We start from the raw sequence: 56,269 nt of genomic DNA, 5'->3' as shown, positions 1-56,269 counted from the left end.
GGTGACGGCCACCAGCGGCAGTGGGTGCAAGGCCAGCACCAGTGTGATCGTCTCTCGGCCAATCGCATCAGGCGGCCGGAAACCGGCAGAGGAGATAATCGATTCCTTCCAAGTACAAGTTTTAGGAAATCCAGCGCTTAAAGGACAAGTTGTGGTAGAAGTAAGCGGTGCAAGAGGACAAACGCTTAGTTATGAATTGCTGGATTTGAAAGGAAATGTCGTCAATGAACGCCAAGTAGATAATGTCGGGTCAATTGATCAGCAAACGCTAGATTTTAAGGGGAGCCAAGGAACAGTCTTCATACTAAGAGTTAGGTCAAGCACAAATAGTCAGACAGTAAAAGTTATCAGGGCAGAATAGTTCTTATAATTTAAGATGAATTTCAGATAAGCATTATCCAATGCTATTGAGGATAAAGGCGGTTTTTTAATTCATACCGAATTTCCTTAAAAGGCTGTCTGATTTTTCCTAAAAGCAGCTTTTACGTATTTAATTTGGCAACCTTTATGAGCTGGTAAAGTTATAATCATCGAATTGGCTAGAAAGTTCTGAGGAATAGTCGCAGGCATCCCAAATTGAATAAGAAGAGAACTAATACGGTTTTTTTTAAATCTTTAGACGTGAGACACGTGTATAATAGCAGGATTCAATTAAATTGAATAATTTAGAAATTTTCAATAGAGCATTTTGCGGTTTTAGAAGAATATACATCTGAATTTAGCACAGCCCGACTGAGTTCAGTCGGGTTTTGTCTTTTAGATATGTATTGACGGTTCGAATTGTTCTACTATATGATGCTAAAACTTGACCAATTGAAGGTATTAATAGCTATAATATTTCGTTTAAATAATTTGAATTCTTTTTAAGATTTAATGCTGAAGGAGCTTTTTGATACACATAGATATATATTGCATGTGTTCCATCAGAGTATGAATGTGATTAAAAGCGTCGGATAGTCGTATATAGAAGTAAATTAAATTTGTTTAGTTGTTACGGTATTTCGATTGATTAGCAATTAACTGCCTGATTTATAGTAGTTAATTTTATATTGATCTGAAAAATGGTTGATCCTAAAACGCAAATATACTTTTCAATTTGCTTAGCTATAGCTGCTATTTCATTATTAAAAGGGTTTTATTTTAAAGGACATTAATTTCTATCAGTCGAGCTTATAAAGAAAAGATTAGCTCAGATTAAATGGTGATCATCATTAATTTATAAACTCAAATACTAGCGATACAGATTGAAAAATTAGAAAGATTTTCGCTGACTACTGAGCTTTTAAGTTGGTTTCGCTGGTATTGATTTTTCGGAGTTCCTGAACAGGAGATTCTCTTTTCTTTGTTATTGCAAGCAAGTAATTTGAAAACTTCCGTGCATAAAAGATTATTAAAATTCGTGATGACTTTCAGTATAAGTGATCATAATACGTTCTTTTTCCTATATTATTATTGATTAATAATGGTTAACTTTACAAATTGTACAGATATACTATTTATTAAAAGCACTTAACATCACCTCCTTTTTTAAAATTAACAGCTCAAAATTAACCTATTTATGAGTCATACTCTTCTTATTATGAAGTGATTAGTTCAATTATAGGTATATACGTATAAAATAGAAAAGTATCTATTGTAGATTTGTCGAAGGTTTTATTTACAGAAAGTAATGTGCTTGATATGCTTCTTGAGGTGGCAGATTCAAAAATCTTACGGGAACCAGTGAGAAAAATTGATGGCCTGTTGCTACACTTTCATGAATTACTGAGCAAGAACGGGGTAATCAAGGGGTGTGATCCTGGTTCACCACGGCACGTTAAGCTTTTAAATATGTACAAAGACCGCGATTTGCAAAACTGTCTATAGGTTTGTAATAGCGATGTAGAGTATTTATCTACCTATCCACAACTAATTATGAAGATTATACGCGGTAAGAATACCGTCAGAACAAAGTGGTTTGTTCTGCTTGTTTCGCTCTTTTACTTTACCACTCTTCCGCAAACGGCTGAAAGCCACGTCGGAAGTTCAGGTGTAATTGTACAGAAGAAGGCGGGAAACTATCAATTCCTGATTAGCATAAAACCGCCCGATGTTGTGCCCGGAACCGCAAGCGTTACCGTTTTTGTGGAGACGGGACGGGTCCGTAGTATTGGCACCCGCCCAATTTATTTTGGGTCAGGTGATGAGGGAGCGCCAACGCATGATGTCCTGACGACTGCAGACGGTAGCCGCTATGAAGGTGAAGTCTGGTTAATGGCTTCGGGTTCTTCAAGCATTGAATTAAGTATCGATGGCCCTGATGGAAAACAACAGGTAGTGATACCTGTGATGGCGATTGCAACGGCAATGCGTGAAATGCCCAAAGGAACGGGATTGGGGTTGGCTGCTATGGGTCTGCTGTTGGTGGTCATGCTTATTACAATTATTGGCGCCTGTAATGCCGACGGAATGTCGGTCCCAAATCAGGCTGCGCCCGTTACACTCAAGCGACAACGGTCAATTGGGATGGGCATTGGTTTATTCATAATCGTACTGACTTTGGCCGGGTGGCGGTCCTGGTGGAATAGCACTGCTGATAACTATCGTACTGAACAACTCTATCGACCAGCATCCATTCAAACATCGGTGCGTGTTGCGAATGCCCATCGGCAACTGACCATCCAATTTGACACAAGTGCGGACCGACACAATCGACGCAACCTTAGTTATATTGTACCCGATCACGGCAAGCTGATGCACACGTTTCTGGTTCGGATTCCGGGCCTGGATGCCTTTACCCACCTGCACCCCAACAGGCGTGATACTATTCATTATGAAACAGCAATACCTCCTTTGCCGGAAGGCAAGTACCTTCTTTATTCTGATGTCGTGTATCGAAGCGGTTTTGCCGAAACTCTGACCGATACAGTGTATGTGCCCTCGGTAAACAGCAGCACTCGAGAAGTAGTTGCCAACGCTGAGCCATCCGGTCCTTATGCAACGGACGATGACGACAGTTGGCACCTATCCGAACCAATGGGTGTAAAAGAAGATGCTGTGAACGTACCGCATTTGAGTAATGACGTAGTCATTTGCGGAAAGCCCGGTGCCAGTACGAGACTTGCCGATGGCTCGGTCATGCTCTGGATGGATAAACCTTCGCAAGTGCTCGAATCGGGAAAGCTGTACACGCTGAAATTTGCGGTGGCAGATTCACTGGGAAAAGCCGCTGATTTAGAGCCTTATCTGGGTATGAGCGGTCACGCAACCATTTTACGATCCGATGGTACCGTTTATATTCATTTGCATCCAATTGGCACGTACTCAATGGCGGCTGAGGAGTCGTTGGTAAATCGCATTGCTGATACCACGCGAACCTTCCATTATCCTGACGCAACCCTTTTCCGCGATAGCATTGATCGTTACGTTGCTAAACTCAAAACCGTACCAGGTGAAGAGAAAAACCGGTTGCTGCAGGTCGCAATGCCTGGCATGAATCATCTCATGAAGGCCAATAATATGGTTGAATTTCCATACGCTTTTCCAAAGGCAGGTCATTATCGCATCTGGGTACAGGTGAAGCGAAACGGTGAAGTTTTGACAGCCGTCTTTGATACACAAGTGAATGATCCGTTGCTTTAAATCAGGATCTGCGAAGTTGTCCAATTTACCGGATTGCCAACTGAATAAGTTTTGATTCAAATTTACTATATACTATTCAATGGCTTACGTACTGGCTTAACGTTTCATCTATTCTTTCAATGGCATTTTCGGTAAAAATTCGGATACTTTGCTCTGCCCTTTGAATAATTTGATATTACAGGAGCATTTTTTTTGGAAAAGGTGGAGTGTATGCCGGATTTTAGCTTCTACCAGCATATCTTATTTGCTTATAAAATGCCATAGTAAAATACCTGATAAACCTTAGACTACCATAAAGGCCAGATTATAAGTCAACTATGTATGTGAATGGTCTTATATGTTAATTTTAATACAAAATAAATTCAATAGTAGTTATTCTATACTATGCGAGAACTTCAATCAGAAAAACACCTAAGTCCGTGGGTGGCAGGGATTAATCAGTCCATCAGGAAGATAACGGGGTTAGCCTTAGTTGACTCGGGTCATAAAGAGACAATCCCTCGTTTCAGTAATCAGGGTCTCACCGTACCCATTTACATATATGCCGTCATCGTTTCGTCGTTTTGCGTGGCTATGGGTATTGTGTGGGATATCATGTGGCACATGAGCATCGGACGGGACGGACTACTGGCCCCTCCACACATGCTTATTTATGTGGGAGCGATCGTGTCGGGCCTATTCTCTGCTTACCAAATTTTGAACCTTACCCTAACCAAAAATCACCCGGGTCGGGCCGCATCAGTGCCCTTCTGGGGCGTTTTTTACGGACCGTTGGGTGCTATGTTCTGTGTGTGGGGCGCCCTGGCCATGCTGACATCAGCCCCATTCGACGATTGGTGGCACAATACCTACGGTCTCGATGTGCAGATTCTGACGCCCCCCCACACCTTGCTTCTCACCGGTATTATGACCGTGCAATTTGGAGCGATGGTGAGCGTTCTGGCTTTGCAAAATCAGTATCGTAATTTAATATCGATTAAGGACAGTAATAGCTATCGTCAGGCTATGTGTCTAAAGTGGTTGTTTGCTTTTGCCGCCGGAATACTGTTAGTGATGCTTCATACGATAATCTCGGAATTAATTAGCATGCGTCAATCTCATAATTCCATTTTTTACACGACATGCGCTATAATCTTGCCGATTTATCTACTAGCCGTAGGGCGGGCCTCAATGTTACGCTGGCCGATGGTAAGTATTGCAGGCATTTATATGTTAGGTATGTTGCTGCCGAGCTGGATTATTCAGAACTTTCCGGCTACTCCTATGCTTGGTCCCGTCCTGAATCCTATTACGCACTTTCAACCGTTTGTGTTTCCCTTGATGCTGGTCATACCGGCACTAGTTCTTGATTGGCTTACGCACCGCTTCAGTGCGCTTGCGTCTGGGAAATATAAATGGCAGGAGTGGTTTCAGGCCACAGTTTATGGGCTTGCGTTTATGCTTACGCTGCTGCTCGTTCAATGGCCATTTGGTGAATTTTTGGTTGTTTCACCCTATGCTCAAAATGGGTTCTTTCTATCATACTCTTTGCCGTATAGTATATCGCCTGATTGGGGACAGGAACGCCGAATTGTATTCATGAATAAGACAACTTTTTTTACCACGAATTTCCTGCTTCGTTTTGGCGTAGCCTTAATCTATGCTATACTGTCTGCCCGCGTGGGTCTGCTTTGGGGTAACTGGATGAAGCGAATCGTACGGTAGGGCTTCAGTAATTTGCACTGCAGATCAATCGGGACGGGTGGCCTAGCAAACTTATCGGTAGGAGAACTGCTTGACTATTAATTTTATTAAAACTTTATCATAAAAGAATTTTACTTAGAAAATCTGTTTAAAACTATATTCCTATGCAGAATCGGTACAATGGATTAGATGCGGTACGGGTCGGTATGATGATGCTGGTCCTAGTTGCTCATGCGGGTATTAATTACGCAAGTATTCCCAGTAAAGTATGGGCCAACTTCCACGACCCCCAGGCTAACCATCCAATTTTCGATTGGCTGTTTTTGGTTGTCAGTATCTTTTGTATGCCGGTTTTCTTTTTGCTGTCGGGCTTCTTCACGGCGGCCCTCACCATCAAATACGGTTGGCAGGGAATGATCAAAAACCGTATCAAACGAATTTTATTGCCGTTTATCGTGTTCTGGTGCCTGATATTTCCGCTGACCTACATTGGGCTCCGTGTTGCTGCTACCACCTCGTTTGCCCAGGGCTGGGTCGCCTTTAGGGCCTTATTGAACGGTCACTTGGATTGGGTAGGACCAATTCACTTGTGGTTTATGTACTATCTGCTCTGGTTGTGTGCCGTTATCTGGCTACTGCATTATGCAATAGATCGGATCGCTGGCGAGCGATTCAAAAACTGGGCGATGCAACAATTTGAACGAGTAATGCAAAGTCGGTTTTATCTGATTGTGCCCCTTATGATTACTTTTCCGACGCTGCTGCTCATGAGTGATCCGTGGACTATAACCCCGACTTCGTTCAAACCTATGGCCCGGCCCATTCTTTTCTTTGGCCTTTTCTTTGGCTACGGTTGGCTCCTTCAGTATCGTCCCCACCTGCTCAATCGGTTTACGCACCGCCCCCGGCTCAATGTAACGCTGGGCAGTATTTTCGCCGTGGCTTATCTAGTGATCCTGTTTCACCCAGAGAGTTTTCCGTCACCAAAGATCTACTTTGCCTCGGTTATGTTGATGTCCGCTGGTTGTATATGGAGTTTCATTGCTGGTTTGATTGGGCTGGGGCTTCGCTATAATACATCTTCAACCTTTATCACCGTTCTCGCCCAGGCCTCTTTCTGGATGTACTTGGTGCATCTTCCGTTGACGATCTGGATTCCCCAGTGGCTGCTGCCATGGGCGGCACCGGTAGCCGTTAAATTCGGGGTCACCTTAGGCAGCACCCTGTTGATTACGTTCGGGTCCTACCTGCTGCTCGTTCGTGGCACTTTCATCGGGCACTTCCTAAATGGCCGAACGTATCCGCCTTTGTGGAATAGACCAGTGCATTATAATCATAATCCGCTGGAAGCCAGTCAAAAAGTGTAAGTTAAAAATGGATTCGATTTAGTGTGCCGCTAGTTTATTTAAGGTAAGGCTTTAAATAAGCAATAACTTCCTGAGCTGAGTCCGTACCAACACCCGTTAATTCATGGCCAACTCCAGGATGCAGTTTGTAAACATGAGATACGCCAAATTGCTGCAATCTGTCGTTGAGTTGTTGCGCCTGTTGATAAGGGACAAGCTTATCAGCAGTTCCGTGGACGATCAACGTTGGGGGGCTGCTGGAATCAATATACTTTAATGGACTTGAACTGTTGTACAAGGTAGTATCAGCTGAACTGGGGTTGCCCATTAGCTGAGTCAGTAGCTTTTTTAAGAGGGGGTCGGTAGCTTGCTTATAAAACGAAAGCATGTCGGCGGGACCCATCTGATTGATTACCGCCCGGGGCTTAAATGATGAAGGGCCGTATTTATAGGCATACAACATCGCTAAATGAGCCCCGGCACTTTGGCCCCAAACAACAAAGTCCCTGGATATTTTGTAAGTATTACTGGCGTTCAGCACCTTCTCAATGCAAGTTTTTACATCCTGTTCCTGAGCTGGGAATTTCTTGGAGCCTGTGGATTGACTGTATAGCCTGTAATCGAGAATAACAAATGCAGTTGCGGGAAAGAGCTGCCTGAGCGTAGGAATGATATAGGTATATGAATCTTTATTTCCTTCTATCCAGGCCCCACCATAGACAAAGAACAAGACAGGCGTCGTTGTTTCACTTCGTCCGGCAGGCAGGTAGATATTGTATTTTTGTCTGCTATCAGTGCCGTAGGTCTCGTTTAATAAATCCTCCTGCTGTACAGATTCAGCTGGAACTACATCATTGGTTCTCGTGCAGGATCCAGTGAGACCAATCGCTGCCAGGCATAGACACGTAATTATATTTTTCATAGGCTTTATCTTTTTAATCAGTAATTGAGTTCTTATACCAAACAGGCACATTGATATAACTGGTACAGCAGGCTGCTAAGATAATATTTTGTAGCTGTTTATCAGTTAGTTATAATTAAATAATCTCTTCTAGTTTCTTATTCACTAAACTATCGCATCTGTTTAGTTGAATTGTCTGAGCGGTTTATCATATATCTTTTTAAAGATACGGATTATCAACAATCATTTCAATGCATTTGAATCATCTAGGAAATCCAGATTATTTAACGAAAAAGGGTACATTAGCCGAAGCCAATGTACCCTTCGATAGCCTGAAGGCTACCTTTCAAAAACCTGTTATTTAATGCTAGTAAAATAGGCAAACGTGCCAAGCAGGTAGTCTGAGGCTGCTGAAGCGTGTCCTTTGTTTTTAAGCGGTTTTAATTCAACACCAGCAGCACCCCTTTTCCGCATAGCATCAAAAGCGTTCTGCGAATTGAAAAAGTAAACCAGGTCGTCGGCTGTTCCATGATACAGGTAGGTTGGCGTTTTAGGCTTCCAGTCAAAGACATCATTGTCTTTAACCGCGTTCATAAATTGGGTATCCGTCCCCTGATTTACGCCCCTTTTGAAGTTATCCGTAAATACATCGCTCATACTGACTTTAATTTCCACACCTCGGCCCTTTTGAACAACCTGCGTCGCATAAGGCTCTTTCAGGTAATAATTCATCGGTCTGTTTAGCTTGTAGGTGTCGTTATAGGTCAATAAAGCCCATAAATAGATTTTGTTGTACCCTGGATTACCGGCGGTTTTTTCATTAATGATGTATTTCATGAAAGCCGTTTTGTTATAAGCGCCTGCACCACAGGACGAGGCCACCAGATTAAATTCCGTAGGGTATTCTTCTTCAATTTTTTTCTGTAGTGACATTGTAGCGTAGCCACCTTCAGAATAACCGGTGAGGAATAATTTATTATTCCACTTGATCGATTTCTTCTTCAGAAATTCTTTGGTAGCCCGGATCATATCCAGCGAAGCGGTGGCCAAACCGTTCCGAATTTCGTACGTGTGCGGAATCGTCTTTGACTCGCCATAGCCAATATAATCAGGGCAAACGATTATATAACCAGCCGAGGCAAAGAAGACACCGATAGTAGCAGCATCACTCTTGGCACTAAAATACGATGGTGCTTCCGTTTCGCTGCCAATTGTGCCGTGCTGCTGACTAACCATCGAAAGAGGGGTGGTTGACGTTGGAACGATAACAGCACCCGAAGCTTTCGTTGTTGTTCCATCAGCTAGAGTGGTGTTATAAACGACCTTGTACACCTTGATGTCGTATTTTGCCCCGTCTTTTTGAAGCTGAACGGAAAGCTGACCACTGGTTTGCGCGGCAACCTGCGCTTTGGATAGAGATTTAATCTCAGTGAAACTTACCAAATAAGAATCGATTGCCTTACTTGAAACTGTGCCGGAAACTGGAGGAGTGATTGGAGTTGGATCAGAACCGGTTTCGGTGTTTTTGCAGTTAAATAGAAAAAATGCGGTTAAAAAAAGCAGTGTCAGTACTGACGTTTTACGGAGGATTACCATACAAATTAATTGAGTAGAATTAGTTGAGTATAAGCACAATAGCTATTGTGTATAAGGGTAAATGTATTCTTTTTGACTTATTGTACCAAACAATTTTGGAAGCTTCCAGCCGGAATAGTCCATTAAAATTGGATAATGATGTCTTATATTTTCACCAATTGGATAGAACTTTGAAAAAATAGACTATTACAAAGTGTGGATCTTTTAATTTTCGTGGAGCTGATGAATTCATCGCCCGATTTTAGGCGCTAGGGGAATTAAAAACGGGCAATGAATTTTTCTTTCAAACTACTGTCTAGGGGCGTAAAATTACTAGCCTTGATGAGGTTTTTTGGACTCATCCTGGCTCAATGTTCGTCGACTATTTCAAACTAGGTAAGAAATCAAAGACCGCTTGGTCCCTTTGCGTCGTTCATTCTAAGTCGGTTTCGGTGAGTCGCCTGCTGTGAACAAATCCAGAGCATTTGCCAATCGGGTCTGGAGCAGTTTCATCAGTTAATAACTTTGGTCCATATACGTCTGATTATCCCCTTTACTCCAGCGCAATCTTGGCCTGAATCACCGGGTGTTCATTCAGGCCGACGCGGGAAAGGGGGGCGTTGCGTCGCCAGGTACCGCCGTTAATCCTTTCCCAGTAGGTCGCCGTGCGTAACTCCCGGTTGAAAGCCAGGTATTGCCCGAAACACTCCCGTCCGTTCTTCTGTCCGTCCGGCATTTTAAACGAAGTCGCAAATTTGTAGCGGGCTTCGTCGGTTGGCAGCCATTCCATTGCAATAAATAATCCTTCTTTCGGAAACGCAATCTGGTACCGCGACAAATCAACTTCGCACCAGGTATTTCCCCGCCGGGCGGCTGTTACGATGCTCTCGGGCAACTTGTCTTCGCCCGGTTCGCCATCCACATTAGCATACACCCTAACCCGGAACGGCGCCGTCGGAACGCCCCCACGGGCAATCAGGTACGAAACCCGTTGCAGGTACCCGCGAATGCCGTTTGTGTTTCGGACGTATAACGCAAATTCGATGTTTCGACCCGAACAGTTTCCCCAGACAATGGGCGACCGCTTCCGGAGCGCCCCAACCGTTGCCAAACGTGGTTTTTGCCCTTTCACCACAATTTCAGCCAGCACATTGGATCTGGCACGCAACCGGTATTCCGTGGTATCGGACAAACCGGCTAACGGCAGCACCAAAGGCTCAAAACCAACACAACTGATCAACAAACTATCAATGCCTTCCGGAACCCGGGCCAGAAACTTCCCCTGGGCATCGGCGTAAGTCCCGAACCGGTGCTGCGGCTCACTGATGAGCGCGTAGGCAACGGGCTGATCACTTCCTTCCACAAGCACATGTCCTTTTAAAATTGCTTGTGCAAGCACATTTACAAAACTAGCGAAAAAAATTATTAAAAACACAAAAAGGCGGCAGAATTTAGTATACATGGAAAACCGTCAACAATTCGGTAGTTTTGCAATTCGGGTTAAAAAAATACGGCGCGCCCTTGCTGCGTGAAACCGGAATCCGAATCGCATTCTCAATTCGTCCGTTTTATGGAATTAAAGCACGTACCGCTCGAAAAAACCCACGAACAACTTGGGGCAAAAATGGTGCCGTTTGCCGGATTTCTGATGCCGGTGCGGTATTCATCCGATATTGAAGAACACCAGACCGTTCGCAATGCCGTTGGTATGTTCGACGTGTCGCACATGGGCGAGTTCATCCTGAAAGGGGAGAAAGCCCTGGATCTGATTCAGAAAGTGTCGGCCAACGATGCCTCATTACTCTACGATGGCAAGGTACAATATAGTTATTTACCCAATAAACAGGGCGGGGTAGTTGATGATTTACTGATTTATCAGATCAGCCCCATTGAATTCATGCTGGTCGTTAACGCGTCGAACATCGAAAAAGACTGGGACTGGATTGTGAGCCAGAACGACTTTGGCGATGGGGTAGATATGGTCAATATCTCCGATGACACCTGCCTGTTTGCCGTGCAGGGGCCGCTGGCGGCTCAGGCGCTGCAACCGCTGACCAACGCCAAGCTGGATTCAATGTCGTACTATACTTTCGAGAAAACAGATTTTGCCGGTTTTCCGAACGTCATTGTGTCGGCAACGGGCTATACCGGCGCGGGCGGTTTTGAAATTTACGTGGCCAACGAGCAGGCCGAAGCCGTCTGGAAGGCCATTATGCAAGCCGGCGAACCATTTGGCATTAAACCGATTGGCCTGGGTGCCCGCGATACGCTGCGACTCGAAATGGGGTTTTGTCTGTACGGCAACGATGTTGATGATACGGTCTCGCCCCTCGAAGCCGGTTTGGGCTGGGTGACGAAATTTACCAAACCGTTTATCAATTCTGAGAACCTTCAGAATCAGAAAAACGCGGGCCTGCCGCGCAAACTGGTCGGGTTTGAAATGCTCGACCGGGGGATTCCGCGGAGTCACTACGAACTCTGCGACGCCGATGGAAACCGCATTGGCGAGGTAACGTCCGGCACACAGTCGCCGACACTCGGCAAAGGCATCGGCATGGGCTACGTACCGACCGTATACAGCAAACCGGGTTCCGAGATTTTTGTCAAAGTCCGCGACCGTCTGCTCAAAGCGCAGGTCGTGAAATTGCCATTCGTGAAAAAATAAAGTCCGTTTACGGTTTTCAGTTTACGCTGGCTGCCACGTTCAAAAACAGGCGGCAGCTACCGAAAACCGTAAACCTTAAAAATCGCTACCTTGAAAACCATCGACGTCTGCCTGACTCCCGACTTACTCCATCTTCATACTGATTCGCTTGAAAATTCCATCGTGGTGGTTGCCGACGTGTTCCGGGCTACCTCGTGCATGGTGACGGCTTTTGCGCACGGTGTCAACAGCATCATTCCGGTGGCCACGGTTGAGGAGTGCAGCCAACTACAGGGCCGGGGGTATTTGGCCGCGGCCGAACGAAACGCCCAGAAAGTCGAAGGGTTTGACCTCGACAATTCGCCGTTCAGCTACATGGATGAGGGCCTGATCGGCGCCAACATCGCCATGACCACCACCAACGGTACGTACGCTATCACGCGCTCGCGCAACGCCGTGAAAGTGCTGGTGGGTTCGTTCCTGAATCTGGAAGCCATCGTGCGGTTTTTGCAGGGCGAACGCTACGATGTCATGATTTTGTGCGCGGGCTGGAAAGGACGTGTCAACCTCGAAGATACGCTCTTTGCGGGTGCCCTGATCGAGCGGCTCAAAGACGAATACATGGTTCCGGAAGACAGTGGATTGATGGCCTGGCGGTTGTATGCGCAGGGCAAAAACGACTTGCCTGCTTTTCTGGCGCCCTCCTCACACGTCCGGCGGCTTCACCGGCTGAGCATCCACAAAGACATTATCTATTGCTTGCAGCACGATTTATACGATGTCATTCCGGTTTTGCGGGGCAGTGCGTTGGTCAGCATGGAAGTGTAGAAGTTCAATTTAATCTAAAAAATGCCCCCTTGCTTTTCAGGACCGCTGTTACGGATCTGGTGCTTTTGGTTGCTCGTGAGCAGTCCGATTTGTGCTTTGTTCGCGCAAAACCGGGTGTATTATCTGGACAGCCAGCGCGGCAACGACAGCAATCCCGGCAACCAGCGCCGACCCTGGAAAACGATTGAAAAGCTAAATTCGGTTCGTTTGAAAACCGGCGACCGGGTGTACCTGAAAGCGGGACAAACCTTTGAAGGGCCCTTGCAACTCACGGGTTCGGGTACGCAGCAACAGCCGGTTGTCATCACCACATCCGGTTCGGGAAAGGCAATAATCGACGCCGGAAAGGGAGCTGCGGTTCTGGTCCGGAACGCTGGTTTTCTTAACCTGCAAAACCTGGATTTGCGCGGGAAGGGGCGAAAAGACGGGAATACGGCGGACGGTGTGGTCGTTTCCACCAGCCGGCATATTTCGCTGGACAACCTGAATATCAGCGGTTTTCAGCACTCCGGGCTTCGGGTAGAGTCTTCTTCTAACGTGCGAATCACGCACGTCAACGCCCACAACAACGGTTTTGCCGGAATTTTTGTGACGGGAAACCGGTCAAAGACCGACTGCCAGCATATTTATATCGGCCAGTGCCGGGCCGAAAACAACCCCGGTGATCCCACCGTTCTGACCAATCACAGCGGCAACGGGATTCTGGTTGGCCTGTGTTCCAGGGTGCTCATTGAGTATTGCGCAGCTACCAACAATGGCTGGGATATGCCCCGGAAAGGCAACGGTCCCGTCGGCATCTGGGCCTACGAAGCCGACAGCGTGGTTATTCAGCATTGTTTGTCTTACCGCAACAAAACGTCCGTGGGCGGGGAAGATGGGGGCGGTTTTGACCTGGACGGGGGCGTAACGAATTCAGTGATTCAATACTGCCTGTCGTACGAAAATCAGGGCAGCGGTTTTGGACTGTTTCAGTATGCGGGAGCCAGCCCCTGGTTCAACAACACCATTCGCTACAACATCAGCGAAAATGACGGTACGGTTTCGGCCGCCAAAGCGGGCATTTACGTCTGGAATGCCGCGGGTGAGTCGGACCCTATCAGGCAGTGTTACGTTTACAACAATGTGATTTACAACGAGAAAGTTGCAGCGATTCGGTATTCATCCGAAAGTGCCCACCGGGATTTCAACTTTTATAATAATGTGCTGGTGGCCCGCGACCCGATCATAACCGGCAACGATGCGGGCGATGGGTTCGCGGGGAATAACTGGTGGAGCCTGACGAGCGGTTTTCATGCGAATGGTGCGAAGGATTTCAAAAGCTGGGCGCAAAAAACCGGGAAGGAAGTCCGGAAAGGCCAGCTCGTCGGCATAAACAGCGACCCGAAATTTCTCAATCCGGGTCAGACGAAGCTGACGTCACCTTCACAGCTCAAGACGTTCCGGACGTATCGGCTGCCCGAAAAATCTCCGCTCCGGAAGGCAGGACTGGATCTGAAAACCGAATTTGGAATAGAACCCGGCCCGATTGATTTTAACCAAAAACCGGCCCCGGCCATCGGCATTGGTGCTTCTTTCTGACGGGTTACTGGCCGCAAAACCGGCTTTACGTCCTGCTGAGAGCGACTTTGTGCTACCGCCTGATTGCCACTGAAGGCCCGTCGGGAGAAACCCGCTGGGGTAAAGCGTAAAAGAACGTGGTTCCCTGTCCGGGATTGCTTTCGGCCCAAATCCGCCCACCGAGCCGGGTGATAAAATCCTTGCAAATCGTTAGAGCAACGCCCGCGCTTTGATCAACCGGCGACGAGCTGGTTTTGCTGAACGCGAACAGGTGGGCCAGTTGCTCCCGGGTCATTCCACGTCCTTCGTCTCTGACGGAAACAACGACTTCAGCGGCATCCGTCAGTGCATCAATCCATATAGAACCGCCTGCCGGCGAGAATTTAAGGGCGTTGTGAAGCAGATTCCGGTTGATAAACTGAATGATTTCCCGGTCCGTATGCAGAACAAAGGCCTGATCGACCCGGTTGAGAATCGCGATTTTTTTGTCTTCCACCAAACCGTGGTGGAGCGCCGTAACTTCATCAAGCAACGGGTGGAGCGCAACGTTTTCCAGCGTGGCGGTGTAGCCGGCATATTGCTTTTTCACCCATTGTAAGATGTTATCGAAGGTTTTCAGGATGGTTTCAACCTCCTGTTGCAGCGAATCGTAGAACAGCACCAGTTCTTCGGGTTTAAAAACGTGATTGTCTTTCAGCAACCCCACCAGGCTGAGCGTGGTCGTGAGCGGAGATCGGAAATCGTGCGCCAGCATCGAAACCAGCCGGGCCTTAAACTCATCCGATTGCGTCAGCAAGGTGTTCTGCTCCACAATCGTTTTGTTGAGTTCGGTCTGCAAGCGGGCCTGTCTGCGCATTTTTTTGTAGCCGATGAAAATCATCACGATGGTTCCGAGCGCCAGGAGTGAAAAACCGACCAGCAGCCCGATGACTAGACGGTTGTTGCGGGCTTGCGTTTCCAGTTGGTTGATTTCCTGCTGCGTATTGTAGTACGTAATGTAATCCCCGATAAAATCTTTGTTGTTGTTTTTTTCTTCCTCCAGCGCCAGCACCAGTTGCGCGTTCGTTCGGGCCAAACCGGCCGGGTCATTTTTACGCCGGTAGCAGTCGGCCAAAGCCTTTAAAATTTCGATTTTGAACGTGACAAAACCGTTCCGGGTTGCCAGGGCATAACTCGAATCGTAGCAGGCAATGGCGCTGTCGATTTCGTTCCGTTTCAGGAAGTATTTGGCGTAATAATCCAGCCCAACGATTTCGTGGTACTCCCACTGGTTGCGCCGGGTGATGGCCAGCGACTGCTCAATAAGCGCCCGCGCTTTTGCGGTTTCGCCGGTTTCGATCAGTTGGTCGCTTTTGAGTTGCTGCACAAAAAGCAACGCCCGGTCGTAGTTGAACCGGATGGCTATTTCCTGGGCTTTATTCAAGTAATAATCCGCCGAGTCCGGCCCCGATTTGGGGCGGAGGAGTTCATAATTGGCGTACAGCATGCTCTTGATCGAATCCGACGAAAGCGCCCTGGACTGGCTCAGGGCCATTCGGGAAAACCTGACGGAGTTGGTCTTGTCGCCCAGCACCTCATACACCACCGCCGAATTCATCAGCATCTGAACGGTCCCGATCGTATCCGGAATGCTTTCGTATTCCCGCAGGGCTTTCGTATACAAGTCGAGCGCCTGGCGGTAGGCCCCCTTCAGAAACAACGCCGTGGCAATGTTGCAGATGGCGTCGGCCTTTCCTTTGGGATAATCCAGCCGGTCGGCGATCGCTTTGGCCTGAATACCGTACAGGAGGCAACTGTCGGCACTTTTCATGTGCATCATGAAGCCGATGAGATTCAACTTGTCGAGGTAGGTGGTGCTGTCTCTGGCTTCCGCCAACTGTTTCTGCAGCTTTCTGACTTCCAGCATCTGGGCATTGGCCGAAAAGACTGCCAGATACAAAAGGCACAGTATAAAAATACGAACGACGTTTCCAGCCTGCAAAGCTGCCATTATAACGAATTGATAAATAAGAAACTAAGGATAAGAAGGGCAGAAGGACAGACTTTTCTCAGCGATGAAGCAACGATAAATTTTTCGAAGATAAGCTTTTTTCAAAAAAGACACGGATTTAGTAAATCGTCCGATGCCTAGGGATCCGTACGTTTTCCAACAAAAAACCGCCTTGAATTCCGTTCAGGAATTCAAGGCGGTTTTTTATACCGGTATTTTCCAGTGATCTAGGCCTGCATGGCAACGTGTTGTTCGGTTTGCAGATAATCGACAACGCCCTGAAACGTCGTTAGTTTTGAATAATCTTCATCGGGAATCCGGATCCCAAATTCCTGCTCCAGCTGCATAATCAGATCAACCGTATCCAGACTGTCCAGACCCAGGTCGCGCGTAAAGTGAACGGAAGGATGAATGGCCGACTCTTGAATGCCAAAATTTTTGAGGATGTTGGTTACGCGATCTTTCATGGTCGTGTGCTGTTTTCAGGTTATCTAAATGGTGCAGACGAAGATCTGCGGTGTGAGGAAGCGGCTATCGGATTAGGCCACGCCTAGAAAACCGTCTGTTTACTTTTTTAGTTTGCCAGACAATAAACTTTTCGCGACCATTTTATAACAAATTTTCGCCTACGAGTCGTTTATATTCCAATTGATTCAACACCAACTGGTACTGATAGTTGAGTCGGGCCAGTTCGGCTTCTTCGACACCGGTTTCGGCGCTCTGCAACTCCACCGGGGTAATGACCCCGGACTGCAACCGAATCTGCGCAATTTCCAGGGCTTTCCGGGCTTGTAAAACCTGCGTTTCCAGGTTCTGTAAGCGTTGCTGGTTGCTCCGGATGTCGGCACTCAACTGGTCCAGGTTCTGGCGCAACTGCGCGTTTGCATTATCCACGGCATGGCGGCTGGCGTCGAGATTCAGCCGGGCCGCCTGATTTTGCAGCGTGTATCGTTTGCCGGAATAAATCGGAACCGTCAGGTTGACTCCGGCGGCAATGTTAAACTTCAGCGTACCAATTTCCGGTAAATACCCGTTGCGATAGCCCGCCGAACCGCTAAAACTCAGGTTGGGCCGTCCGCTGCGGCTGTAGGCCAGCAAATCGGTTTGGGCCGCCCGGACCCGGTCCTGCGCCAACTGTATTTCTTTGTTACTGGATTGAGCCGTTTGCAGGCTGCCTTCGGTGGTAAATGGCTGCACCTGTGCTTCAAATTGGGCGGCAGCCGGGCTGATGGCCGGATTTGGATTGCCGGTCAGATACGTCAATAACGCCCGTTGACGATCCAGATTGTTTTGCAGGTCAATTTTTCGATTTTGGGCGGCTTTCAGACGGACCTGTTGCGTCAGCAAATCATACTGCAGGGCTTCGCCGTTTTGCAGGCGATTGGCAAAAATCTGAATGTTTCGCTGCGCCACCTGAATAACCGAATCCTGCACCGTGAGGCTCTTTTGCAGAAAACCGATTCCGTAATAGGCCGCAGCCACCTGATAGCCGAGGTTCTGGCGGGTCAGCTCCAGGTTTCGTTTCAGAAGCTGAACGTTGTCGGCGGCCTGCCGGATGCTGGCGTCGGTCCGCCCGAAATCGTAGAGCGTTTGTCCGATACCGATGTTGGCGTTGATGTTGTGGTTGGGCTGAAACTGAATGGTTGTCTCATTGCCGTTGACGGGCAGGGTTGCCTTTGCCACGGGCGTCACGTACTGATAACTTCCGTTGCCGGCAATGTTGGGCTGGTAGGCCGTCCGGGCAATGTCCACCCGCACTTCGCCCGCCCGCACCTGCTGTTCCTGCTCTTTCAGGCGCGGAAAGTTGGTGTTGGCCTGGTTGATCAAATCCCGCAAGTCGCCCGGAATGGCCTGAGCCCCCGCGGTGAAGGTGGTTAGCGCCGTAAGTAGGACTAAGCTTAATCGTCTCATTTCAGTTTTTAAATAATTGTGGATACGGACCGGCCGGTTTTTAGTGGGCGGCATCGGCTGCGGCTTTGGCGGCTGTCGGGTCCATTTTTTTGCTTTGCATCAGAAACAACAGCGGCAAGGTCACCACGAAAAAGAGCCCGGCGAGCCGAAACGTATCGAGGTACGAAATCATGAGCGCCTGTTTGGAAATAATGGCGTCGAGGTTTCGGTAAGCCCCCGTCACGGCGTCCAGCGCATTCATGCCGCGAGCTATGAGGCCCTGCGTGAGCGCATTCAGCCGGTCGGTAGTGAGCGGATCACCGGCTTGCAGGTTCGATACCAGGTCGCTGCGGTGAACGGCACTGCGCTGGGCAATGTAGGTGTTTGTAATCGCCACTCCGAAGGCCCCGCCCAGTTGCCGAACCATGTTCGTAAACGCAATACCGGTGGGGAGTTCCTGCGGTTTTAGCGTCGAAATCGACTGGTTAATCAACGGAGCATTGATCATGGCCAGACCCGCCCCGCGGACCAGCAGCGCCCACGTAAAATCGCGTTCGCTGGCATCGGCGTTTAGGTTCGACATCATGAAACAGAACGCGATGAACGACAGGTAACCAAGTATCGCGAAAATCCGGGGGGAGACGCCATTCGCCAGCGACCGCCCGACGACCGGAAACATGATCAGGGCCACGGCCCCGCCCGGAATCAGGATATTCCCGGTTTTTGTGGCCGTATAGCCCACAATTCGCTGCGCAAAGAGCGGAAACAGCAGAATCGACGTAAACAAACCGTACCCGATGATGAACACCAGAATGGAGCCAATGGCGAGGTTGCGGTTTCTGCCTACCACCCGCAAATCCATTACCGGGCTATCGGTTTTCAGTTCCCACCACAAAAAAAGCGGAATCGAAATCGCGGCCGCAATCGTCAGGTACAGAATCGTGTGGTCATCGAACCAGTCGTCGGCTTCCCCCCGTTCCAGTACGTATTGCAAACTGCCAACGCCAACCGCCAGCAGCAGAATCCCGATCTGGTCAATTTTGATCCGGCTGCGGTCGATGTTGAACTCGGAAGGCAGTTTCTCGACAAAGGTCGTGCACAGAAAAACCGCCAGAATGCCAATGGGAACGTTGATGAAAAACATCCAGCTCCAGTGGTAATTGTCGATGATGTAACCGCCCAGCGTCGGCCCCAGCGTGGGGCCCATCACGATGCCCATTCCGAAAAGGGCCGAAGCGATGGCCCGCTGATTGGGCGGAAACGCATCGTACATAATGCCCTGCGAGGTCGATAGCAAAGCCCCTCCGCCAATGCCCTGCAAAAACCGGAAGGCTACGAGTGTCCACAGATCGTCGGCAATTCCGCAGAAATACGACGCAATCGTAAAGAGGATGATGGAGCCGATGTAGTAGGTTTTTCGCCCGAAGTAATTCTGCAAAAAACCGGTCATCGGAATGATGATCACGTTGGCGATGGCGTAGGCCGTGACCACCCACGATATGTCTTCAATCGTTACGCCCAGATTTCCCGCCATCTGGGTCAACCCCACGTTCACAATCGAGGTGTCGATCAACTCCAGAATAGCTGCCGAAACCGTGGTGATCACGACAATCCACCGCCTGAATCCCGTTGGTGTTGCCATTTTTACTGAACTTTTACGGCGACATCCGTGCTTAAACCGGCCCGCAGGAGGTCTTTGTATTTCGCCGGATTTTCGATTTCTATTTTCACCGGAACGCGCTGCGTGACTTTCACAAAGTTGCCGGATGCGTTATCGGCGGGCAGCAGGGCAAACTTGGCCCCGGTCGCTTCCGAGAGCGATACCACCTTGCCTTTCACGTCCAGATCCGGATAGGCGTCGATTTTGACATCCACTGGCTGCCCCACACGCATGTGCTCCAGTTGCGTTTCCTTGAAGTTGGCCACCACCCAGAACGTAGAGTCGTTTACAATCGTAAACAGGCTCTGCCCGGGCTGCACGTACTGGCCGACTACGATACTTTTTCTGCCAATTTTGCCGGTAATGGGGGCGGTTATTTTGGCGTAGCTCAGCCGGAGTTTAGCGTTGTCGATAGCCGCCTGCTTTACTTTCAGCAGGGCCTGCACTTTCAGAATATTGGCCTGTGCCTTCGCAATAGCCGCCTGGGCCACGCTTTCGGACGTTTTCGCCAGCGCAATCTGCTGGACGTTGGCTTCATACTGCCGGTTTTGGACTTCGGCGTTGTTGCGTGAATCCTCCAGTTGTTTCTGGGTCAGCGACTGGCCTTTGTACAGATTTTCGTCGCGCTTCAGGTCGTTGGTGGCTTTTGAAACGCGGGACGACTGAATGGCGGCATTTGACTGCGCTACTTTCAGATTTTGCTGCACATTCCGGGAGCTGGCCTGCGCATTTTGCAAATCCGCCTTGGCGGTTTGAATGTCGGCCAGCGTTTGCTGGTAATCGGCTTCGGCCTGCTGCAGGGCCACTTCGTATTCCTGCGGATCGATCGTGATAAGCGCTTCCCCGCGTTTGACGGTTGCGTAATCCTCGATGGAAACCTGCTGCACATAACCGGCTACACGCGCCAGAACCGGGGCCGTACTGCCCTCAATCTGCGAGTTGTCTGTAGTTTCGTATTGCTGATTGTAGCGGTACGACTGAAACCCGTAGAAAGCGGCTGCTACCACGACAACCAGCACAATCAGGCGGGGCAGGTATTTTTTTACGGGTGTGGGTTGTTCTGTTGCCATTTTTTGACGGTCGTATAAATCTTGTTTTAGTAAACCAAGTTGACTATTTTTGCACAAAAGTAAGGGCCTCTATTTGAATAGTCAACCTAATTGACTAGTTTTTGACGGCTTTAACGGAATTTTAATTTTTGGGCGAGAACAGGGTAGAAGTTTCTTTTAAATCGCAGATTGTCATTACTTTGCGAAAAAATAGTAACTTATTTAGTCAGAAAATTATAAAGCAGTATGACGAACAATGAATTGGCAACGGTCGAAAAACCGTTCGATTTTCAGGTTTTCTACCAGGAGCGTGAGCGGTCTCTGGGCCGGCTTATGTCAAAAATAAAACGGTATATGGGTCGCCATATCGAGCTGCGACTAGCGGAAACAGGCTTTCTGGATTTCAAGGCGAGTTATATTGCTTTTCTGGCCAACATCGAAGAGGACGGCATTACGAACAACGAACTGGCCAAACGCGCCGGCATCACCAAGCAGGCAATGAGTAAAGTGGTGAAGTTGCTGGAAGACGATGGTTATATTTATACGGTCAAAAACGAGCGGGATTCCCGGTCCAGCCGGATTTTTATCAACGAGCGCGGAAAAGAGCTTTTGGTGGCGGTTTTTAACTGCATGGAAGAGGTCAAGGAAAAATTCAGTGCCATTGCCGGCCGGGAACAGGTTGAGCAGATGGTGGATACGATGGTGCTGCTGGTGCGCGAAATTGAGAAAGACAGCGGTCTGATTCCGTTGGCCGGTTTTCCCTGCGCGCCAAACTTCTCACACTAAAAAACACCCCAATCGAATCGGTTGGGTTTTTTTTTAGTTACCTAGAAAAACCGCATTGCCATGAAGTTTTCGTCCGTCAATCCATACACCCAACAGAAAATCAATTCCTATCCGGCGCTGAGCGCTTCTGCGCTTGACCGCAAGCTGAGGCAGGCCGACCAGGCTTTTGCGGATTGGTCCGATTTGTCACTGGAAGAACGGGTGGGTTATTTTCGGAAAGTAGCCGCTTATCTGCGCAGCGAAAAGCAGCGGTATGGTGAATTGATGACGGCCGAAATGGGCAAAACGCGCAAAGAAGCCATCGCCGAGGTCGAAAAATGCGCTGTTGGTTGCGACTACTACGTTGAACACGCTCCCCGCTTTCTGGCCGATCTGAGGGTTGAGACGGAGGCCAAAAAGAGTTTCATTGCGTACCAGCCGCTGGGGGCCGTGCTGGCCGTGATGCCCTGGAACTTTCCGTTCTGGCAGGTCTTCCGGTTTGCGGTTCCGTCGTTGCTGGCGGGCAATGTCGGACTGCTGAAACACGCGGCCAATGTGAGCGGTTGTTCGCTGGCAATTGAAGAAATCTTTCGGGCCTGCGGTTTTCCGCCGGGGGTGTTTCAATCGTTGCTGATCGAATCAAAAACCGTTGAAACAGTCTTGAAGGATTCGCGCGTGAAAGCCGTTACGCTGACGGGCAGCGAAAAAGCCGGGGCGTCGGTGGCGTCGATTGCCGGAAGTCAGATCAAAAAGGCGGTTTTGGAACTGGGTGGGAGCGACGCGCTGATTGTGCTGGCCGATGCCGATCTGGAAAAAGCCGCTGAGGTGGCGGTTCTGTCGCGGATGCAGAACGCCGGACAGAGCTGCATTGCCGCCAAACGGTTTATTGTCGAGAAATCGGTCAAAAAAGAATTTACGGAACGGGTTCTACGGCAGATCGAAGCCATTCAGCAGGGCGATCCGACGGACGAAGCCACCACGATGGGGCCAGTAGCCCGGGTTGATCTGGCCGAAGCCATCGAGAAACAATGCGCCGAAACCGTTGAGCAGGGCGCGCGGATTCTACACCGCGGAAACAATCCGGCGATCCGGCGGGAGGGCTGCAATGTTCCGCCGATTTTGCTCGACAAGGTAAAACCGGGTATGACGGCTTTTGACGAAGAAACCTTTGGTCCGCTGGCCGTTATTGTGGAAGCCAAGGATGAACGGGATGCCGTCAAACTCGCCAATCAATCAAACTACGGCCTGGGTTCGGCGCTCTGGACGCGGGACCTGGATCGGGCTGAGCGGCTGGCGCGGCAGATTCAGGCGGGGTCGGTGTTTGTTAATTCGCTGATGCGCTCCGATCCACGGGTGCCGTTCGGGGGCGTCAAAACATCCGGTTTTGGCCGGGAACTGGCGGAAGTCGGCCTGAAAGAATTTCTGAACATCAAAACCGTCTGGATTGATTAGTTCGTGGGTACTACACCGCCACCTCGACGACGGTGCCGTGATCGGAGTAAATCCGGAACTGACCGCCGAGTTCTTCGGCCCGTTTCCGCATGTTTTGTAAACCGTAGTGGTGATCGAGTGAATCGTCCTGATTCCAGGACAAACCGTTGCCGTTGTCACTGACGCTCAGTTGAAACGAACCGTCGGCCCGGGCGCTTAACAAAACCGTTACTGCCGTCGCCTGGGCGTGTTTGACAACGTTGTGCAGGGCTTCCTGCATAATCCGGAACATATTCAAAGCCTGAACGGACGTCAGCGGCTGGGCCAGTTGCCCTTCCGTCTGAATCGTGACCTGAAGCGGTTCCAATTGCTGAAAATACCGCCCGACATACTGGCTGACGCGTTCTTCAAATTCGTCCAGCGTGAAGCTTTCCTGGTGGATGGCCCAGATCGTATCGCGCAGCATTTTAATCGCTTCGCGGGTGTAATCGACCACGGACCGGAGTTGCGCCGAAAGCTGGTACGTATTGGGCACCGGTTCTTTGGCAGCCTGCCGCCCGACTTGCTGCAAGCTGTTGACAATGAACGACAACTGAGCGCCCACGTTGTCGTGGAGGTCGCGGGCAATGCGTTCTTTTTCCTGCAGTGACTCGTTTTTGAGCTGTAGTCCCTGCACGTGCGCTTCAAAAGCCAGGCGTTGCTGCTGGGTTCGTTCGTCGCTGAGTTGTTCGTTGTGATCGCGGATGAGCTTGTAGCGATACGCCAGCCCGAATGTCAGCACCGTAACTTCAAACAACGCGGCCAGCGCGTAATTTTCGTAACTTTCCAGAAACGTGTAGGTGGGCAACACCTTGAGATTGGCCAGGATGATCAGAAAGTTGAGCGTGTAGAACGGACTGACGGCCACCAGATACAGCCAGGCTTCCTGCACCCGATACCGTCGCACCAGATTGATGACGATAAAGGCCCAGATCAGCGGCATGGGCAGCCAGTAGAAAACAATAAAAAGCCGCATCAGAACCTGCTCAACGGCGGGCGGTACGTAGAGCACCCATTCGGCCAGCAGTGACGTCAGGCAGAAAATACCGCCAACCAGCGCCACCGTTGCCACCCGGTGCCAAAGCCGGCTCGGGGTTTTTTCCAGCGACAGAAACGAACGGACAAACAGCAACTGGAAAAAGAACAGCAGGAGCGGAAAAAGAAAATAGACGTTCCGGTTGGGCATCCGGAACTGGTTGTCGAAGAAAAACTGGTACAAAAAACCGTCGTTGATAAAAAAGTAGCCCGCCAGACCCAGTACGCACAGAATGTACTTTCCGTAAATCCGGTCGAACGTGGTCAGGTAAAAGAAAAAGCTGATGACGATTACAAAGACGAAAATGGCGAAAATGCCGCCCCAGAACGCGTAATCTTTTAGAATGAAACTGTCGAGGGTGCCCTGCGGGCGAATCGTGATCGGAACGACCTGAACACCCCGGCTTTTGAACGCCCGGACGTAACAGCTTACTGCTTTGCCGGCGGGTAACGTAAACGGAAACCAGTAATTCCGGTGGTAAACCGTTTTTTGGGTAATGGGCGTTTTCCAGCCGTATACGGGCGACGTATACAGGATTTGCTGGCCGTCGGTGATGTACAGTTGCAACTCATCGAAGGCCCAGAAATCGACTTCGCAAAACAGCGCCTGAATCTGCGCCGACGTATTCTGAAGGTTGAAGCGCAGCCAGACCGGATGGGCGTGCTGATTGCCGCTGGTATAGCCAAAATTGGGAACCGGGGATGGGTTGGGCTGAAAGGCCGTGGCGACCGCTGGCCGCAGCACTTCCTGAATGGTCAGCCGGTGGCTGGTGTCCTGAATGAACCAGATGCCCTGGTCGAGCACCAGCGGTTCGCTGCCGGACGGAGTGGGTATGACCGGTTGATCTGCCCGTGCCAACAGCGGGAAGAAAAGTCCTAAAAAAGCGACAAGCCGGTAAAGAGGAGCCATACCGTCGGGTGGGTTCGGCTTCAAATATACTTAAAAACCGGCTTGGGTGTTAGGGAGTTAGCAATTTTGTTACAAAACGATTTCGCCGTACAGATCGAATTCGTGAGCGTCCGTGATGCGCACGTTTGCGAAGTCACCCTGGCGAACGTACTGGACGGTCGGCGTCCCAATCGCGGGAACCAGCACTTCATTGTCCACTTCCGGCGAATCGAACTCGGTGCGGCCGATGAAAAAACCGCCTTCTTTCCGGTCGAACAACACTTTATAGGTATTGCCAAGCTTGGCCTGGTTGAGTTCCGACGAGATGCCCTGCTGCAAATCCATAATCGCATCGACCCGCTCCTGCTTGATGTCGGCCGGAACATCGTCGGGCATCGAGTACGAATGCGTTTTGTCTTCGTGGGAATACGTAAACGCCCCCAGCCGGTCGAAGCGCATCCGTTCGACAAACTCGTAGGTTTCGTCAAACATCGCTTCGGTTTCGCCGGGATGCCCGACGATGAGCGTGGTCCGGAGCGCAATGCCGGGCACCCGTTCCCGGATGGTTTCGATCAGGGCTTCGGTTTTTTCACGGGTAATGCCCCGGCGCATGATCTTGAGCAGTTCGGTCGAGCCGGTTTGCAGCGGCATGTCCAGATACTTGCAGACGTTCGAGCGGTCCCGCATGACCTCCAGCACGTCGAGGGGAAAACCGGACGGATAGGCGTATTGCAGCCGAATCCAGTCGATGCCTTCGACGTCGGCCAGGCGGTTGATGAGGTCGGCCAGGGTGCGTTTTTTAGCCAGATCCAGGCCGTAATACGTTAAATCCTGCGCAATCAGAATCAATTCTCGGGTGCCGCGCCGGGCCAGCGATTGTGCTTCTTTTACCAGTTCTTCCACCGGGCGCGAAACGTGATGCCCGCGCATCAGCGGAATGGCGCAGAACGAGCAGGGACGGTCGCAGCCTTCGGCAATTTTCAGGTAGGCAAAGTGGGCGGGCGTGGTCAACAACCGTTCGCCAACGAGTTCGTGCTTGTAATCGGCTTTCAGCGTCTTGAGCAAACGCGGGAGCTCGTTGGTACCAAACCAAGCATCGACGGTCGGAATCTCTACTTCCAGTTCGTCTTTATAGCGGTGTGACAGACAGCCGGTTACGTACACTTTATCGACAACGCCGGCGTCTTTGGCATCCACATACCGCAGAATCGTATTGATCGATTCTTCCTTGGCATTGTCGATAAAACCGCAGGTATTGATCACCACAATGTTGGCATCGTCTTTTTTCGATTCGTGGGAAACGTTGTAGCCGTTGCCTTTCAACTGGGTAAAAAGCACTTCCGAGTCCACCAGGTTTTTGGAACACCCCAGCGTAACAATATTGATTTTATTCGAACGTAATCCTTTTGTTTTCAAAATAGACCAAGATTAAAACGGAACCACCTGATGAACAGGATCACCTCCGCGCCGGACAACGGTTTTTCGGGCAAACCAGATTAAATGATACCGCCAGACCGCTAACCGTCTTAGCGGAACACCGGAAATTTTTGCAAAGTTCGGAAAAGTACAATTCAGGAGAAAGTTATGGCGCTACAATCCACGGAAATTTATGCGGAATGCGGAGAATCTGCACGCTTTTGAAATAGTCGGCGATGGCGAAATCCAGGTAGCTTTTGTTATGATTTAAATAAATCCGGCGCCCGTCTTTCAAGTGAAAGATGAAATACCGGTATCCGGTCACTAATTTCCCCGATGAAAAGTCAGGCGTATGGTTTTCAATTTTTTCTACCTCGGCGACCGTAAAATAAACCGTGTCCCCGCTGGTCGCTATCTCCACACTTTTATCGGCTGGATTCAAGGTTACGGTTTTTTCTTTTGTGATGAGCCAATATTGCCATTCCAGCCGGAAAAGGCGTATAGACCACCAAAGGATATACAGCGAAACCGCCAGCATAACCAATGCGGAGAGCCGGTGCCAGGGGGTCGAGGCAGTCTGGATTGCAAAGAAGATCGCCAGGTAAATTATAAACAGGTTACTGAGTACGAAAAAAATCAGAAACAGGAAATCGAAGCGGGTAAAATACTCTTGTTCAGTGATTTGATAGGATACCTGAACGGACAACGGCGACTCGTCGCCCAACGATTTTGCCGTATAGCGAATCAGCCGGTAAATAAACCAGCCGAACGGCGTCAGCACCATCATGGTAATCAAAAGCGCTTCCATAACGGCTAAAATACCGCCTGATACGAAATGTCAAAGGTGATGGTGGACCGGCGGTTTTTCTCGACCGTCACCGGAAAAATGTTGCTGTCGCCGTCGAGCAGGTTGGCATATAACCCTTTTTCCTCCCGGACAAAAACCGAATACCGGCCCGGCGGCAGATTAACGCAGAACTTGCCGTCTTGATCGGATTGGACTTTTCTGACGAGCCGCGTTTTGATGGTGGAATAAAAACCGTCTTCCGCCGTTTCCGTCTGCCCGGTTTTGGTCAATTCATAAATCAGCACCTCGCGCACCACGGGCTGCCCTTTCGGCTGCGGCCGACCGGGCCCGGGCATATGATTTCCGGATTTAAACAAAACCGTACCGCAAATGCCCTGAAACGCTTTCCGGTTTTGGCTGGGTTTGCAGGCCGCAAAAAGGACAAAGGCCAGCAGAAGCAGGGGCGGTTTTAAAATTATGGACAACGGTTTTACAAGCATAATTGGAGGAGAAGAAAAGCATCTACCATCTTACACTTTCTTAAAAAACGAATCGACAAACTCCATCTTGCTGAAGGTTTGTAAATCGTCGATTTTTTCGCCGACGCCAATGTACTTTACCGGAATCTTGAACTGATCCGAAATGCCGATCACCACGCCCCCTTTGGCGGTTCCGTCGAGTTTGGTGATGGCCAGGGCCGTCACGTCCGTCGCCTTCGTAAATTCCGTAGCCTGGATGAAGGCGTTCTGTCCCGTCGACCCGTCGAGCACGAGCAGCACCTCATGCGGGGCTTCGGGCAGGAATTTCTGCACCACCCGTTTGATTTTCGACAATTCGTTCATCAGGTTTACTTTCGTGTGCAGACGACCCGCCGTGTCGATAATCACCACATCGGCATTCATGTCTACGGCTTTCTTAACGGCGTCAAACGCCACCGCCGACGGATCGGTGTTCATGCCGTGTTCGATGACCGGAACACCGACGCGCTGGCCCCAGAGTTTCAGCTGGGTAACGGCAGCCGCCCGAAACGTATCGCCGGCCCCCAGCACCACTTTGTAGCCGCGCTTGTGGAACTGGGCCGCCAGTTTGCCAATCGTTGTGGTTTTGCCGACGCCGTTGACACCGACCACCATGATCACATACGGTTTTTTGGTAGCGGGCAACGAAAAATCGTCATCCACATCCACGGATTTGTTTTCGGCCAGCAAAGACGCAATTTCCTCCCGAAGAATGGTATCCAACTCGCTGGTATTGACGTACTTATCCCGGGCCACGCGGTCTTCAATGCGCCGGATGATTTTCACCGTGGTTTCAACGCCCACGTCGGATGTCACCAGCACTTCCTCCAGTTCGTCCAGCACTTCTTCGTCGACGGTCGATTTGCCGACCACCGCGCGGTTCAGTTTCGAAAAAAAACTTTCCTTGGACTTTTCCAGTCCTTTATCGAGTGATTCTTTTTTTTCCTTCGAGAAAAAATCAAACAGCCCCATTTTGTAAATGTTAACGGATGATGGTAGAGGAAGACCGCAATTGGATGCACCACGTCTTTTGTCCCGAACAAAGATAAAAACAAAAAAGTCCCACCGAGGACCGAAGGGACTTTGAATTGTACAGAACCGGAAGACTAGCCTTTCAGGGCAGCTTGTACTTCTTCCAGCGGGACCATTTCTTCTCTAAAGGTGTAAGCACCGGTTTTCGGTGATTTTACGGCTTTGATAATCTTTGCGAAGTTCTTACCGCCACCTTCCTTTTTCAGGGTTGCAACAACTTTCTTTGCCATTTTGGATCGTCGGGAACAGGCCCGTAGTTACAATTATTTAATTTCTTTGTGAACAGTTACGCGCTTCAAGTTCGGATTGTACTTTTTCATTTCGATCCGGCTCGGCGTATTCTTACGGTTTTTGGTGGTGATGTAGCGCGAGGTACCCGGTACGTTCGTGTCCTTCTGCTCCGTGCACTCCAAAATCACCTGAATTCTATTACCTTTCTTAGCCATTGCTGTAAATATTTTCTCAAACAGGAACGCAAAGGTAAGATAAAGTCTTAAGAACCACAACGGTTGATCGGGAAATAATTGTCGAAAGGTCTACCGTTTTCAGTTTACGGTTTTCGGTGGCTAACGCATGCTTGCTGGCGCGGTGCTTACTTGAACGCACTCGCTACCGAAAACCGCCTGCCGGTTTTGACTTTTGCCCACGCGCTGACGACCTTTGATGCACAATGACCACACAAACCGTTCAATACGACTACCAGCCCGGCCTTTTTCAGGCTTCTGAGCCCAACAAGCATACCCTCGATTCGCTCGATTCCGGCGAGATGATTGTCAACATGGGACCGCAACACCCCTCGACGCACGGCGTTTTGCGGCTCGAAATTGTCACCAATGGCGAAATCATCGTCGATGTGGTGCCGCATCTGGGGTATCTGCACCGCTGTTTTGAGAAACACGCCGAATCGATGCCGTTCAACCAGACGCTGCCGTTTGTGGATCGGCTGGATTACGTAGCTGCCATGAACAGCGAACACGTTTTTTGCATGGGTGTGGAACGGATGCTCGGCCTTGATCAGGAGCTTTTGAATCGCCCGGATGGTCGCCGGATTGAATACATCCGGGTGTTAGTGGCGGAATTGAACCGGCTGGCGTCGCATTTCGTGGCCATCGGTACGTACGCCCTGGATATTGGTGCGTACACGCCGTTTTTGTGGATGATGCGCGACCGCGAACACCTGCAACGGATGCTGGAATGGGTCAGCGGGGCGCGAATGCTTTATAATTACATCTGGATTGGCGGTTTGTATTATGATCTGCCGGTCGGTTTTGAAGAACGTTGCCAGGAATTTCTGACGTACCTGAAACCGAAGTTGATCGAGATGCAGCAGTTGGTCACCGAAAACAAGATTTTCGTGAAACGGACGGCCCAGGTGGGGGTGTTGCCGCTGCCGGTTGCGATCAATTACGGCTGTTCCGGACCGGTTTTGCGGGCCTCGGGCCTGCGGTATGATTTGCGCCGGGTCGATGCGTATTCCATTTACCCCGAACTGGATTTTGACATCCCGATTGGAGAGGGCACAATGGGAACGCTCGGCGATTGCTGGGACCGGAATTACGTGCGGGTGCTGGAGTGCTGGGAATCCGTCAAAATTGCCGAACAATGCCTGGTTCAGCTCACGGGCGATCTGAAGCGAACCCGGGATTTTGATCCGCAGGCCATTGTTCCCAAGAAAATACGCCCGAAAGCGCAGGAGTTTTACATCCGGGGGGAAATTCCGAAGGGCGAACTGGGTTTCTTTTTCCGGGCCGATGGCCGGTCGGATGTGCCCTTTCGCTGCCGGGCGCGCTCGTGTTCGTACCACAACCTGTCGGTCATCGGCGAAATTTCCAAAGGCGCGATGATTGCCGATCTGGTCGCGATTATCGGCTCGATTGATATTGTGATGGGCGAGGTCGACCGTTAAGCCAGCACGAAGATTTCCTGCGTGTTGCGGCCCAGCCCGTCGTAATCCAGCCCGTAGCCAACCACAAACTGGTTTTCAATTTCAAAACCGACGTATTTAACCGCCACGTCGACCTTCAGCGCTTCCGGTTTGAACAGCATCGTCGCAATTTCGAGGGACGCGGGTTCCTGCTGCGTCAATAGCTTCGAAACTTCCTGAATCGTCAGACCGGTATCGATGATATCTTCAATCAGGATTACATCCTGACCCGCCAGCGATTCGCTCAATCCCAGCAATTCCCGGACCACACCCGTTGAAGCGGTTTGCTGGTACGAACTCACCCGAACGAAGGTCACCCGGCACGAAATCGTCAGGTGGGTCATGAGCTCGGCCGCAAAAATGAAGGCGCCATTCAGCACCACCACCAGCAGGGGTTCTTTCCCGCGATAGTCCTGATTGATCTGATCGGCCAACTGAACAATCCGGTTTTTAAGCTTGTTTTGATCGATGAACGGAACGAACGTTTTGTCTTTGATAGTCAGCATAAGGGGCCGGTTGACGCAAAGATCAAAGGTACAGCATCCGGTGGGATCGTAAAAACTTTTGGTTGCGTAAACTGGAATTTCAAAAACTTCGTTGATACAAGACGATACTTGTGTCCTGTAAAAATGAAAAAAAACATGCTTGTTCTATTCGGCCTTTTGTTGACCTTCAGCGTCCGCGCGCAGGTCTATTCTCTGGCTGAATTTGACAAAAAATACGATATGTTGCTGAAGCACCCCGGTGTCCAGATCGAGTCGGCGGAGGCTATCAATAACTTGTATAATTACAAATTTTACGAAGCCGACAAGGAGTTTCGCTGGCTGCAACTGCGGTATCCGGACCACCCGATGCCGTACTTTCTGATGGCGCTGGCCGAGTGGTGGAAAATCGTTCCGAATACCGAAAATACCGACTTCGATGACAAGTGTCTGGCGTATCTGGACACGACCATTGCGAAGGCCGAAAAGCTTTACGACAGCAAAGACAACAAAGTGGAACCGGCTTTTTTTCTGGCGGCTGGCTACGGTTTTAAAGGCCGGTTATTTTCGGAACGGAAGAAGTGGGCCAAAGCAACCTGGGCCGGGAAAAATGCGCTGAAATACTTTGACAAATGCAAGGGCAACGGCGATCTGACTCCCGAACTGCTTTTTGGCGACGGCCTGTTCAACTACTATGCCCAGTGGATTCCGAAGAATTATCCGGCTTTGAAACCGATCCTGATGTTTTTTCCGAAAGGCAACAAAGCGCAGGGAATCAAGCAGCTGGAAGCTACGGCCAACAACGCTTTTTATACGCGAACTGAAGCCCGGTATTTTCTGCTCCAGATTTACAGCATGGAAAACCAGTACGATAAAGCGTATGATCTGGCAAAGTACATGTGGCAGCAATACCCGGACAATCCGTATTTTGAGCGGTATTACGCCCGGACGGCTTTTGTGCGTGGTTATAGCAATGAAGCAACGACGGCGGCCACCAACATCTTAACCAAAATCGAACGCGGCATGGATGGGTACGAGGGCGTTGGCGGACGGACGGCGGCCTACATTCTGGCTTATAATAACCACCATTATTTCCGGGATCTGGCGAAAGCAAAGCAGTACTACCAGAAAACCATCGATTTTGCGAAGCAGACCAATTCTTACGATGCGGCTTATTATTGGGCGTCGGTTTTGAGTCTGGGGAAAATTGCCGCCACCGAGAAAAACTACGATCAGGCGCAGGCGTATTACAAAGAGGTAATCGACAAAGCCGACCGCAAATCCAGCCAGCACAAAGAAGCCAAAGACGGTTTGGATAGCCTGAAAAAACTACGGAGAGAAGATCGGCGAAAAGCCAGGAAAGGATAAAGTTGAATATCGAATAACGAATATTGAATATCGAATCATGAAGTGGCTCCGCGAGCTACTAAATTTCGATATTCAATATTTGTTATTCGATATTGCGGTTTTTAAGGAATTGGGAGGACTTTACTTTCCTTAAACGTCGAAAGGATGACCATCGTCTGGGTATTGGCGACTTCCTCGATTTCGTTGATTTTTTCCAGCATCAAAACCTGGTAGGAGGCAATGTCCTTGGCAATGACCTTCAGCAAAAAGTCGCCCGAGCCGGTGATGTGGTGGCACTCGATAATCTCCGGAATTTCCTTTACGGCATTCACGAACGACTCCGTTACCTGCTTTTTATGCCCAACGAGCGAAACCTGCACGAAGGTAGTGACACCCAGCCCAACCCGATCCCGATTGAGTTGAGCGTGGTAGCTCTGAATGATTCCCGAAGTTTCTAATTTTTTGACGCGCTCAAGCGTTGGGGCAGGTGATAAACCGATTTCCTTCGACAGTTGAGCATTGGTGATTTTAGCGTTAGTCTGTAGAATTTCTAATACTTTCCGATCAATCTGATCGAGCTTGATTCCTGACATAATTGTAGTGACCTTAAAACTTTATCCAACCAATATGAGATCGCGCAAAACTAATCACAATCCTTTTATTTTTATAAATAAATATGGATTTTTTACTAAAATGTAAAATAATGATTGGTTCTGTGCCCTACTTTTAGCGTCAAAATTACTATAGACAATAGTTATACCAAATACTGTTCAACACGGAAATCCACCGTTCTTAAACTTTTTCCAAATAATATTCGGTGATCGAAATTGCGGTTTTAAAAACCAGTGTCCGATAAAAAAATGATTTTCTTCTTAAAATACAAAAAACCGCCCGCCGATTCGGTGGAAGCAGCTGCGCACAGCAGGCAATAATTCGGACGTCAACAAAGTTTGAAAGGGCATGGGGTTCTTCCGTATCTTTGGGCATCATCTTTATTGACATCGGTTTGCGCATGCGCTTTTATTACCGGGCTTTCTTCGCCCTTTTCATCGCTTTGCTTGGGAAAACGTGTGATGTGATTGCGCAACATCCGCCCAAGCGCGAGTTTCGTGCCGTTTGGATTGCTACCGTCGATAACATCGATTGGCCGAGCGTCCGGGGTATGCCCGCCGATAACCAGCGGGCCGAATTCATTGCGTTGCTGGATCAGCACCAGCGGGCGGGCATCAATGCGGTTGTGGTACAGATCCGGGCGGCTGCCGACGCGTTTTACGCCAAGAGCACGGAACCGTGGTCCTTCTGGCTGACGGGCGAACAGGGCCGCGCGCCGGTGCCATTTTATGACCCGCTGGAATTTATGATCCGCGAAACGCACGACCGCGGCATGGAATTTCACGCCTGGTTCAACCTGGATCGGGCTACCTTCAGCAAGCTCTCGCGCGTGACACCCGATCACATCAGCAACCGAAAACCGGACTGGATGCTGGAATACGGTGGACGCAAGTTATTTAATCTGGGGTTGCCGGAAGTCCGGAATTACGTAACCGGCATTGTGACCAATATTGTCCGCAATTACGATGTGGACGGGATTCATTTCGACGATTATTTCTACCCGTACGGGATTGCCGGGCAGGTGATTCGGGACGAAGTAACGTACAAAACGTATTTCAACGGCATGAACCGCGACAACTGGCGCCGGGAGAATATCAATCGGCTGATCCACCAGCTTCGGGATTCGATTCAGGCCCTAAAACCGTATGTGAAGTTTGGCGTCAGTCCGTTTGGCGTCTGGAAAAACCGCAGTCAGGACCCCGAAGGCTCGGAAACTACCGGCGGTTTAACCTCCTATTTTGATCTGTACGCCGACACCCGCAAGTGGGTGCGCGAAGGCTGGATTGATTACATTGCTCCACAGGTGTATTTCAGTACGGATTTCCAGAAAGTTCCGTACCGCCTGCTGGTCGATTGGTGGATCAAAAACGGTTTTAACCGGCATCTCTACATCGGTCAGGGTGCGTTTCGGATCAACCGCTCGACGCCCCGCGACCGCGCCTGGAACGACCCGAACGAAATGACGACGCAGCTGAATTACAACCGCCAGTTCAGCCAGGTTCACGGCAGTATTTTTTTTAGTTCCAAGTCGTTGACCGACAACCTGAATGGGGTCCGCGATACGTTACTGACCAGCTTTTACCGGTATCCGGCGCTGGTTCCGCCGATGCCCTGGAAAGACCCGGAGCCTCCGCTTTCGCCGAAAGATTTGAAAGCCAATCCGACACCCGAAGGGGTGGAACTGTTCTGGCAGGAACCCGGTCCGGCGCCCGATGGCGACAAAGCCCGTTATTACGTCGTATACCGGTTTGACCGAAAAGATAAAGTGAATATGGAAGATCCGACCCACATTGTGGCGATTTGTGTGGGGGAGCATACCACGCGGTTTATTGACCGAACTGCCGAAGCCGATACGCGGTATGTGTACGCGGTGACGGCGTTCGACCGGCTGCACAACGAAAGCGTGCCGACTCAGGTCAATGTTCGGGTGCCGGAGCCGTGAAAATTAATGATGAACGATGCGCTATGAATGATGAATGGATGTAGACTTTTACATTCATCGGCCATAACGCATCATTTCTTTAAACCGTCTTCAGAAACGCCAGCCCTTTCACGGCAATGTCTTCGCCGGAGGCTTCAATGTCGCGCCAGATGGCAGCCGCTTTGGCAATGGCTTTTACTTCGGGCGTAAAAGATTCGATGACCAGCTGGCCTTTAAAATCAATGTCTTTCAGCGCCTGACGAATCGAATCCCAGTCGATGTGGTCGTTGCCCGGAATGCCCCGGTCGCAGCCGCAACTGTGCAGCAGTTCCAGCCGCGAACCGGCTTTGCGGATCGCTTCGGCCTGAAATTTTTCCTCAATGTTCATGTGGAACGTGTCGAGGTGTAAGCGCACGGCCTCGTTATCCACCAGATCCGCCAGTTCAATAGCCTGATCGGCTGTGTTGATAAAGTCGGTTTCGAAGCGGTTCAGCGGTTCGAGCGCGATTTTTAGGCCTTTGCTTTGGGCGTAAGCGGCCAATTCTTTCAAATTTTTAACGACGCTTTTCTGCTGTTCGGCATACACGTTTTTCGGCGTGGCTTCGGCGCGCCCGACACTCGAATACAGCGGACCAACCAGCATTTCGGCCCCGATGATTTCCATAACATCCAGCAATCCTTTCAGATACGTCATGGCATTTTGCTGCTGTTCGTCATCCCCGCGAAAATCCCGCTCGGGGCCCATCGCGGCACAAACCGTCTTGCAGCCAAGTCCGGCATCAGCCAGCGCCTGTTTGACCCGTTGGGGATCAACGTTTGCGGGATCTTCCAGGCCGATTTCGACGGTATCGAAACCCCATTCAGCAAATTTTGAAAACCACTTCACACTTTCGTTCGTGAAAGGCGACGTAAATAAAAACGTGTTGATCCCAATCGTGTACATGCTGTTAATTGTTAATAGCCGGTTTTTTGCGGCAGCCTTTTCCGGGTGAAAACCGGGTTTGAAACCGCGCGCAGCCCTTATTTTCTCTGCAAGCAAAGGACGGTTTTCAAACTTTTTACTGCCATCGGTCAAGATTTGTATCGAATGACCGCGGTTTAGCTGCCGTATTGCCGGCTTACCTCGGCCATCACCTCCTCGGTGGGCCGGGCAGTCGGAAAGAAGGAAACGATTTTTAGCAGAATTCCCTCAACCACCGCGTCGGGGCAGGAAGCTCCGCAGGTCAGCAGCACGGTTACCGGCTCCGAATCCGGCAGAAAATGTTCCGTAACCACTTCCTGTTTGGTTGGCCGATTGAAGTGCCTGATCAACCCGCGCGACAGAATTTTCTGCTCGGTTTCAATAAAATACGTGGGCAGCTTTTCTTCGCACAATTCGACCAGGTGGAGGGTGTTGGAACTGTTGTAGCCACCAGCGACCAGCGCGAAATCGGCCGGGTAGTTCAGCAGCGCGTAGGTTGAATCCTGGTTGTCGTTGGTCGCGTAACAAAGCGTGTCGCGGGTGTTGGCAAAGCGGTTTTCCACCTCCTCCGGCATCAGGCGGTGGTGGCGAATCATGACGGTTTTCAGGAAATCGGCGATGTGCTGCGTGTCCGACGCCAGCATCGTTGTCTGGTTCACGACCCCGATGCGCTGCAAATCCCGCTCCGGATCAAAACCGCTGGAATACTGGCCCTTGAATTCGGTGTAAAATTGCTCTTTAGGCGATTCGCCGGTGAGGTAAGTCGCCAGCCGCTGGGCCTGCGCCATGTCTTTCACGACCACCGTCGGGGCGGATTCCTTGCTGTGCGAAAATGTCGCCCGCGTTTCTTCGTGCGACGGTTTTCCGTGAACCACCACCGTATAATCCTTCTGCCCGATCTGGCTGGCTTTGTTCCAGACTTTTTCCACGAAGGGGCAGGTCGTGTCGTATTGTTCGATGTTCAGGCCAATGTCGGTGAGTTTCTGCTGAATTTCGAGGGTTGTGCCAAAAGCCGGAATCACCACCACATCGTCCACCCGTAATTCTTCCCACGGCACGATCTGTTTTCCGGAAGTTTCCATGATAAACCGGACCCCGCGTTCCTGCAAATCCCGGTTTACATCCGGATTATGAATCATCTCGCTCAGCAGAAAAATCCGTTTTCCGGTGTTTTCGGCAATGGCTTTATAGGCAATTTCAATGGCGTTTTCGACGCCGTAACAAAAGCCGAAATGCCGGGCAATGAAAAAGCGAACCGGCCCGAAATCGAGCAGGGTGGGCGTAAAGTCACGCTTCAATTTATCACGTTTCCGGCGAAGTTCTTTCAGCGGGCTAATAAGCTGACTGCGGTAATACTCCGGGATGTTGAAGGATTTCATTCATTCAAAATTAGACAGACTTCGTCAGAACAACAACGGGCAGCGGGGCTTCGTTCAGCGCAACCGGCGATCAGGAGAGGGTCGTTAACCGGCCCAGAATATCATCCAGGTATTCCCGGCTGTTGCTCAAACGCGGCACTTTATGCTGTCCGCCGAGTTTCCCCCGGTTTTTCATCCAGTCATAGAAAGTCCCCCGCGGAACGGCGTGAACGATTGGCGGTTGCAACACCATGTCGTTGTAGCGTTTGGCGTCATAATCGGAATTGACCTGCCGGAGCGTCTGGTCGAGAACTGTGCAGAAGGCTTCAAAATTGCGGGGTTCGCTGGAAAATTCGATGACCCATTCATGCCGCCCGTTGGTGCCGCTGCTCATGTAAACCGGTCCGGCCGTGTAGTCGCTGACGGTGGCACCGGTGGTGGTGCAGGCCCGTGTAATGGCCGCTTCGGCGTTCTCAATAATGACTTCCTCACCAAAAGCGTTGATAAAATGCTTGGTTCGGCCGCTGACTTTCAGCCGGAACGGAAACCGGGAGGTAAACCGGACGGTGTCGCCCACCCGGTAGCGCCAAAGCCCGCCGTTTGTGGTGATCACCAGCGCGTAGTTTTTATTCAGCTCCGCTTCCTCGATTGTCAGGGCTTTCGGGAAAGGTTTATCTGCTTCCTCAACGGGCACAAACTCGTAAAAAATACCGTAATCCAGCATCACCAGCATTTCGCCGACCCGCTTCAGATCATCCTGAATGGCAAAAAAACCTTCCGATGCATTGTAAATTTCCTGGTATTTGATCGCGGACGAAGGAAACACTTCGTTGGCAAACAACTCCCGATACGGCTGAAAAGCAACCGCGCCGTGGATAAATACTTCAAAGTTGGGCCAGACTTCCAGAATATTCCGTTTACCGGTGATGGCCAGCACCCGCTCCAGCAACACCAGCGCCCAGGTCGGAACGCCCAGGATGCTCGTTACGTTTTCGCGGGCGGTGATCTCGGCCATCCGGTCGATCTTCTCTTCCCATTTGTCCATCAGCGCCACCTCAATGGGGGGAGTCCGGATGTACTGCGCCCACGATGGCAGATTTTTCATGACAACCGCCGACACATCCCCCGCGTAGCCGTGCTGCCCGTACGGATTTTCGTGCAGGCTGCCGCCAATCGACAAACCTTTTCCTTCAAAGGCTTTGCTGTCGGGGCGGTTGGCGATGTAGAGCGCCATCATGTCCTTTCCGCCCCTGAAATGACTTTCGTCGAGCGATTCCTGCGAAACCGGAATGAATTTGCTGCGGGCGTTGGTGGTGCCGGATGATTTGGAAAACCAGTGAATCCGGGACGGCCACAGAAGCTTCTGCTCGCCCTTCATCGTGCGTTCGATGTACGGAAACAGATCTTCGTAGGAAGAAACCGGCACGCGCTCCTGAAAATCACGGACGGTACGGATGGAATCGTAGTGATGATCCCGGCCCCACTGCGTATGGCGGCCTTTGCTGATGAGCTGCCGAAAAACCGCCTGCTGCACGTCGCCGGGCCGCGCCATCATTGCTTCGATGCGTGGCACACGCCGTTGCAGCAGCCATTTCAGGGTCGTGTTCAACAAGGTCATACGCGAAGCGGTAAATCTGATTCAAACTTACTAAAAATGTTGTATTTACAAGAACTTTGCTTCATAACCTAATTCGGCGGATATTGTTGCCCGCACTCCTGATCGGACCAAACCGGAAGAAGCCAAGGTTAAGCCGCCTGAATGGGGTAAAAACCGGCGTAACTTTTCTTTGTCAAAGACCTGCGTCCGAAAATCGATGTAAACCGCTCATTGCCGTCTGGCTCCGTCATGAAAGTCGTAAAAGCTGTTCTTAGCCTGCTTGTTTTCGTTGGTTTAACGGTTGCCCTAAACCAGCAGTGGGGCACCGTTCCCGCTTTTGGCCGTTTGCTGAGTCCCTTTGTGGGATTTTGGCAAAATGCCGAGTCGACCGACCCATCGTCGGAACAACGGGTAACGGTAAAAGGTGCGCGGAAAGAAGTCCGGATTCTGTACGACGAACTGCACGTTCCGCACATTTTCGCGGAGAATGATTACGACGCTTATTTTGCGCAGGGATACGTAACCGCCCGCGACCGGCTCTGGCAAATGGAATTTCAGACCCACGCGGCTGCCGGACGGGTTTCGGAGGTAGTCGGTGAGCGCGCGCTTGAACTGGACCGCTACAACCGGCGACTGGGCATGGCATACGGGGCCGAGAAATCCCTGGAAGGAATGACCAGCGACCCGGTTTCCAAATCCGTTCTGGAAGCGTATTCGGCGGGTATCAACTCCTACATCGATGGGCTGAAACCAGCGGATTATCCGATTGAATACAAGTTGCTGGGGTACGCGCCCGAACCGTGGACGCCCATCAAAGTGGCTTTTCTCCTCAAGCAAATGACGCAGACCCTGGCCGCCGGGGCCGATGATCTGCTGATGACGAACGTTCTGCAGAAACTAGGCCCCGCGCTGACCGCCAATCTGTTTCCCGATTATCCATTTAAAGAAGATCCGATTATTCCGACGGGCACGCGCTGGGATTTCACGCCCGTCAAAATACCGCCTGTTCCCCAACAAACCGGCCCGGATCGTAGTGTTGCGCTGCGCTGGCAGCCCCACGATCCGGGTATCGGGAGCAACAACTGGGCGGTTGGCCCGCAAAAATCGGCGACGGGGTATCCGCTGCTGGCTAACGACCCGCACCTGAATCTGAGTTTGCCCTCCATCTGGTACCAGGTTCAACTGGTTACGCCCACGATGAATGTTTATGGGGTGTCGCTGCCCGGTGCGCCCGGTATTGTGATTGGTTTCAATAAAGACGTTGCCTGGGGCGTGACCAATGTCGGGGCGGATGTGCTGGATTTTTACAAAATACGGTTTCGGGATAACCGCCGCAACGAATACTGGCACGACGGCCAGTGGAAACCGGTTCGCCGGCGGGTTGAGGTAATCCGCGTAAAAGGAAAACCGGATGTGGCCGATACGGTTTTGTATACGCACCACGGACCGGTTGTTTACCAGCCGGACGAAAAACCGTTTCGGCTTAATTTCCCGGCGGGTTACGCCGTGCGCTGGATCGCGCACGAAAAAGACAACGGCATCAAAACGTTTTACCTGCTGAACCGGGCGAAAACCTACACGGATTATGTAACGGCCCTGGTGCATTATTCGGCACCCGCGCAGAATTTCGTTTTTGCCAATGCCGAAAAAGACATCGCCATTTCCCCCAATGGCCGGTTTCCGCTGAAATGGCGCGATCAGGGTAAGTTTTTGCTGGATGGCAGCAACCCGGCGCACGACTGGCAGGGCTGGATTCCGGCGGCTCAGAATCCGCGCGTAAAAAATCCACCCCGGGGCTTTGTGAGTTCAGCCAATCAGTTTTCCACCGATCCGACGTATCCGTATTACCTCAACTGGCAATTTGAGCCCTCAAACCGGGGCATTCGGATCAACCAGCGGCTGGCGGCCATGCAAAACGTAACGGTAGACAGCCTGCGCCGGTTGCAGAACGACGTGTATAACCACCAGGCATCCACATTTCTGCCGGTTTTACTGCCGAGAATTCAGGAAAACAAGCTGAGCGAACCGCAGAAACAAGCGTTGAAAGCCATCCGCCAGTGGAATTATCAGCAGGACGCTGCATCCACCGCCGGAACCATTTTTGTGGAATGGATCAGTCACCTGGAACGCGGAATTTGGGACGATGATCTTCCGGAGGAGGAAAACCGCCCCCTTCGGTACCCAAATCCGGACCGAACCCTGCAACTCCTGACCGAAGAACCCAATGCCCGCTGGTTTGATGATGTCCGGACAAAAAACCGTACGGAGACGATCACGGACGTAGTCACCGGCAGTTTTCAGGCTACCGTCGATTCCTTGACGAAACAGCACGGCCCGTTGGGCAAAACCTGGGCGTGGGCCGATCAGAAAGGCACGGGCATTCGGCACCTGATTCCGGGCCTGGATGCGTTCAGTGCGCTCAACGTGCAGATTGGCGGTGGCCGGGGCATCGTCAATGCCGCCGGGCGCCGGGCCGGGCCGTCATGGCGGATGGTGGTGCAAACAGGGCCGCAGGTGAGCGCCTACGGGGTTTATCCGGGCGGCCAGTCGGGCAATCCCGGCAGTCCGTATTACCTGAATATGCTCGAAGCCTGGCGGAAAGGGGACTTGTACGAATTGCTGTATCTGCAATCGGTGCCCGAAACCCACCCGCGGATCAAATCTACCCTTAAACTGACGCCCTAGAACCATGCTGCCTTTTTTGTTGATCGCTTTACTGAGCGCCCTGGCGCAGTTGTTTTTACCCTGGTGGATCATTGGCGTCGTTGCTTTCGGGGTTTGTTTCTGGCGCAGTCGCACGGGCTGGCGGGCGTTTGGTAACGGTTTTTCAGGCATTGCGGTCGTCTGGTTGGTCTACGCGCTGGTAATCCATCTGCAAACGGACGGGATTTTGACGGGGCGCATGGCCGACCTGCTCTTTAAATCGAAAACACCGGTTTTGCTGCTGCTGGTTACACCCCTGATTGGCGGTCTGGTGGGCGGATTCGCCGGTCTGACCGGTCAGCAACTGCGGGCGGTTTTTGCGCAAAAACCGTAAGGGATCGCGGCACTTGCGCAAACTGAATTGCTAGGTAACTTGTAAATCGTACCTTTGTAAAATCATTAATCCATTAATTAACTGTTTCTTGTGAAAAACGCATCTCTTGTTTTGAATGCCGTGCTGGCAGTTGCAGTAGCGGTTTTGTATTACCTCCATTTCTCGGAAAAAAGTGCTGCTGAACCGGTTGTTGCCAGTGAAACAAAATCAGCGCCCGTCCGCAAGACGGTTTATGTAAATGTTGACTCGTTGCTGACGAATTACGAATATTTTAAGGATACGCGGAAAGTGCTGGAAAGCAAACGGTTTCAGCTTGACAATGAATTGAACACCAAAGGACGCTCGCTGCAAAACGAAGTCGCTTTCTTTCAGCAGCGCGCCCAGACGATGACCATGGAACAGGGCCGGGCTACGGAAGCGGCTTTGCAAAAAAAACAACAGGATCTGATGGCATACCGCGATCGGGTGGTGCAGCAACTGGCGGAAGAGGAGCAGAAAAAGAATGAAGAACTTTACAACCAGATTCACGATTACCTGAGAAAAATAAACAAACAGAACCAGTATGATTTTGTGATGGGGTACTCAAAAGGAGGAGGCATCCTTTTTGCCGACAGCTCACTTGATGCTACCAAGCCCATTATCAGCGGTTTAAATAAAGAATATCAGCAAAAGCAGACCAAGAAGTAAACACGTGGTGCACGCTTGGTAACGGCTTCACTTTAGCAATAAGGTGGAGCCTTTTTGTTTGCCGTTGCCTACAAACCGGAAGACTTCACAGTTTTTTAAACTACAAATTTGAAAACGGCACAGAAATTGTAAACAGAGTCTATGGTTGTATGTATTTACAATCGTTCCGGTGATTAAATGGTATCTGGCACGGCGATGGAAGCCTGCCCACAGGATGAAAAACCGTGTAGGCATATTTGTATAGGTTGATAAAAATATCCTGGAGAACGCCGGTGTGCACGGAAGGGTCTTGAGGCTGTGATTCGGCTGTGCGGCTGTCTTTTCGGAGATAGTAAACACTGGCTTCACCAGGGATTTACGCGTAAAATTGTCATCACTTAATACCCCGGAGATTACTTCGGGGTATTTTTGTTTACAAATCGGTAATTTTGGCTAAAAATCGAGCCAGTTTGTCAAGCCATTCAGGAGGTCAGCAAGTTATTGGTATTCCGAAAAGTATGAATAGAACTGGTTTTACAAAAACGACAGCAACTAGATATGTCTGATAAAACACTGGCGAAGCAAATCGAGATCCGCAACCGGCGGGCCTCTTTTGAATACTTTTTTCTGGAAACATTTGTGGCCGGAATTATGCTAACGGGCACAGAAATCAAATCAGTGCGGCAGGGGAAGGTAAACCTGGGTGACGCCTACTGCCTGTTCCTGAACGAGGAGTTGTATGTCCGGCAAATGCATATTTCACAGTATACGGAAGGAACGTATAACAACCACGAACCCCTGCGCGACCGGAAGCTGCTCTTGCAAAAGCGGGAGTTGAAACGGCTCGTGAATAAATTGACGGACCAGGGCCTGACCATTATTCCGACCCGGTTTTTTATTAATGACCGCGGTTTTGCCAAGCTGGAGATTGCGCTGGCCAAAGGAAAAAAATTATATGACAAACGCGATTCCATCAAAGACCGGGATGTGTCGCGGGAGATGAGTCGGGAGAACTATTAAGCAATTTATTGACGGGACAGATTGATGGTCAGCGTGTTTCAAAAAAAACTGAATTATTCCCGGAACACCTGTCATTTATTCTGAAATATCATTAACTTGCTCAGGAAAGAAAGGAGTCTGATGCATTCTTTATGGGTAGGAAAGTCCTGGTACTAAATCAAGATTATAGTGCTCTAGGCATCTGTTCTGTACCAAAAGCGTTCTTGTTAGTCTACCTGAACAAAGCAGAACTGGTTGCCAAATCTCAGGGTTATGTTCTGCGCACCGTGGACGATGAATACCCGTCGCCAACCGTCATCCGTCTGCATCGCTACATCCACCTGCCCTACAAAGGTGTGATGCTCAACCGGCAGAATATCTTCAAACGCGACGGAAACCGCTGCCAGTATTGCGGCAAACACGAGGATCTAACGCTCGATCACGTCATGCCCAAATCCCGGGGGGGCAAAACCAACTGGGACAACCTGATTACGGCCTGCAAACGCTGCAACTCCCAGAAAGGGGATTTAACGCCGGAAGAAGCCGGGATGAAATTATACCAGAAACCGTTCAAACCTACTTTTCTGGTTTTTCTGCGCGATTTTTCCGGGTCGGTTGAAGAAACCTGGATGCCTTTCCTGGCCACCAAGCGCGAAAAAATGTATTGATCGCTACGCTCCTGACGGGCAGCCTGCCTGCGCAAAAGACTTTTTTTGCGTATTCAACTATGTTTCCGGAAAATTTGCTATTTTTGCACCTCCTTTTTTGGAGCGGTGTCTCCAATTGTCACTAAAAGTCAGTCAGGAAGGTCCGGGGACTGATGTATGAATGGACCACAACCAAACTTTTATGAGCAAAACGCAAACACTGCCGGATTTTGATTGGGATAAGGCAGACAACCGGGGATTTGGCAGCGGCTATTCAGCGGCAGAACGTGACCGTCTGGCGGAGCTGTACGATAACACCCTGGCGCAAGTAAACGAGAAAGAAGTAGTAATCGGAACCGTAGTCGGCATTACCGACCGGGAAATTATTTTGAACATTGGTTTCAAATCAGATGGTCTGGTGCCGGCGTCGGAATTCCGCGATCTGCCTGATTTGAAAATTGGTGACGAAGTTGAAGTTTACGTAGAGAATCAGGAAGACCCGAATGGTCAACTGGTGTTGTCGCGCAAGAAAGCTAAAGTCATTACGGCCTGGCAGAAAATTCAGCGTGCGCTGGACGAAGATCTGGTTATTGAAGGCTTCGTGAAACGCCGGACCAAAGGTGGTCTGATTGTCGATATTTATAGCATTGAAGCTTTCTTACCCGGTTCGCAGATCGACGTGAAGCCAATTCGCGATTTCGATGTGTTCGTTGGCAAGAAGATGGAAGTGAAAGTGGTGAAAATCAATTACGCCAACGATAACGTAGTTGTTTCACACAAAGTCCTGATCGAGAAGGATCTGGAAGCACAACGTCAGCAAATCCTGAACAACCTGCAAAAAGGTCAGGTGCTGGAAGGGGTGATCAAAAACATGACCAACTTTGGGGTGTTTATCGATCTCGGTGGCGTCGATGGTCTGCTGCACATCACGGATATTTCGTGGGGCCGCATCAGCCACCCGTCCGAGTTGCTGCACCTCGATCAGAAAGTCAACGTCGTGGTTCTGGATTTCGACGAAGACAAAAAACGGATTTCATTGGGTATGAAGCAATTGCAGGCACACCCGTGGGATTCGCTGGAAGAAAACATTCAGGTTGGTTCACGCGTGAAAGGCCGCATTGTCAATGTAGCGGATTACGGTGCGTTCCTGGAAATCATGCCGGGCGTGGAAGGATTGATCCACGTATCGGAAATGTCGTGGTCGCAGCATTTGCGCAACCCGCAGGACTTCCTGAAAGTAAGCGACGAAGTAGAAGCCGTTGTGCTGACGCTGGATCGTAACGATCGTAAAATGTCGCTGGGTATCAAGCAACTGACGGCCGACCCCTGGTCACGTCCGGAACTGGTTGAGAAATATGCCATCGGCACGAAACACAAAGGGGTTGTCCGCAACCTGACCAACTTCGGTTTGTTCCTCGAACTGGAAGAAGGCATCGACGGTCTGGTACACGTATCCGACTTGTCATGGACGAAGAAGATCAAGCATCCATCCGACTTCATTAAAGTAGGTGAAGAACTGGAAGTGATTGTTCTGGAACTGGATGTTGAAAACCGTCGTCTGGCGCTGGGTCACAAGCAACTGGAAGAGAACCCGTGGGATACGTTTGAAAGCGTATTTGTTCCAGGCTCGGTTCACCGGTCAACGATCCTGTCGAAAAACGACAAACTGGCGACGCTCGAATTGCCCTACGGTATTGAAGGTTTTGCGGCCCTGAAAAGCCTGCAGAAAGAAGACAATTCGTGGGCCGATGTAGGTGAGACGCTCGAATTCAAAGTGCTGGAATTCTCGAAAGAAGAAAAACGCATCATGCTGTCACACTCGAAAACGTGGCAGGAAAAAGGCGAAGATCGGAAACCTGAGAAACGCCCGGCAGCGGCTAAAACGCCGACCACCAGCAAAGAGCCTGAGCGTGCTACCCTGGGTGATCTCGATGCCCTGGCTGCATTGAAAGAGCAAATGGAAGGTCGCTCGGCGAAAGGCGAATAAGTCGTTGAATTTTTTAGGGTGTCGCAGCGTCTGAAGGAAATTTTGTAGTATGTTTGCGGCATCAAATAAGACGTAGAGGAGTTGAGGAATTTAACGGGTGGGAGCGTTTTAGGTAAAATTCCCCATGGTTAGATTTCTCAACTCCGAAACAAAAAGGGTCCTGTGGCCGAGTGGCTAGGCAGAGGTCTGCAAAACCTTTTACAGCGGTTCGAACCCGCTCGGGACCTCTCTTTATAATAAGATTCAGTACTCATAAAATACCATCCGGAACAAGCCCACCAGCGGACCGGATGGTATTTTTTTTAGATTTATTTATGGCCTTCCGAGGCCATATAAACCCCGAAATGGTTACCTAAAAATCGGTTACTTAGACAAAGTATAAATAAAATTGTGGGTTGAAATATCAAACCACAAGTGTTTGATTAAAACCGTTCCTGTACTACTTTTGTGCGTTAATGGAAAATAATTAGTAGGTATGCATACTGATTTTATCGGTTTCTCATTGCTCAAAATGTGCTCTCGACGTGTAATAAGTACTTTCGTAATTGTACTGACATTGCTGTTCGGAAGCTATCAGTCGATGGCTCAGGAAGCCGCGGCAGCCAGCGGTGACGCGGCAAAAGGAAAAGAACTTTTCTCCACTTTATGCCAGCAATGTCACGCGGTAACGGATGAAAAAGTGATCGGTCCCGGATTAAAGGGAATTAAAAGCCGTCGCGACGAAGCCTGGCTGATCAAGTGGATCAAAAACCCACAGGCGGTTATTTCCAGCGGTGATGCGTACGCGACTGCGCTGTACGCGAAGTTCCAGCCGCTGGTGATGCAGAGCTTCCCGGATTTGTCGGACGAAGACATCAAAAACATTCTGGCGCACGTTGAAGCGGCCAATGCCCCAGCACCCGCTGCCGCAGCAGGCCCGGCCGGTGCCGCTGCTCCGGCCGCAGCACAAGCCAGCGAAAGCCCATCCGGTTTGTTCACGGCGGTTTTGGTTGCCTTGCTGGTTGTGATGGTGCTGGTCTTGGTTGTGTTGCTGGTGCTGGTGACCGTTCTGTCAAAAGCAGTTGGTCCAACGACGGCAGACGAAACCGGTCAGACAAAATCCTTCTCTGAGCGCCTGAAAACAGGACTTGCGGCCGCAGCCGGTAATAGCGCACTCCGTTCAATCATTCTCTGGTTGTTTGTTTTCGTCGTTGTTAAACAGACGTTCGACGGCATGTATAGCGTTGGGATTTCCCAGGGATATGCCCCGAAGCAACCCATCGCTTTTTCACACAAATTACACGCAGGTCAGTATCAGATCAATTGCAACTACTGCCACACCAGCGTTTACAAAGGAAAGCTCGCGACCATTCCGTCGGCCAACATTTGTATGAACTGCCACGGTGAGATCAAGCGGGAATCACCGGAAATTCAGAAGATTTACAAAGCGATTGAATCCGACACGCCAATTGAATGGGTACGGGTCCATAACTTACCGGATCTGGCGTATTTCAACCATGCTCAACACACGAACGTCGGTCAGGTTCAGTGCCAGACCTGCCACGGACAAGTTGAAAAAATGGAAATAATGGAACAACGGTCTTCACTGACGATGGGTTGGTGTATTGACTGTCACCGGAAGACGGAAGTTGCTACAAAAGATAATGCCTACTACGATAAATTAGTTGCCCTCCATAAAAAGGGAAGCAAAGAACCGTTGCGTGTGGCTAATATTGGTGGCCTCGAGTGTTCAAAATGCCATTATTAATCACATTGAATCCCATTTAACAGTTGAACGAATCATAAGGACTGTATGGAAAGTACAAATAAACGGTATTGGAGGGGACTGGAAGAACTACGGAACGACGAATCATTTGTAAAAAATGCGTACAAAGAGTTCTCAGACGCCGATACGAATAAATCTACTGAATCAGGAAGTATTGTCGACGGGATCGGTAGTGATCGTCGGGATTTCTTAAAAGTATTAGGTTTTGGCATGGCGGCCGTAACACTGGCCGCCTGTGAAACGCCAGTTCATAAGGCAATACCCTATATTAATAAACCGGAAACCACTTTTCCGGGCATTGCAGACTTCTACGCATCAACGTACAGCGAAGGTGGGGAGTACATCCCGGTTCTGGTAAAAACCCGTGAAGGTCGTCCCATTAAAATTGAAGGAAATACGTCGTCGAGCATTACCAAAGGCGGAACGTCAGCGCGTGTTCAGGCTTCGGTTTTATCGCTGTATGATAATGATAAACTGAAAGGGCCGAAAAAAGGCGAAGCGGATAGTGAATGGGGTGCTATTGATCAGGAAATTCAGGCGCAACTCCAACGGGGTGGAACCATCCGGATTGTTTCGTCCACACTCTTGAGCCCATCGACGAAAGCCGTTATTGCCGCCTTCATTGCGAAATATCCGACCGCTACCCACGTTCAGTACGATGCCAATTCCGCATCCGGTTTGGTACAGGCCAATCAGACTTCGTTCGGTCAGGCGGTTATTCCTTCCTACGATTTCAGCAAAGCGAAAACGATTGTCAGCATTGGTGCTGATTTTCTGGGGACCTGGATTGCTCCCTTGGAATACACTGATCAATACATTACGACCCGCAAAGTTGGTGCCAACGCAGGTAACAAAAAGGAAATGTCACGGCATTACCAGTTTGAAACCGGATTGTCGATGACAGGTTCCAATGCCGATTACCGGACGCCGATCAAACCGTCGCAGGAAGGCCTGGTCGTTGCGGCACTTTACAACAAGGTTGCTGCCAAATTGGGTGGGACACCGGTAAGCACGGCTGCCATCACGGTTGAATACCTCGACAAAGCGGCTGCTGACTTGGCTGCGGCCCGGGGCGCGGCCTTGGTCGTATCGGGTTCCAATGATCCGAACGTTCAGGTTCTGGTCAATGCCCTGAATAATTTGCTGGGAAGCTACGGCACGACGATCGATCTGAGCCGCCCGGTCAATTACCGCCAGGGGAATGACGCGGCCATGAGTGCTTTTATCAATGAAGTAAAGGCAGGGCAGGTCCAGGGTGTTATTTTCTACGCAGCCAACCCGGTTTATGATCACCCGCGGGGCGCCGAACTGAAAGACGCCCTACCACGGGTTGGTTTATCGGTCTCTTTTGCCGACCGCGCCGACGAAACGGCTTCTCTTTGCAAATACGTTTGTCCGGCTTCGCACTACCTGGAGTCCTGGGATGATGCTTCGCCCAAAGCTGGTTTCTACAGCCTGACGCAGCCGACGATCAATACAATCTTCAAAACGCGCCAACCGCAGGTTTCCCTGCTGAAATGGGCGGGCTTAAATTCCAACTACGAAACATTCGTCAAAAACTACTGGCGGACGACGGTTTATCCACAAGCCGGAAGCGGGGTTTCTTTCGACCAATTCTGGGTTCAGTCGTTGCACGACGGCGTTCTGGAACTTAAGAATGCACCTGCCGGCGCTGCGGGTACGTTCAATGCCGGAACCGTTGCAACTGCAGCTGCCGGTGTTGCCCAGCGGTATAAAGCTACTTCGACGACCCTCGAATTGTCGCTGTACGAAAAAGTGGGTATTGGTACGGGTGCAATGGCAAACAACCCCTGGTTACAGGAATTGCCCGACCCGGTTTCAAAAGCCTGCTGGGACAATTACGCTTGTCTGTCTCAAAAAACCGCCAGCGAGTTAGGCGTTGAGCAGCATGATTTGGTGACCATTGAAGTTGCCGGTAAACCGGCCATTGAGTTGCCCGTGCTGGTTCAGCCGGGTCAGGCCGACGGAACGGTTTCCATCGCCATTGGATACGGCCGCGAAAAAGCGGGCAAATCAGCCGACGGCGTTGGTAAAAATGCATATCCGCTGGCGTCGGTTTCCGCCAATGCGCTGCTGTTTATGGCGCCGGATGTTAAAATCAGTAAAGCAAGCGGGTCGCGCACCATTGCGCAGACGCAGACGCACGACACCGTTATGGGTCGCCGGGCGGTTATTCAGGAAACGGTTCTATCTGCGTACAAGAAAGACGTAAAAGCGGGGCGTTATTTCCCGAAAGTTGCCACGTCGGAAGGAGCGGTTCCGACCACGGATATTTCGCTTTGGAAAGGTTACGAAAAGCCGAACCACTCCTGGGGGATGGTCATTGACCTGAACTCCTGCACGGGTTGTGCAGCCTGCGTGATCGGCTGTCAGGCGGAAAACAACATTCCGGTTGTCGGTCGGCAGGAAGTAATCAATCGGCGCGAGATGCACTGGATTCGGATTGACCGTTATTACAGCAGTGATGCAGAAGCGGAAGATCGCAAAGGACTTGAAATTGCTTCCACCAATCCGGAAGTTGTTTTCCAGCCGATGCTCTGCCAGCATTGCTCCAACGCTCCCTGCGAAACCGTATGCCCGGTTTTGGCAACGACGCACAGTACGGAAGGTCTGAACCAGATGACGTACAATCGCTGCGTTGGAACGCGTTACTGCGCTAACAACTGTCCGTATAAAGTTCGCCGGTTTAACTGGTTTAAATACTTCGATAACGACAACTTCGATTATCACTACAACAACGATCTCGGAAAGATGGTTATCAATCCGGATGTTACCGTGCGTTCACGGGGTGTTATTGAAAAATGCTCATTCTGCGTACAACGGATTCAGGACGGCAAATTGACGGCCAAAAAAGAACGCAGAAGACCGAAACCGGATGAAATTCAGGTGGCCTGTGCGCAAGCCTGCCCCACCGGTGGTATCGTCTTTGGGGATATGAACGACCCGGAAAGCACGATCTCAAAACTGTTGAAAGAAGAAACGGAAGGCCGGGCTTTTCAGGTACTGGAAGAAATCAACGTTAGACCGCAGATTTCCTACCTGACCAAAATCCGGAACAAGGATGAAGTTGCCAAGCCGGTAGCGGCCGCTGCTGAGCACCACGCAGAATAATTTCATCGCCGATTGTGTATTTCTGGTTCAATAACTATTCGCATTTAAATTAACAACCATGCACGTTACATCACCCGTAAGAACCCCACTGGTAACCGGGGGTAAGACATATGCCGACGTGACGGAAGATATCTGCAAGCAGGTAGAAGGGAAACCGACCCGCGCGTGGACCATCGCTTTTGTCATTTCATTTGTCGTATTGATTTACGGAACCTGCTGCGTCTTCTGGACCTGGTGGGAAGGTCTGGGCGTCTGGGGTTTGAATAAAACCGTCGGCTGGGCCTGGGACATTACCAACTTCGTATGGTGGGTCGGTATTGGTCACGCCGGTACGCTGATCTCGGCCATTCTGTTGCTGTTCCGGATGAAATACCGGACGTCGATCAACCGGGCCGCAGAAGCCATGACGATCTTCGCCGTTCTTTGTGCCGCCAGTTTTATCCTGATGCACATGGGTCGTCCGTGGCTTGCCTACTGGGCGCTGCCGCTGCCGAACGCTTTTGGTTCATTGTGGGTAAACTTCAACTCACCCCTGGTATGGGACGTATTTGCCATCAGTACGTATTTCACGGTTTCACTCGTTTTCTGGTACATGGGTCTGGTTCCGGATCTGGCAACCATTCGTGACCGGGCCACCAGCAAAGTGTCGCGTTACATTTACGGCGCTTTTTCACTGGGCTGGAACGGTGGGGCCAAAACCTGGGCGCGCTACGAATACATCAGCTTGATTCTGGCCGGTATTTCCACCCCGCTCGTACTCTCGGTCCACACCATTGTAAGTATGGACTTTGCTACTTCGGTAATTCCGGGATGGCACACGACCATCTTTCCGCCCTACTTCGTTGCGGGTGCCATCTTTTCCGGTTTTGCAATGGTACAAAACCTGATGCTGATTACCCGGGTGGTTTTCAAACTGGAAGACTACATTACGTTCGAGCACATTGAGTCGATGAATAAAATCATCACATTAACGGGTTCGATCGTGGGGGTTGCCTACATTACGGAATTCTTTATTGCCTGGTACTCCGGCGTTGAATACGAGCGGTATGCATTCCTGAACCGGATGTTGGGTCCGTACTGGTGGGCTTACTGGGCGATGATGACCTGTAACGTTATTTCTCCGCAGCTGTTCTGGTCGCGGAAAATTCGCCGGAGCGTCACCTGGACGTTTGTTCTGTCGGTAGTTGTAAACATCGGAATGTGGTTTGAGCGGTTTGTAATTATTGTAACGTCCCTGCACCGTGACTACCTGCCATCAAGCTGGGCTATGTTCTCGCCAACGATGTTTGACATTGGTGACTATATTTTCTCCTTCGGTTTATTTTTCACCCTGTTCCTGTTGTTTGCCAAATTCCTGCCGGTGATCAACATGTTCGAAGTGAAAGCCATCATCCGGTCGGCTTCGGAAAGATTGCCGGCATCGGTTTCCGGAGTGGCAAAAGGAGAAAGCGTGACCAGCCCAACATTCAACAAAAACGTCGAGTAGTCAGTACGCTGATTCGTCGGCAGAACCGGTTTAAAATTTTATTATAGCATGTCTCATCATAACGATAGCGCAAAATTTCTGGTAGGCGTTTACGACGACGATGAAGTTGTCCTAAAAGCGGTTACCGAAGTGAAAAGCGCGGGTGTGCGGATTCACGAAGTATACACCCCATTTCCCATTCACGGACTCGATGTAGCCCTGGGTCACCCACGGACCCGGATCGGTATCGCTGCTTTTCTTTTCGGTCTGACCGGTTTTCTGACGATGGTGGCGCTGACGTATTACACCATGGGCTACGACTGGCCGATGATTATTGGTGGTAAAGATAACTACGCTTACCCGGCTTACGTCCCGGTTATGTTTGAGTTGACGGTTCTGTTTACGGCGCTCGGAATGGTGGGTACATTTCTGGTATCCAATGGTCTGGGGCCCACCGTAAAACCGCTGATGTTCGATCTTCGCAGTACGGACAACAAATTTGTGATGGCCATTGACCTGAGCAAAAACAAACAATCGGAAGCAGAGATCGCAACGGTTTTGCGGGCGTCTGGTGCTGCCGAAGTAAATGTAAAACAATTTTAATCCGACTGACGACACATGAAGTTTACGCGATTGAACCGCTCTCTTCTGGTGATGGCAGCCGCCATGCTAACGATAACCGCCTGCAAGCGGGGTCACGACAATCCGGGAACGACTTACGCCCCGAATATGTACGAACCCGTTGGTTATGAGCCATACAAGCAAGAGGAAGGATTCAAAACTCCTTACAATAAACTCGGGACGGCTTTATGGTTGCCAGTAACAGGAACCGTATCCCGTCGGAATTATAACACGAAGTTTGGCGACAGCACGGGCCGGGACCTGATGATTTACAACATCCCGGCGGATAGCATTGAAATTGCTGAACGGACCCTGGTAAACCCGATTCCGCTCACTGAGAAAACGCTGGCCGAAGGGAAAGAATATTACGCTCGTTTTTGCCAGCATTGCCACGGCGAAACCGGGAAAGGTGATGGGCTGGTTGCGGCTCAGTACAAGGGGGTTCCGAATTATGCCTCCATGTCTGGCATGCAGGAAGGTCACATTTTTCACGTCATTACGCATGGCCGAAACCGGATGTGGCCTCACGGCTCGCAAATAACGCCCGAAGACCGCTGGAAAATCGTGCATTATGTTCGTAAGCTGCAAACGGGCGGTTAATAGTCTATTGAAAGAATCATTATAGTTCAAAAAAGAATGGCTCATACACATTCAATCCCGTCGATTGACGAACAATTTGAATTTACAGCCGAAAGCAAACGAAACCTGACGATCGGAATTGTTGCCGGCGTTGTGTTGGTTGGCATTGGTGCTTTTTTGGCCGCGAAAGGCATTGGCGGGCATGAACACGCGGAAGCGGCTCATGGCGCGGCTGCCCACGGGCATGAAGCGGCTCACGGTGCTGCGGCTGCGGAAGGAGGACACCATTATAAATGGACAACCCGTCTGTGGGCCAACGTTTGGCTGAACAGTATCTACTTTACGGGTGCGTCGGTGATTGGCATGTTTTTCATCGCCTATAATTACCTGGCTCAGGCTGGCTGGTCTACAGTATTCAAGCGCATTCCGGAGGCCTTGCCTGCTTTTCTACCAATCACGGGCGTTATTATGCTCATTACGTTCTTTGTGGCCGGACACGACTTGTTTCACTGGACTCACGAAGGACTGTATGAGGTTGGTGGCCCGGAATATGATCCGATTATTGCCGGTAAGAAAGGATTTTTGAACACGCCGTTTTTCCTGATCCGGGTAGTAATTTACTTTGTGGCCTGGTATGGTTTATGGCGAATTGTGCGTAAATTTTCTTTACAGGAAGACCTGGAAGGTGGAACGGAATACTACGAAAAAAGCATTAAGTATTCGACGGCTTTCCTGGTTGTCTTTGCGGTAACCTCATCGACCTCGGCCTGGGATTTGATTATGTCAATTGATACCCACTGGTTCAGTACGATGTTTGGTTGGTACACGCTGGCAAGCTGGCACGTAACCGGTCTGGCAATTATCACACTGGTTGTTGTTAGCTTAAAGGAAAAAGGACTGCTGAAAGCTGTTAACAACAGTCACTTACAGGATTTAGGTAAATTCATGTTTGCGTTCAGTATTTTCTGGGCGTACGTATGGTTTGCTCAATTCATGTTGATCTACTACGCAAACTTACCGGAAGAAACCATTTACTACCGGGAGCGTTTTAGTGGTCACGGAGGGATTTATCTGGCACCTTTCTGGATTAACCTGTTCATGTGCTTTGTATTCCCGTTTCTGGTGTTGATGACCCGGGATGCCAAGCGGACGCCGGTTATTTTGAAAATTGCCTGCTGGGGAATTCTTGTCGGTCACTATTTTGATTTTTACAACAATATTATGCCGGGTACGGTAGGCGCACACGGGGGATGGGGACCCATTGAGTTTGGAATGATTCTGATTTTTGCCTGCGGTTTTATCTGGTCTGTTTCAACGCAATTAACGAAGGCAAACCTGATTCCGAAAAATCACCCGATGTTGGAAGAATCGTTGCATCACGATATTTAAGAACCAGTACATTATTGTATTCATATTCATTCTGAGATTGTTATGGTTTACGTTGTAGGACTGTTGTCGTTGGTATTTCTGGTACTGGCTATTCTAGTACTGACGCGATTGACCTCTGTATTAAAAGGTGTCAATAGTGACGGAGATACGACCCTGGAGATTGAACGTGGCGGCACGGGCAACCGGGTTAATGCGGCTTTATTTCTGGTGTTCTTTATTGGTGGTGCAATCGCTGCGGCTTGGTCGTTTATTCACGCTTCACAGTTTTTTCTGCCCGAAGCTTCCTCTCCGCATGGACGGCATACAGATAGCCTGTTCTGGTTAACGATGACAGTAATTACTATTGCTTTTGTCGTTACCAACGCTCTCCTGTTTTATTTTGCTTTTAAATACCAGTATCGTAAAGGCCACAAAGCCACGTATTACCCGGAAAACCACAAGCTGGAATTAATCTGGACGGTGATTCCGGCCGTTGTGATGGCCGTATTGGTATTTACGGGCTGGCGGGCTTGGCGTGACATTACAGGTGAAGCGCCTGCCAATGCCGAAACGATTGAAATTGTAGGAAAGCAGTTTAACTGGGAAATGCGGTATGCCGGTGTTGATAACAACAAATTAGGCAATTACAATTATAAACTGATTGACGCAAACAACAGTTTGGGCATCGATCTGGAAGATGAAGCCTCGTTTGACGATTTTACGGTTTCATCCGAAATGCACATCCCTGTCAACCGGCCGGTTTTACTGAAAATTCGGGCGAAGGATGTCCTGCACAGCGTTTTCATTCCGCACATGCGGGTGAAAATGGATGCGGTTCCGGGAATGCCAACCCGGTTTTGGTTCATTGCCGACAAGACAACGGAGCAAATGCGGAATGAAACCGGTAATCAGAGTTTCAAGTACGAAATTGCCTGTACGGAAGTTTGTGGTCAGGGTCATTTTTCGATGCGGACGACGCTGGTTGTTGACGACGAAGATTCGTACAAAGCCTGGGTCGCCAAGCAGAAACCGTGGTTGACCAATAATCCGGATTATCTGGCGCGGGTTCCGGAAAAACTGAAGGCAAAAGCGGCAAAGTACGTTCCGGCGGATTCCGCAGAAACACCGGCTGACAGTACGGCGGC

General features: G+C 50.1%; 45 protein-coding genes and 1 tRNA gene (1 of these 46 cut by a window edge). 26 read left to right on the top strand and 20 right to left on the bottom strand.

Annotation, left to right across the window (positions count from 1 at the left end; all coding sequences use genetic code 11):
- From ACYVHX_RS09280 to ACYVHX_RS09265, 4 genes are all read left to right on the top strand, one after another.
- The coding region (locus tag ACYVHX_RS09280; protein WP_460671340.1) for a T9SS type A sorting domain-containing protein at positions 1–361 on the top strand (361 nt) is incomplete at its 5' end.
- 1,553 nt (positions 362–1,914) lie between these two features.
- Positions 1,915–3,621 (top strand): hypothetical protein, encoded by a 1,707-nt coding sequence (locus ACYVHX_RS09275; protein ID WP_460671339.1) that lies wholly within the window; start codon positions 1,915–1,917, stop codon positions 3,619–3,621.
- 384 nt (positions 3,622–4,005) lie between these two features.
- Positions 4,006–5,325, top strand: a complete 1,320-nt coding sequence (locus ACYVHX_RS09270; protein ID WP_460671338.1) for a hypothetical protein — start codon at positions 4,006–4,008, stop codon at positions 5,323–5,325.
- Positions 5,326–5,468: 143 nt separating this feature from the next.
- Entirely contained in the window at positions 5,469–6,671 is a 1,203-nt protein-coding gene (locus ACYVHX_RS09265; RefSeq protein ID WP_460671337.1) for an acyltransferase family protein, read from the top strand.
- A 34-nt stretch (positions 6,672–6,705) separates the two neighbouring features.
- Here ACYVHX_RS09265 and ACYVHX_RS09260 read toward each other — a convergent pair whose 3' ends face one another.
- From ACYVHX_RS09260 to ACYVHX_RS09250, 3 genes are all read right to left on the bottom strand, one after another.
- A complete protein-coding gene (locus ACYVHX_RS09260; RefSeq protein ID WP_460671336.1) occupies positions 6,706–7,572 on the bottom strand; it encodes a prolyl oligopeptidase family serine peptidase in 867 nt (288 codons plus the stop codon).
- Between the two features lie 336 nt (positions 7,573–7,908).
- On the bottom strand, positions 7,909–9,147 hold the full coding sequence (locus ACYVHX_RS09255) for a lipase family protein (protein ID WP_460671335.1): 1,239 nt from the start codon (positions 9,145–9,147) through the stop codon (positions 7,909–7,911).
- A gap of 532 nt (positions 9,148–9,679) precedes the next feature.
- Entirely contained in the window at positions 9,680–10,588 is a 909-nt protein-coding gene (locus ACYVHX_RS09250; protein ID WP_460671334.1) for a carboxypeptidase-like regulatory domain-containing protein, read from the bottom strand.
- A 108-nt stretch (positions 10,589–10,696) separates the two neighbouring features.
- On the opposite strand from ACYVHX_RS09250, the gene gcvT reads away from it, so the two are divergent.
- The 3 genes from gcvT to ACYVHX_RS09235 all read left to right on the top strand — a co-directional run bounded on the left by gcvT (position 10,697) and on the right by ACYVHX_RS09235 (position 14,176).
- Entirely contained in the window at positions 10,697–11,791 is a 1,095-nt protein-coding gene (gene gcvT / locus ACYVHX_RS09245; protein ID WP_460671333.1) for a glycine cleavage system aminomethyltransferase GcvT, read from the top strand.
- Between the two features lie 90 nt (positions 11,792–11,881).
- A complete protein-coding gene (locus tag ACYVHX_RS09240; RefSeq protein WP_460671332.1) occupies positions 11,882–12,598 on the top strand; it encodes a 2-phosphosulfolactate phosphatase in 717 nt (238 codons plus the stop codon).
- Positions 12,599–12,673: 75 nt separating this feature from the next.
- Positions 12,674–14,176, top strand: coding sequence for a right-handed parallel beta-helix repeat-containing protein (locus tag ACYVHX_RS09235; protein WP_460671331.1), 1,503 nt, complete (start codon positions 12,674–12,676; stop codon positions 14,174–14,176).
- Positions 14,177–14,228: 52 nt separating this feature from the next.
- Here the strand turns inward: ACYVHX_RS09235 and ACYVHX_RS09230 are convergent, their stop codons facing one another.
- The 5 genes from ACYVHX_RS09230 to ACYVHX_RS09210 form a co-directional block, all read right to left on the bottom strand.
- Positions 14,229–16,094: an ATP-binding protein gene (locus tag ACYVHX_RS09230; protein ID WP_460671330.1), complete on the bottom strand. Its 1,866-nt coding sequence runs from the start codon at positions 16,092–16,094 to the stop codon at positions 14,229–14,231.
- Positions 16,095–16,372: 278 nt separating this feature from the next.
- Positions 16,373–16,612 carry an acyl carrier protein gene (gene acpP, locus ACYVHX_RS09225; protein ID WP_460671329.1) on the bottom strand — a complete coding sequence of 80 codons (240 nt, stop codon included), beginning with the start codon at positions 16,610–16,612 and terminating at the stop codon, positions 16,373–16,375.
- A 142-nt stretch (positions 16,613–16,754) separates the two neighbouring features.
- Positions 16,755–18,056 carry a TolC family protein gene (locus tag ACYVHX_RS09220; protein WP_460671328.1) on the bottom strand — a complete coding sequence of 434 codons (1,302 nt, stop codon included), beginning with the start codon at positions 18,054–18,056 and terminating at the stop codon, positions 16,755–16,757.
- Between the two features lie 40 nt (positions 18,057–18,096).
- A complete protein-coding gene (locus tag ACYVHX_RS09215; RefSeq protein ID WP_460671327.1) occupies positions 18,097–19,677 on the bottom strand; it encodes a DHA2 family efflux MFS transporter permease subunit in 1,581 nt (526 codons plus the stop codon).
- 2 nt (positions 19,678–19,679) lie between these two features.
- Positions 19,680–20,765, bottom strand: a complete 1,086-nt coding sequence (locus tag ACYVHX_RS09210; protein WP_460671326.1) for an HlyD family secretion protein — start codon at positions 20,763–20,765, stop codon at positions 19,680–19,682.
- Positions 20,766–20,990: 225 nt separating this feature from the next.
- Here ACYVHX_RS09210 and ACYVHX_RS09205 point away from each other — a divergent pair, with 225 nt between their 5' ends.
- The gene (locus ACYVHX_RS09205) at positions 20,991–21,530 is read left to right on the top strand and encodes a MarR family winged helix-turn-helix transcriptional regulator (protein WP_460671325.1); all 540 of its coding nucleotides are present in this window, start codon (positions 20,991–20,993) and stop codon (positions 21,528–21,530) included.
- 60 nt (positions 21,531–21,590) lie between these two features.
- Entirely contained in the window at positions 21,591–22,961 is a 1,371-nt protein-coding gene (locus ACYVHX_RS09200; RefSeq protein ID WP_460671324.1) for an NAD-dependent succinate-semialdehyde dehydrogenase, read from the top strand.
- A 10-nt stretch (positions 22,962–22,971) separates the two neighbouring features.
- On the opposite strand, the gene ACYVHX_RS09195 is transcribed toward ACYVHX_RS09200, so the two are convergent.
- From ACYVHX_RS09195 to rpmG, 7 genes are all read right to left on the bottom strand, one after another.
- Positions 22,972–24,924, bottom strand: a complete 1,953-nt coding sequence (locus tag ACYVHX_RS09195) for a sensor histidine kinase (RefSeq protein WP_460671323.1) — start codon at positions 24,922–24,924, stop codon at positions 22,972–22,974.
- Positions 24,925–24,993: 69 nt separating this feature from the next.
- Complete coding sequence (gene rimO / locus ACYVHX_RS09190; RefSeq protein WP_460671322.1) at positions 24,994–26,319, bottom strand: 30S ribosomal protein S12 methylthiotransferase RimO; 1,326 nt, start codon at positions 26,317–26,319, stop codon at positions 24,994–24,996.
- A 166-nt stretch (positions 26,320–26,485) separates the two neighbouring features.
- Entirely contained in the window at positions 26,486–27,127 is a 642-nt protein-coding gene (locus ACYVHX_RS09185) for a hypothetical protein (RefSeq protein ID WP_460671321.1), read from the bottom strand.
- 5 nt (positions 27,128–27,132) lie between these two features.
- Positions 27,133–27,591 (bottom strand): hypothetical protein, encoded by a 459-nt coding sequence (locus ACYVHX_RS09180; protein ID WP_460671320.1) that lies wholly within the window; start codon positions 27,589–27,591, stop codon positions 27,133–27,135.
- A gap of 45 nt (positions 27,592–27,636) precedes the next feature.
- Complete coding sequence (gene ftsY / locus ACYVHX_RS09175; protein WP_460671319.1) at positions 27,637–28,596, bottom strand: signal recognition particle-docking protein FtsY; 960 nt, start codon at positions 28,594–28,596, stop codon at positions 27,637–27,639.
- 134 nt (positions 28,597–28,730) lie between these two features.
- A complete protein-coding gene (locus tag ACYVHX_RS09170) occupies positions 28,731–28,886 on the bottom strand; it encodes a DUF4295 domain-containing protein (RefSeq protein ID WP_111626371.1) in 156 nt (51 codons plus the stop codon).
- 33 nt (positions 28,887–28,919) lie between these two features.
- Positions 28,920–29,102: a 50S ribosomal protein L33 gene (gene rpmG, locus ACYVHX_RS09165; RefSeq protein WP_460671318.1), complete on the bottom strand. Its 183-nt coding sequence runs from the start codon at positions 29,100–29,102 to the stop codon at positions 28,920–28,922.
- Positions 29,103–29,326: 224 nt separating this feature from the next.
- On the opposite strand from rpmG, the gene ACYVHX_RS09160 reads away from it, so the two are divergent.
- Positions 29,327–30,562: an NADH-quinone oxidoreductase subunit D gene (locus ACYVHX_RS09160; protein ID WP_460671317.1), complete on the top strand. Its 1,236-nt coding sequence runs from the start codon at positions 29,327–29,329 to the stop codon at positions 30,560–30,562.
- On the opposite strand, the gene hpt is transcribed toward ACYVHX_RS09160, so the two are convergent.
- Positions 30,559–31,086 (bottom strand): hypoxanthine phosphoribosyltransferase, encoded by a 528-nt coding sequence (gene hpt, locus ACYVHX_RS09155; RefSeq protein WP_460671316.1) that lies wholly within the window; start codon positions 31,084–31,086, stop codon positions 30,559–30,561. The genes ACYVHX_RS09160 and hpt overlap by 4 nt on opposite strands.
- Positions 31,087–31,209: 123 nt before the next feature.
- On the opposite strand from hpt, the gene ACYVHX_RS09150 reads away from it, so the two are divergent.
- Positions 31,210–32,430, top strand: a complete 1,221-nt coding sequence (locus ACYVHX_RS09150) for a tetratricopeptide repeat protein (RefSeq protein WP_460671315.1) — start codon at positions 31,210–31,212, stop codon at positions 32,428–32,430.
- A gap of 101 nt (positions 32,431–32,531) precedes the next feature.
- On the opposite strand, the gene ACYVHX_RS09145 is transcribed toward ACYVHX_RS09150, so the two are convergent.
- On the bottom strand, positions 32,532–33,002 hold the full coding sequence (locus ACYVHX_RS09145; RefSeq protein ID WP_460671314.1) for an Lrp/AsnC family transcriptional regulator: 471 nt from the start codon (positions 33,000–33,002) through the stop codon (positions 32,532–32,534).
- 386 nt (positions 33,003–33,388) lie between these two features.
- Between ACYVHX_RS09145 and ACYVHX_RS09140 the strand changes: the two genes are divergently transcribed.
- On the top strand, positions 33,389–34,963 hold the full coding sequence (locus ACYVHX_RS09140; protein WP_460671313.1) for a glycoside hydrolase family 10 protein: 1,575 nt from the start codon (positions 33,389–33,391) through the stop codon (positions 34,961–34,963).
- Between the two features lie 79 nt (positions 34,964–35,042).
- Here ACYVHX_RS09140 and ACYVHX_RS09135 read toward each other — a convergent pair whose 3' ends face one another.
- The 3 genes from ACYVHX_RS09135 to ACYVHX_RS09125 form a co-directional block, all read right to left on the bottom strand.
- Entirely contained in the window at positions 35,043–35,885 is an 843-nt protein-coding gene (locus ACYVHX_RS09135) for a sugar phosphate isomerase/epimerase family protein (protein WP_460671312.1), read from the bottom strand.
- 155 nt (positions 35,886–36,040) lie between these two features.
- Complete coding sequence (locus ACYVHX_RS09130) at positions 36,041–37,282, bottom strand: 4-hydroxy-3-methylbut-2-enyl diphosphate reductase (RefSeq protein ID WP_460671311.1); 1,242 nt, start codon at positions 37,280–37,282, stop codon at positions 36,041–36,043.
- Positions 37,283–37,352: 70 nt separating this feature from the next.
- A complete protein-coding gene (locus ACYVHX_RS09125) occupies positions 37,353–38,879 on the bottom strand; it encodes a GH3 auxin-responsive promoter family protein (RefSeq protein WP_460671310.1) in 1,527 nt (508 codons plus the stop codon).
- Between the two features lie 228 nt (positions 38,880–39,107).
- On the opposite strand from ACYVHX_RS09125, the gene ACYVHX_RS09120 reads away from it, so the two are divergent.
- The 14 genes from ACYVHX_RS09120 to ACYVHX_RS09055 all read left to right on the top strand — a co-directional run.
- Positions 39,108–41,543 (top strand): penicillin acylase family protein, encoded by a 2,436-nt coding sequence (locus tag ACYVHX_RS09120; RefSeq protein ID WP_460671309.1) that lies wholly within the window; start codon positions 39,108–39,110, stop codon positions 41,541–41,543.
- A gap of 4 nt (positions 41,544–41,547) precedes the next feature.
- Positions 41,548–41,895 (top strand): hypothetical protein, encoded by a 348-nt coding sequence (locus ACYVHX_RS09115; protein ID WP_460671308.1) that lies wholly within the window; start codon positions 41,548–41,550, stop codon positions 41,893–41,895.
- 90 nt (positions 41,896–41,985) lie between these two features.
- On the top strand, positions 41,986–42,582 hold the full coding sequence (locus ACYVHX_RS09110; RefSeq protein WP_460671307.1) for an OmpH/Skp family outer membrane protein: 597 nt from the start codon (positions 41,986–41,988) through the stop codon (positions 42,580–42,582).
- Positions 42,583–43,119: 537 nt separating this feature from the next.
- Positions 43,120–43,581: an SsrA-binding protein SmpB gene (smpB, locus tag ACYVHX_RS09105; RefSeq protein WP_460671306.1), complete on the top strand. Its 462-nt coding sequence runs from the start codon at positions 43,120–43,122 to the stop codon at positions 43,579–43,581.
- A 131-nt stretch (positions 43,582–43,712) separates the two neighbouring features.
- A complete protein-coding gene (locus ACYVHX_RS09100) occupies positions 43,713–44,228 on the top strand; it encodes an HNH endonuclease (RefSeq protein WP_460671305.1) in 516 nt (171 codons plus the stop codon).
- A gap of 181 nt (positions 44,229–44,409) precedes the next feature.
- The gene (gene rpsA, locus ACYVHX_RS09095) at positions 44,410–46,194 is read left to right on the top strand and encodes a 30S ribosomal protein S1 (protein ID WP_460671304.1); all 1,785 of its coding nucleotides are present in this window, start codon (positions 44,410–44,412) and stop codon (positions 46,192–46,194) included.
- Between the two features lie 156 nt (positions 46,195–46,350).
- Positions 46,351–46,421 (top strand) — tRNA-Cys (locus ACYVHX_RS09090).
- A 284-nt stretch (positions 46,422–46,705) separates the two neighbouring features.
- A complete protein-coding gene (locus tag ACYVHX_RS09085) occupies positions 46,706–47,941 on the top strand; it encodes a cytochrome c3 family protein (protein ID WP_460671347.1) in 1,236 nt (411 codons plus the stop codon).
- A 45-nt stretch (positions 47,942–47,986) separates the two neighbouring features.
- On the top strand, positions 47,987–51,091 hold the full coding sequence (locus ACYVHX_RS09080) for a TAT-variant-translocated molybdopterin oxidoreductase (protein WP_460671303.1): 3,105 nt from the start codon (positions 47,987–47,989) through the stop codon (positions 51,089–51,091).
- Positions 51,092–51,149: 58 nt separating this feature from the next.
- Positions 51,150–52,577, top strand: coding sequence for an NrfD/PsrC family molybdoenzyme membrane anchor subunit (gene nrfD / locus ACYVHX_RS09075; RefSeq protein ID WP_460671302.1), 1,428 nt, complete (start codon positions 51,150–51,152; stop codon positions 52,575–52,577).
- A 48-nt stretch (positions 52,578–52,625) separates the two neighbouring features.
- Positions 52,626–53,159, top strand: a complete 534-nt coding sequence (locus ACYVHX_RS09070) for a DUF3341 domain-containing protein (protein ID WP_460671301.1) — start codon at positions 52,626–52,628, stop codon at positions 53,157–53,159.
- A 15-nt stretch (positions 53,160–53,174) separates the two neighbouring features.
- Positions 53,175–53,777 (top strand): c-type cytochrome, encoded by a 603-nt coding sequence (locus tag ACYVHX_RS09065; RefSeq protein ID WP_460671300.1) that lies wholly within the window; start codon positions 53,175–53,177, stop codon positions 53,775–53,777.
- Between the two features lie 36 nt (positions 53,778–53,813).
- Positions 53,814–55,145 (top strand): quinol:cytochrome C oxidoreductase, encoded by a 1,332-nt coding sequence (locus tag ACYVHX_RS09060; protein WP_460671299.1) that lies wholly within the window; start codon positions 53,814–53,816, stop codon positions 55,143–55,145.
- A gap of 42 nt (positions 55,146–55,187) precedes the next feature.
- On the top strand, positions 55,188–56,269 hold the 5' portion of the coding sequence (locus ACYVHX_RS09055) for a cytochrome c oxidase subunit II (protein WP_460671298.1). It continues 49 nt past the right edge of the window; the window shows 1,082 of its 1,131 coding nt (coding positions 1–1,082); it begins with the start codon at positions 55,188–55,190; its stop codon lies beyond the right edge, outside the window.

Source organism: Larkinella ripae, from assembly GCF_054780775.1.
The sequence above is the reverse complement of the archived record's forward strand: the minus strand, read 5'-3'. Positions and strand labels throughout refer to the sequence as shown.

Coding starts and splice junctions, on each gene's coding strand:
- ACYVHX_RS09275 (WP_460671339.1), top strand. CDS start 1,915: ATGAAGATTATACGCGGTAAGAATACCGTCAGAACAAAGTGGTTTGTT.
- ACYVHX_RS09270 (WP_460671338.1), top strand. CDS start 4,006: ATGCGAGAACTTCAATCAGAAAAACACCTAAGTCCGTGGGTGGCAGGG.
- ACYVHX_RS09265 (WP_460671337.1), top strand. CDS start 5,469: ATGCAGAATCGGTACAATGGATTAGATGCGGTACGGGTCGGTATGATG.
- ACYVHX_RS09260 (WP_460671336.1), bottom strand. CDS start 7,572: ATGAAAAATATAATTACGTGTCTATGCCTGGCAGCGATTGGTCTCACT.
- ACYVHX_RS09255 (WP_460671335.1), bottom strand. CDS start 9,147: ATGGTAATCCTCCGTAAAACGTCAGTACTGACACTGCTTTTTTTAACC.
- ACYVHX_RS09250 (WP_460671334.1), bottom strand. CDS start 10,588: ATGTATACTAAATTCTGCCGCCTTTTTGTGTTTTTAATAATTTTTTTC.
- gcvT (WP_460671333.1), top strand. CDS start 10,697: ATGGAATTAAAGCACGTACCGCTCGAAAAAACCCACGAACAACTTGGG.
- acpP (WP_460671329.1), bottom strand. CDS start 16,612: ATGAAAGATCGCGTAACCAACATCCTCAAAAATTTTGGCATTCAAGAG.
- ACYVHX_RS09220 (WP_460671328.1), bottom strand. CDS start 18,056: ATGAGACGATTAAGCTTAGTCCTACTTACGGCGCTAACCACCTTCACC.
- ACYVHX_RS09215 (WP_460671327.1), bottom strand. CDS start 19,677: ATGGCAACACCAACGGGATTCAGGCGGTGGATTGTCGTGATCACCACG.
- ACYVHX_RS09210 (WP_460671326.1), bottom strand. CDS start 20,765: ATGGCAACAGAACAACCCACACCCGTAAAAAAATACCTGCCCCGCCTG.
- ACYVHX_RS09205 (WP_460671325.1), top strand. CDS start 20,991: ATGACGAACAATGAATTGGCAACGGTCGAAAAACCGTTCGATTTTCAG.
- ACYVHX_RS09200 (WP_460671324.1), top strand. CDS start 21,591: ATGAAGTTTTCGTCCGTCAATCCATACACCCAACAGAAAATCAATTCC.
- ACYVHX_RS09195 (WP_460671323.1), bottom strand. CDS start 24,924: ATGGCTCCTCTTTACCGGCTTGTCGCTTTTTTAGGACTTTTCTTCCCG.
- ACYVHX_RS09185 (WP_460671321.1), bottom strand. CDS start 27,127: ATGGAAGCGCTTTTGATTACCATGATGGTGCTGACGCCGTTCGGCTGG.
- ftsY (WP_460671319.1), bottom strand. CDS start 28,596: ATGGGGCTGTTTGATTTTTTCTCGAAGGAAAAAAAAGAATCACTCGAT.
- ACYVHX_RS09170 (WP_111626371.1), bottom strand. CDS start 28,886: ATGGCAAAGAAAGTTGTTGCAACCCTGAAAAAGGAAGGTGGCGGTAAG.
- rpmG (WP_460671318.1), bottom strand. CDS start 29,102: ATGGCTAAGAAAGGTAATAGAATTCAGGTGATTTTGGAGTGCACGGAG.
- ACYVHX_RS09160 (WP_460671317.1), top strand. CDS start 29,327: ATGACCACACAAACCGTTCAATACGACTACCAGCCCGGCCTTTTTCAG.
- hpt (WP_460671316.1), bottom strand. CDS start 31,086: ATGCTGACTATCAAAGACAAAACGTTCGTTCCGTTCATCGATCAAAAC.
- ACYVHX_RS09150 (WP_460671315.1), top strand. CDS start 31,210: ATGAAAAAAAACATGCTTGTTCTATTCGGCCTTTTGTTGACCTTCAGC.
- ACYVHX_RS09145 (WP_460671314.1), bottom strand. CDS start 33,002: ATGTCAGGAATCAAGCTCGATCAGATTGATCGGAAAGTATTAGAAATT.
- ACYVHX_RS09135 (WP_460671312.1), bottom strand. CDS start 35,885: ATGTACACGATTGGGATCAACACGTTTTTATTTACGTCGCCTTTCACG.
- ACYVHX_RS09130 (WP_460671311.1), bottom strand. CDS start 37,282: ATGAAATCCTTCAACATCCCGGAGTATTACCGCAGTCAGCTTATTAGC.
- ACYVHX_RS09125 (WP_460671310.1), bottom strand. CDS start 38,879: ATGACCTTGTTGAACACGACCCTGAAATGGCTGCTGCAACGGCGTGTG.
- ACYVHX_RS09120 (WP_460671309.1), top strand. CDS start 39,108: ATGAAAGTCGTAAAAGCTGTTCTTAGCCTGCTTGTTTTCGTTGGTTTA.
- ACYVHX_RS09115 (WP_460671308.1), top strand. CDS start 41,548: ATGCTGCCTTTTTTGTTGATCGCTTTACTGAGCGCCCTGGCGCAGTTG.
- smpB (WP_460671306.1), top strand. CDS start 43,120: ATGTCTGATAAAACACTGGCGAAGCAAATCGAGATCCGCAACCGGCGG.
- ACYVHX_RS09100 (WP_460671305.1), top strand. CDS start 43,713: ATGGGTAGGAAAGTCCTGGTACTAAATCAAGATTATAGTGCTCTAGGC.
- rpsA (WP_460671304.1), top strand. CDS start 44,410: ATGAGCAAAACGCAAACACTGCCGGATTTTGATTGGGATAAGGCAGAC.
- ACYVHX_RS09085 (WP_460671347.1), top strand. CDS start 46,706: ATGTGCTCTCGACGTGTAATAAGTACTTTCGTAATTGTACTGACATTG.
- ACYVHX_RS09080 (WP_460671303.1), top strand. CDS start 47,987: ATGGAAAGTACAAATAAACGGTATTGGAGGGGACTGGAAGAACTACGG.
- nrfD (WP_460671302.1), top strand. CDS start 51,150: ATGCACGTTACATCACCCGTAAGAACCCCACTGGTAACCGGGGGTAAG.
- ACYVHX_RS09070 (WP_460671301.1), top strand. CDS start 52,626: ATGTCTCATCATAACGATAGCGCAAAATTTCTGGTAGGCGTTTACGAC.
- ACYVHX_RS09065 (WP_460671300.1), top strand. CDS start 53,175: ATGAAGTTTACGCGATTGAACCGCTCTCTTCTGGTGATGGCAGCCGCC.
- ACYVHX_RS09060 (WP_460671299.1), top strand. CDS start 53,814: ATGGCTCATACACATTCAATCCCGTCGATTGACGAACAATTTGAATTT.